At 62.7% G+C, this 57,671-nt stretch carries 41 protein-coding genes and 1 pseudogene (1 of these 42 only partly in view); 27 read left to right on the top strand and 15 right to left on the bottom strand.

What is annotated here, in order from left to right; translation table 11 throughout:
- Positions 1-2,748, bottom strand: partial view of a TonB-dependent receptor domain-containing protein gene (locus tag LNV28_RS10570; protein WP_263519711.1) — the 5' portion only. Its footprint begins 210 nt before the window's first position; 2,748 of the gene's 2,958 nt are visible here — the first part of the coding sequence; its start codon is at positions 2,746-2,748; its stop codon lies beyond the left edge, outside the window.
- Positions 2,749-2,851: 103 nt separating this feature from the next.
- A complete protein-coding gene (locus LNV28_RS10565) occupies positions 2,852-6,334 on the bottom strand; it encodes a TIM-barrel domain-containing protein (protein ID WP_263519710.1) in 3,483 nt (1,160 codons plus the stop codon).
- A gap of 87 nt (positions 6,335-6,421) precedes the next feature.
- Between LNV28_RS10565 and LNV28_RS10560 the strand changes: the two genes are divergently transcribed.
- The 11 genes from LNV28_RS10560 to LNV28_RS10510 all read left to right on the top strand — a co-directional run bounded on the left by LNV28_RS10560 (position 6,422) and on the right by LNV28_RS10510 (position 20,736).
- A complete protein-coding gene (locus tag LNV28_RS10560) occupies positions 6,422-6,658 on the top strand; it encodes a hypothetical protein (RefSeq protein WP_263519709.1) in 237 nt (78 codons plus the stop codon).
- Positions 6,659-6,953: 295 nt separating this feature from the next.
- Positions 6,954-7,976 carry an arabinose ABC transporter substrate-binding protein gene (locus tag LNV28_RS10555; protein WP_411969961.1) on the top strand — a complete coding sequence of 341 codons (1,023 nt, stop codon included), beginning with the start codon at positions 6,954-6,956 and terminating at the stop codon, positions 7,974-7,976.
- Between the two features lie 169 nt (positions 7,977-8,145).
- Entirely contained in the window at positions 8,146-9,687 is a 1,542-nt protein-coding gene (gene araG / locus LNV28_RS10550; RefSeq protein ID WP_263519707.1) for an L-arabinose ABC transporter ATP-binding protein AraG, read from the top strand.
- Positions 9,688-9,776: 89 nt separating this feature from the next.
- Positions 9,777-10,745, top strand: coding sequence for an L-arabinose ABC transporter permease AraH (araH, locus tag LNV28_RS10545; RefSeq protein ID WP_263519852.1), 969 nt, complete (start codon positions 9,777-9,779; stop codon positions 10,743-10,745).
- A 117-nt stretch (positions 10,746-10,862) separates the two neighbouring features.
- The gene (locus tag LNV28_RS10540) at positions 10,863-12,065 is read left to right on the top strand and encodes an SIS domain-containing protein (RefSeq protein WP_263519706.1); all 1,203 of its coding nucleotides are present in this window, start codon (positions 10,863-10,865) and stop codon (positions 12,063-12,065) included.
- On the top strand, positions 12,049-13,011 hold the full coding sequence (locus LNV28_RS10535; protein ID WP_263519705.1) for an ROK family protein: 963 nt from the start codon (positions 12,049-12,051) through the stop codon (positions 13,009-13,011). Before LNV28_RS10540 ends, LNV28_RS10535 begins: the two co-directional genes overlap by 17 nt.
- 48 nt (positions 13,012-13,059) lie before the next feature.
- Positions 13,060-14,349, top strand: coding sequence for a D-tagatose-bisphosphate aldolase, class II, non-catalytic subunit (locus LNV28_RS10530; RefSeq protein ID WP_263519704.1), 1,290 nt, complete (start codon positions 13,060-13,062; stop codon positions 14,347-14,349).
- 145 nt (positions 14,350-14,494) lie between these two features.
- Positions 14,495-15,271 carry a DeoR family transcriptional regulator gene (locus tag LNV28_RS10525; RefSeq protein ID WP_102769930.1) on the top strand — a complete coding sequence of 259 codons (777 nt, stop codon included), beginning with the start codon at positions 14,495-14,497 and terminating at the stop codon, positions 15,269-15,271.
- 35 nt (positions 15,272-15,306) lie between these two features.
- A complete protein-coding gene (gene nagA, locus LNV28_RS10520; protein ID WP_263519703.1) occupies positions 15,307-16,416 on the top strand; it encodes an N-acetylglucosamine-6-phosphate deacetylase in 1,110 nt (369 codons plus the stop codon).
- 181 nt (positions 16,417-16,597) lie between these two features.
- A complete protein-coding gene (locus LNV28_RS10515) occupies positions 16,598-18,643 on the top strand; it encodes a M13 family metallopeptidase (RefSeq protein ID WP_263519702.1) in 2,046 nt (681 codons plus the stop codon).
- Between the two features lie 50 nt (positions 18,644-18,693).
- Complete coding sequence (locus LNV28_RS10510; RefSeq protein ID WP_263568950.1) at positions 18,694-20,736, top strand: M13 family metallopeptidase; 2,043 nt, start codon at positions 18,694-18,696, stop codon at positions 20,734-20,736.
- An 84-nt stretch (positions 20,737-20,820) separates the two neighbouring features.
- Here the strand turns inward: LNV28_RS10510 and LNV28_RS10505 are convergent, their stop codons facing one another.
- Complete coding sequence (locus LNV28_RS10505; RefSeq protein WP_263519700.1) at positions 20,821-21,930, bottom strand: fatty acid desaturase family protein; 1,110 nt, start codon at positions 21,928-21,930, stop codon at positions 20,821-20,823.
- 7 nt (positions 21,931-21,937) lie between these two features.
- On the bottom strand, positions 21,938-23,041 hold the full coding sequence (locus tag LNV28_RS10500) for a ferredoxin reductase (protein WP_263519699.1): 1,104 nt from the start codon (positions 23,039-23,041) through the stop codon (positions 21,938-21,940).
- Between the two features lie 126 nt (positions 23,042-23,167).
- On the opposite strand from LNV28_RS10500, the gene fabR reads away from it, so the two are divergent.
- From fabR to LNV28_RS10485, 3 genes are all read left to right on the top strand, one after another.
- A complete protein-coding gene (gene fabR / locus LNV28_RS10495) occupies positions 23,168-23,893 on the top strand; it encodes an HTH-type transcriptional repressor FabR (protein ID WP_263519698.1) in 726 nt (241 codons plus the stop codon).
- A gap of 400 nt (positions 23,894-24,293) precedes the next feature.
- On the top strand, positions 24,294-25,634 hold the full coding sequence (locus LNV28_RS10490) for a site-specific integrase (RefSeq protein WP_263568949.1): 1,341 nt from the start codon (positions 24,294-24,296) through the stop codon (positions 25,632-25,634).
- A 178-nt stretch (positions 25,635-25,812) separates the two neighbouring features.
- Positions 25,813-26,481, top strand: a complete 669-nt coding sequence (locus LNV28_RS10485; protein WP_263568948.1) for a PEP-CTERM sorting domain-containing protein — start codon at positions 25,813-25,815, stop codon at positions 26,479-26,481.
- Between the two features lie 295 nt (positions 26,482-26,776).
- On the opposite strand, the gene LNV28_RS10480 is transcribed toward LNV28_RS10485, so the two are convergent.
- Positions 26,777-27,613 (bottom strand): substrate-binding periplasmic protein, encoded by an 837-nt coding sequence (locus LNV28_RS10480; protein ID WP_263568947.1) that lies wholly within the window; start codon positions 27,611-27,613, stop codon positions 26,777-26,779.
- A gap of 324 nt (positions 27,614-27,937) precedes the next feature.
- Here LNV28_RS10480 and LNV28_RS25205 point away from each other — a divergent pair.
- From LNV28_RS25205 to LNV28_RS10470, 3 genes and pseudogenes are all read left to right on the top strand, one after another.
- Positions 27,938-28,084 (top strand): annotated as a pseudogene (locus LNV28_RS25205) (DUF4124 domain-containing protein); the annotation flags it as partial.
- A gap of 204 nt (positions 28,085-28,288) precedes the next feature.
- Positions 28,289-28,963, top strand: a complete 675-nt coding sequence (locus LNV28_RS10475) for a hypothetical protein (protein WP_263568946.1) — start codon at positions 28,289-28,291, stop codon at positions 28,961-28,963.
- A complete protein-coding gene (locus tag LNV28_RS10470) occupies positions 28,960-30,804 on the top strand; it encodes a hypothetical protein (RefSeq protein WP_263568945.1) in 1,845 nt (614 codons plus the stop codon). Before LNV28_RS10475 ends, LNV28_RS10470 begins: the two co-directional genes overlap by 4 nt.
- A gap of 213 nt (positions 30,805-31,017) precedes the next feature.
- Here the strand turns inward: LNV28_RS10470 and LNV28_RS10465 are convergent, their stop codons facing one another.
- Both LNV28_RS10465 and LNV28_RS10460 read right to left on the bottom strand, forming a co-directional pair.
- Positions 31,018-31,587 (bottom strand): hypothetical protein, encoded by a 570-nt coding sequence (locus LNV28_RS10465; protein ID WP_263568944.1) that lies wholly within the window; start codon positions 31,585-31,587, stop codon positions 31,018-31,020.
- A complete protein-coding gene (locus tag LNV28_RS10460; RefSeq protein WP_263568943.1) occupies positions 31,584-33,194 on the bottom strand; it encodes a phospholipase effector Tle1 domain-containing protein in 1,611 nt (536 codons plus the stop codon). Before LNV28_RS10460 ends, LNV28_RS10465 begins: the two co-directional genes overlap by 4 nt.
- A 674-nt stretch (positions 33,195-33,868) precedes the next feature.
- Between LNV28_RS10460 and LNV28_RS10455 the strand changes: the two genes are divergently transcribed.
- Genes LNV28_RS10455 through LNV28_RS10445 form a run of 3 tightly spaced genes read left to right on the top strand, consistent with a single transcriptional unit; the run spans position 33,869 to position 35,476 of the window.
- Complete coding sequence (locus tag LNV28_RS10455) at positions 33,869-34,267, top strand: hypothetical protein (protein ID WP_263568942.1); 399 nt, start codon at positions 33,869-33,871, stop codon at positions 34,265-34,267.
- Entirely contained in the window at positions 34,264-34,986 is a 723-nt protein-coding gene (stbB, locus tag LNV28_RS10450; protein ID WP_263568941.1) for a StbB family protein, read from the top strand. Before LNV28_RS10455 ends, stbB begins: the two co-directional genes overlap by 4 nt.
- A 22-nt stretch (positions 34,987-35,008) precedes the next feature.
- Entirely contained in the window at positions 35,009-35,476 is a 468-nt protein-coding gene (locus LNV28_RS10445) for a hypothetical protein (protein WP_263568940.1), read from the top strand.
- Positions 35,477-35,517: 41 nt separating this feature from the next.
- Here the strand turns inward: LNV28_RS10445 and LNV28_RS10440 are convergent, their stop codons facing one another.
- Complete coding sequence (locus LNV28_RS10440) at positions 35,518-36,396, bottom strand: DUF932 domain-containing protein (RefSeq protein ID WP_263568939.1); 879 nt, start codon at positions 36,394-36,396, stop codon at positions 35,518-35,520.
- Positions 36,397-36,506: 110 nt separating this feature from the next.
- Positions 36,507-36,977 (bottom strand): single-stranded DNA-binding protein, encoded by a 471-nt coding sequence (locus LNV28_RS10435; protein ID WP_263568938.1) that lies wholly within the window; start codon positions 36,975-36,977, stop codon positions 36,507-36,509.
- A 758-nt stretch (positions 36,978-37,735) separates the two neighbouring features.
- Here LNV28_RS10435 and LNV28_RS10430 point away from each other — a divergent pair.
- From LNV28_RS10430 to LNV28_RS10410, 5 genes are all read left to right on the top strand, one after another.
- Positions 37,736-38,116, top strand: coding sequence for an AlpA family transcriptional regulator (locus LNV28_RS10430; protein ID WP_263568937.1), 381 nt, complete (start codon positions 37,736-37,738; stop codon positions 38,114-38,116).
- A gap of 1,379 nt (positions 38,117-39,495) precedes the next feature.
- Entirely contained in the window at positions 39,496-39,630 is a 135-nt protein-coding gene (locus LNV28_RS10425; RefSeq protein ID WP_263568936.1) for a rubrivinodin family lasso peptide, read from the top strand.
- Between the two features lie 295 nt (positions 39,631-39,925).
- Entirely contained in the window at positions 39,926-40,657 is a 732-nt protein-coding gene (locus tag LNV28_RS10420; RefSeq protein ID WP_263568935.1) for a lasso peptide biosynthesis B2 protein, read from the top strand.
- 18 nt (positions 40,658-40,675) lie between these two features.
- On the top strand, positions 40,676-42,478 hold the full coding sequence (locus tag LNV28_RS10415; protein ID WP_263568934.1) for an asparagine synthase-related protein: 1,803 nt from the start codon (positions 40,676-40,678) through the stop codon (positions 42,476-42,478).
- Between the two features lie 117 nt (positions 42,479-42,595).
- Positions 42,596-44,446, top strand: coding sequence for an ATP-binding cassette domain-containing protein (locus LNV28_RS10410; RefSeq protein WP_263568933.1), 1,851 nt, complete (start codon positions 42,596-42,598; stop codon positions 44,444-44,446).
- A 69-nt stretch (positions 44,447-44,515) separates the two neighbouring features.
- On the opposite strand, the gene LNV28_RS10405 is transcribed toward LNV28_RS10410, so the two are convergent.
- The 4 genes from LNV28_RS10405 to LNV28_RS10390 form a co-directional block, all read right to left on the bottom strand.
- On the bottom strand, positions 44,516-46,969 hold the full coding sequence (locus tag LNV28_RS10405) for an alpha/beta hydrolase family protein (RefSeq protein WP_263568932.1): 2,454 nt from the start codon (positions 46,967-46,969) through the stop codon (positions 44,516-44,518).
- Positions 46,970-47,269: 300 nt separating this feature from the next.
- On the bottom strand, positions 47,270-50,326 hold the full coding sequence (locus tag LNV28_RS10400; RefSeq protein WP_263568931.1) for a TonB-dependent receptor: 3,057 nt from the start codon (positions 50,324-50,326) through the stop codon (positions 47,270-47,272).
- 78 nt (positions 50,327-50,404) lie between these two features.
- A complete protein-coding gene (locus LNV28_RS10395) occupies positions 50,405-51,487 on the bottom strand; it encodes a FecR family protein (RefSeq protein WP_263568930.1) in 1,083 nt (360 codons plus the stop codon).
- Positions 51,488-51,489: 2 nt separating this feature from the next.
- Entirely contained in the window at positions 51,490-51,969 is a 480-nt protein-coding gene (locus tag LNV28_RS10390) for an RNA polymerase sigma factor (RefSeq protein ID WP_263568929.1), read from the bottom strand.
- An 855-nt stretch (positions 51,970-52,824) separates the two neighbouring features.
- Between LNV28_RS10390 and LNV28_RS10385 the strand changes: the two genes are divergently transcribed.
- Positions 52,825-53,709, top strand: coding sequence for a LuxR C-terminal-related transcriptional regulator (locus LNV28_RS10385; RefSeq protein ID WP_263568928.1), 885 nt, complete (start codon positions 52,825-52,827; stop codon positions 53,707-53,709).
- Positions 53,710-54,668: 959 nt separating this feature from the next.
- Positions 54,669-54,857: a hypothetical protein gene (locus LNV28_RS10380; RefSeq protein WP_263568927.1), complete on the top strand. Its 189-nt coding sequence runs from the start codon at positions 54,669-54,671 to the stop codon at positions 54,855-54,857.
- A gap of 81 nt (positions 54,858-54,938) precedes the next feature.
- On the opposite strand, the gene LNV28_RS10375 is transcribed toward LNV28_RS10380, so the two are convergent.
- Both LNV28_RS10375 and LNV28_RS10370 read right to left on the bottom strand, forming a co-directional pair.
- The gene (locus tag LNV28_RS10375; protein ID WP_263568926.1) at positions 54,939-55,799 is read right to left on the bottom strand and encodes a hypothetical protein; all 861 of its coding nucleotides are present in this window, start codon (positions 55,797-55,799) and stop codon (positions 54,939-54,941) included.
- Between the two features lie 537 nt (positions 55,800-56,336).
- A complete protein-coding gene (locus LNV28_RS10370) occupies positions 56,337-57,473 on the bottom strand; it encodes a 3-deoxy-7-phosphoheptulonate synthase (protein ID WP_263568925.1) in 1,137 nt (378 codons plus the stop codon).
- Between the last annotated feature and the right edge of the window lie 198 nt (positions 57,474-57,671).

The raw sequence follows: 57,671 nt of genomic DNA, 5'->3' as shown, positions 1-57,671 counted from the left end.
CGCCGTCAGGGCGCCACCCTTGGTCTCGCAAGCTTCCGGCGTGTAGGTCTCGTCCCCGGGGTAGTCGGCCCATTTACGGGTGCCGGTGTAGTTGACGAACAAGCTGGTCGTCAGGTCGCGGTACTTCCAATCGGCATTCAGAGTGGCCGTGACTTTGGGGTTGCTGTGCAGGCCGATGTAGTTGCCCGACCAGCCTTCACCGTCTTCATAGTTGTAGAGGGTGCGGTTCATGATCGTGGTCTTCAGCCCGAGGCCCAGGCGGCCGAAGTCGCCCAGGCTGAAGCGGCCCTGGGCATCCAGGTCGAAGCCGTCGACCAGGGTGCGGCCGCGGTTCAGGTACTTGTTGACCAGGCCGGCCAGATTGCCCACCGTGTACTTGGGCACGCCCGCCGCGCAAGCCGCCGCATTGGCCGGGTTGGCGCACATGGCGGCCACTTCCGCCATCACCGACTTGTCACCGTCCGACAGCGGCACGCGCTGCGCGTTGGGTGCGCCCTCTAGGCCGGGGCCGTACTTCTCGACCGCGTCCTTGAACAAACGGGTGAAGTCTTCACGCACGATTTCGTTGCGGCGATAGACGAAGAAGTAGTCGGCCGAGACATTGAAGTCCTTGTGCGGCTGCAGCACGAGCCCCAGGGTCGAGATCTTGGCCTTCTCGGGCTGCAGGTCCTTGTTCGGCGGGGTCATGCCGCCAACCACGGTGCTGCAGTTGCTGTTGAAGAGTTGAGTGCCGCGCTCGCGCTCGGAGGCCACGGTCGACTTCTTCAGCAGGTTGGCGATGGCATCGGTCTGCGTGCAACGCAACTCATCGCGCACCACGGTCTGGGCATAGACGCCGCCGTTGCCGGATTCGGCCAGATTGGGCGCGCGGAAGCCTTCCGAGTAGGTGCCGCGCAGCAGCAGCTCGGGCATGACGCGGTACTTCAGGCCGATCTTGGGCGCCAGATTGGCGGCGAAGTTGGGGTATTTGTCCAGACGCACGGCCGCGTCCATTTCCAGGTCCTTGCTCAGCGGCACGATGGCTTCGCTGAACAGGGCCGCCACATTGCGTTCGCCCTTGAACCAGGAACCGCCCTGCTGGGTGATGTCGCCGGCCGCGGCAGCCGGATTGCCCGGTGTGTAGAACTCTTCGCGCATCAGCTGGGCGCCGAAGGCCGCGCGCACGGCGCCGGCGTCGAGCCGGGCGACCTCGCCTTCGATCTTGCCGTCCCAGGTGGCCAGCTTGGTCCAGGACTGGATGTCGAAGGTCGGGAAGGCCTCGCGCAGAAGGGCTGCGTTGCTGTCGCTGTTCACGCCGAACTTGTAGGCCGGGTTGTCGGCGATGTAGGTGCGCTTGGTGACCGGATCGTAGGTGTAGGGACCGAAAGCCTTTTCGAAGCCCTTCTTGCTGGTGTTGATGGTCTGGTACAGGGTCGAGTGGCTGCCGGCCAGGCTGAGGGCCGACTCGTAGTCCCAGGCACCGAAGCTGCCGCGCACACCGCCCAGCACGCGGTAGCTCTTGTCCTCGTTCTTCTGGCCGATGTGATTCACATCGTCCAGCAAGTAATAGGTCAGGCCAGCGGCGCCGCCCATCTTGGCCTTGAGCTCGGGCGTCAGCTTGTTGTAGACGTTGTTCGGGCCCAGGAAGGGCTGGGTGAAGGTGTTCAGCGTGGTGCCGGTGTCGCGCGAGAACCAGTTGCTGGTCGAGCCGCTGTTGAAGAAGGCCGGGCGGTTGACCGAGCTCAGCTCGATCTGGGTGTAGTTGGCCTGGCCGAAGAACTCCATATCGGCACTGGCGGCATAGACCCCGTTCAGGAACAAGGTGGCACGGTCCGACTTGCCGACCACGGCCAGCTGATAAGGCAGGTTGTTGATCGCGCAGCTGCTGTTGGCACCGGTGACGACGATGCTGGTGCAGCCGGGCACGGCCATGCTGGAGCGCGCGTTCTTGCTGTCGAACACGAACTGGGTGCCGGGGTTGAGCACGCCCGGCGTGCTGCCGTCGCTGATGCGGAAGTTCTTGATGTAGTTCGGGTTGTCGATGTAGTAGCCGGCCGGGCGCTTGTCCAGGGTGTCTTGCGGGGACACGGTGTCGCGCTGGTAGAGGTTGACCGAGCCGTAGACGTTGAACTTGTCGCGCGCCAGATCACCGAAGCCAAACATGGCGCTGGCCGAATGCTGGCCATAGGCCTTGATGCGCTGCGAGCTTTCGGTGTTGGCGCTCAGCTGCAAGCCGCTGAACTCTTTCTTGGTGATCACATTGATCACGCCGGCCACGGCGTCCGAGCCATAGATGGCGGAGGCGCCATCGGTCAGGATTTCCATGCGCTCGATGGCGGCAGCCGGAATCGTGTCGATGTTGACGAACTGGGTCTGGAAGCCGTCAGGCGCACCGTAGAAAGACAGGCGGCGGCCATTCAGCAGCATCAGCGTGCCTTGCGCGCCAAGGCCGCGCAAATTGGCCTGCGAGGCGCCGTCGGTGCCGGTGAACATGGAGCGGAAGTCCTGCAGGGCCGGCATATTGGCGGGCAGGTTTTCCAGCACCTGCTGCAGGGTCTTGGCACCCATGTTCTCGATCTGCTTGGCATCCACCACCTGCACCGGCGAAGCGGTCTCGGCATTGATGCGCTTGATGCTGGAGCCGGTCACTTCGACGCGGTCGAGCTTCTCGCCCGCTTCTTTGTTGCTCGGGCTCGCGGTCTGGGCCTGGGCCCAAGAGGCCAGGCCGGCTGCGGCCAGGACGGCCACCAGTTTGCTCGTACGTTTCATCGTCTCATCTCCAGGGTTTTGGGCACGCCGCGACGCGGCTGGCCTGTTCTTGCCAACGAATGGGGGTCAGTGAAGGGGGAAAGGTCGGGGGCTGGCTGGGTCGTCAGCGCGGGGCAGCAGTTCCGCCTTGCCGCGGAGGCGGCGGCGGCGCGGTCTCGTGTTTCACCGTGGCGCCGTCCAGCCCCAGCAGCGAGGCATTGGCCCAGTTGGCGCAGACCTTGTGGGCCTGGCTGCCGGTGGCGCCCAGGGTGCGCAGACTCAGGCGCTGCAGACCACGCACATCGAGTTCGGGCTTGACCACGGCCGGGGCCTGGACCAGGCCGCTGTCATAGAGCAGACGGCCATCACCCCAGACCTGGAACTGCAGGCCGCCGAAGCTGCGGCAGCTGTCGTCGACGCCGAGGTCGGCGCGGAACAGGTTCCAGCTGCCGCTCAGGCTGAAGTCCAGGCGGCTGCTGGCGCCCACGCCCAGGCCTTTGTGGAACTGCAGGCCGTTCATGCGCATCTGCGTGGCGGCGCTGGCTGGGCGGTCACGGCGCGCGGCGCCGACAGCCGGCAGCTCGGAAAGGTAACGCTGCTGCTCGGCCGCGCCTTCGGCAGCGCGGTGTTCGAGCACATGGAACTCCGACAAGGCGATGGGCTCGACCTCGCTGGGCACCAGGGCATTGAAGGCCTTGGCCGGCACCGCAGCTGGCTTGTCCACCACCGCCGTGACCATGGGGTCCACCGCAGCGGGTGCATCGGCCGTGGCGTTGTGCGTGCTCAGCACCCGGAAGCGCAGCAGGCGGCCGGCGGCCGGCTTGGGGAAGTTGATGGTCTGCAGGCCTTCTTTCAGCGGCAGGCGGCCGGCCAGCACCGGGGCGCCCCAGTCGCCGTTGTTGTCGCCCATGTAAACCTCAAAGTCGCGAACCTGGCCGTACTTCCAGTTCTTGTCATTGCGCGGCGCGATCTCGATGCCGTCGATCAGGCGGCGCTCGCCCAGGCCCAGCACCCACTCGTGCGGCCCGGCCTTCATGGCCTGGTTGCGGGTGGTTCGGAACCAGGTCTCGGGCTTGCCGTCGAACGCACGCTCGATGTTGTGGCCAGGCTCTTCGGCCGGGCGGTTGACCACGGTCAGGCTGTCCACCGGCACCTGGCGGCCCAGCACCGGGGCGGCCGGGAAATCCTCGCTGCCGGCCAGCACGCTGCCCGCAGCGATCTTCAGCAGGAAGCTGGCCGGCTGGCGGATGGAGCGCGGGCCGGTCTTGATCTGCACCGTGCCGAAGCGGTCGGCCGCATCGAAGAACCAGCCCTGGCTGGCCGCTTGCAAAGCCTGGGCATCGGCCAGCTCGGGCAGAAGCTGAGCGCCCAATTCCACGGCTTGCGGCTTGACGCGGGTGTGCACGCTCAAGGCCAGGCGGCGCTGAGCCAGCTGTCCGGCGTACTCACCCTCGACCGCGCCGACCTGCACGCGCACATCGCCGGCGCCGTCCATCGGCGCGCTCATGCGGATCAACTGGCGGCTGCTCTTGCCTTGCTCGCGGTACTGGCGGGTCAGTCCATCGTCCTCGTACAGGGTGAAGCTCGATTCACCGAGGGGATAGAGGTCCAGGCCCAGCTCGTCCTTGGGCTTTTCGCCGTCGTACAGGCTTTCCGGGTAGAGAGGCAGGATGGCGCCGCCGCGCACAAAGACGGGCAGCTTGTCCAGGCCGACTTGCAGGTCTATCGTGCGGCCGGCCTCGGGCGCACGGACGCTGCGGCCGTCCCAGTAATCGAACCACAGGCCTTGCGGCAGGTGGATGTTCTTGCGCCAGCCGCCCGAGGCGGCCTGGCTGCGATAGACCGGCGCCACCAGCAGATCGCGGCCGAGCAGGAACTGGTATTTGTGCGCCTCGGTGTAGGCGGCCGGGTCCTGCGGGTGGTCCCACATCAGGCCGCGCACCAGGGGCGCGCCGCTGACCTCGGCCTCATGGGCCAGGGTGTACATGTACGGCGTCAGCCGCATCTTGAGCTTCAGGTATTTGCGGTTGATGCTACGGTAGGGTTCTTCATAGGCCCAAGGGTGCTTGCGCGCGGCCTCGGCCCAGCCGCTCATGCCCATCAGCACCGGCGTGAAGGTCTTCCACTGCAGATCGCGGGTGTAGGTCTCGGGGCTGCCGCCGAAGATGGCATCGACGTCGCCGGTGGCATAGACCTGGCCCGAGAGGCCGGAGCCGACCAGGGTCGGGATGTGCCAGCGGATGTAGTCCCAGCTGCTGCTCTGGTCGCCGGTCCAGGTCACGGCATAGCGCTGGATGCCGGCCCAGCCCATCACGGTCCACAAGAAGGGCCGCGCGTCGGAGTTGTCCAGAATGCCCTTGAAGGCCGCCTGGTTGGCATCCATGGCGAACTGGTAGCCCTGGCCGGTCCAGGCCACGTCCAGCTTCTGCGCGCGGGTGCCGGCCGTGCCGACTTCCCATTTGATCTTGTCCACGCCGTTCTCGGTCCACAAGCCGGTGCGGAAGCCCAGATCGGCCAGGCCCTTCACGACATCGGGCAGGTCGGTGTAGCCGCAGCCATAGCCGTCGTTGGGCAGGATCCAGCCGCCAGGCATGTCGTGCTCGCGGTATTTGCGGGCCACCGAGTTCAGCACATCGGGTGTCTTGCCGGTCGGGCCGTCGCTCCAGCCCTTGGGCACGGTGCCAGGCTTCTTGACGTTGTCACCGTCGTTGTAGCAATCGGCATCGCCGTATTCGTAGGCCCAGCGCGGCAACAGACGGGCGCGGCCGGTCAGCTCGGTGTAGCGGGCCAGGACCTCGCGGATGCTGGGGCCGACAAAGAAGAAGGCATCGAAGCGGCCCTCCTGATGCTGCAGCGAGATCTGTTCGGGCGAGCGCAGGTCGTAGCTGCCATCGCTCCAGGTATTGCGAAGCATGCCCCAGCCTCGCGAGCTCATCAAAAACGGCGCGGGGCTGGGCCGGTCGCCCTCTTCCCAGCCGCCCGAGTACGAAACCTCAAGCTGCTTGCCCTTGAATTCATAACGGCCATTCTGCTGGCCACCGCCGAAAAAGCGTTCGTCCTTCTGGCTGCTCAAGGTCTGGACGCTGAGCTTGTCGGCGATGTCCAGGCTTTGGGTTTCCTGCCAAAGCAGGCTGCGGTTGTCAGCCTTATAGAGGGCCAGACGCAGCGGCTTCTTGTAAACGCGCAGGGCCAGGGCCTCGGTCTTGAGCAGGTGGTGGTCGCCCTGATCACTCCAGCTGTGCGTTACCGGCTGGTTGACGGTCTCGATGACGATGGGCGCCGCCTTGTCCGTGGCCGGCGGCAGCTGGTCCTTGGCACCGGCCCAGAGGCGCAGCACATCGGGCTTGAGCAGGCTGATGCGCAGACGCATCTTGGTGTCGGTGCGCAGGTCCCATTGCTGCACACCCTCGCCTGGCGCTGGCGTGGCCGAAGCCGGCACGGCCTGGATCTCGCGCAGCGCGCCCAAGGGCGCCGCGGCCACCTCAGCCGCTGTCAGCAGCAAACCGCCACAAGCATGGAACAAAGCCAGGGCCAGGGCAGGCGAGCGCAGCGCTTTTTGTCGCGCCGGGCTTTGCTGCTGACGCTGCGGTGAGCGGTTCTTGACCATCTGCGAATCCCTCTGAAACAACGACGTCCTGCAATTCCTCAGGCCTCGCCCTGGAGCCGGCGTGGCCTGGTTTGCGGTGAATTTGTGATGCTGGCCTTGCTAGGCGGCGCCTTCAGCCTGCGCAGCGAGCCTCTCGCTCGTTTTGCGCAAATCGAAAGCAATGGAAAGACTCTATGCAGCACAAAGCAAGATGTCAACGAAGAAAACCAGCAACACCCCTGCAAAAAGACAAATTCAGTAGAAACCACTAGCAGAAATTCTTGCCATAACGGTGAAAAGAAAGATTTTTATTGCTACATTCACACTTCGAAAGTTGTGTTGTGAGTCACGCCGACCGGCGCTGCGCCTTGATTTCTCAGAAAGTTCGAAAGTTGTTGGTTTCGTTTCGAAAGAAACAAGCACTAAACAGAAGACCACCGCGAGCTGGGGCCGATGCCGCCGCAAAAGGGACGAAACTCCCTTCTGCGACTGGCCCCGGTGGGCCCGCAGCCCAGACTTGCGGGCTCCGCAACAAAAGCTCAATCAAGCCATCCAGACGCCATGGGCCCGCTGGCCCGCCCCGAGGAGACATGCGATGAAACAGACCGCCACGAATTGCCTTGACGCCACTGCCACCACGATGCCCGCGGCCCGCCGCAGCTTCTGCCGCAGCCTGATCCAGGTGGCCAGCAGCGCCGCCCTGCTCTCTGCAGGCGTGCTCAGCGGCCCTGCCCTGGCCGCCGATGCCGCTGCGCCGATCAAGATCGGTTTCATCATCAAGCAGGTCGACGAGCCCTGGTTCCAGGATGAATGGCGCCATGCCGAGCAGGCAGCCAAGGACAAGGGCTTCACCCTGATCAAGATCGCGGCGCCCGATGGCGACAAGCTGCTCTCCGCCATCGACAACCTGGCCGCCCAGCGCGCCCAGGGCATGATCGTCTGCGCACCCGATGTGAAGCTGGGCCCGGCCCTGCAGGCGCGGGCGCGCCAGGCCAATCTCAAGCTGATCAGCGTGGACGACCGCCTGGTCAACGGCGCCGGCAAGCCGATCGAGGCGATCGCCCATGTCGGCATCTCGGCCAGCGCGATCGGCGCCCAGGTCGGCGAGGCCTTGCTGGCCGAAGTGAAAAGGCGCGGCTGGAAGCTGGCCGAGGTCGGCGCCCTGCGCGTCACCTACGACCAGCTCAGCACCTCCAAAGAGCGCACCGATGGCAGCAGTGCCGTGCTGACCCAGGCCGGCCTGCCGGCCGCCAACATCGTCAGCGCCCCCATGCCCAAGGCCGACACCGAGAACGCCTTCAACGCCGCCACCGTCACCCTGACCCAGAACCCCAAGTTCAAGCAGTGGCTGGTTTTCGGCCCCAATGACGAGGCGGTGCTCGGCGGCGTGCGCGCCAGCGAGGGCAAGGGCTTCAAGGCCGCCAGCGTGATCGGCGTGGGCATCGGCGGCAGCCAGTCGGCTGTGAACGAGTTCGCCAAGGCCGAGCCCACCGGCTTCGTCGCCACCGTGATGCTGAGCCCACGCAAGCATGGCTACGACACGGCGGTCGCCATGTTCGACTGGATCAAGAACAGCAAGGAGCCGCCCAAGCTGACCCTGACCAGCGGCACCCTGGCCGACCGTGCCAACTTCAAGCAGGTGCGAACCAGCCTGGGGCTCTGAACGCGGCGCGCGAAAGAAAGAGAACGCAGAGCCCGCCGAGGGTCGCAAAGATCGCAGAGGCCAGGAAACATGGGGCCGATTGCCGCGTCGGTCACAACCCTGCGTCCTCCGCGCATGCTCTGCGCACTCTGCGTTCATGTTTCGAAACCCAGGAGCTCCCCCAAAAGCCATGCATTCATCCCTTTGCATCCGTGAATTGAGCAAATCCTTCCCCGGCGTGCGTGCCCTGGGAGGCGTGGACCTCGACATCCCGGCCGGCCAGGTTCATGCCCTGCTGGGCGAGAACGGCGCGGGCAAGAGCACGTTGCTGAAGATCCTCGGCGGCGAGCTGCGCCCCGACGGCGGCAGCCTGCAGCTCGCTGGCCAGGCCCTGCAGTTCAAGAGTGCCGCCGATGCGCTGAACCAGGGCATTGCCGTCATCCACCAGGAGCTGCAGTACATCCCCGAGATGACGGTGCTGGAGAACCTCTGGCTGGGCCGTCTGCCGCAGCGCTGGGGTTTTGTGCGCTTTGCCGAGGCGCGCGCGCAGATGCGTACCCAGCTGGCCCGCATCGGCATCGCGCTCGACCTGGACGCTCGCATGATCGAGCTCTCCATCGGCCAGCGCCAGATGGTGGAGATCTGCAAGGCAGTGCTGCGAGATGCGCGCGTGATCGCGCTCGACGAACCCACCAGCTCGCTCTCGCACAGCGAGACCGAGACCCTGTTCCGCCTGGTACGCGAGCTGCGCGAGCAGGGCAAGGTGCTGATTTATGTGTCGCACCGCCTGGATGAAATCTTCGCCCTTTGCGACGGCGCCAGCGTGCTGCGCGACGGCCGCTCGGTCGGCCGCTTCGCCAGCCTGCAAGGCGTCAGCCGCGATCAGCTGGTGCAGGCCATGGTGGGCCGCGAGATCCAGGATGTGTTCGGCAGCGGCAGGAAAAAGCAAGCCGCGGCAGCTAACGAAACGGCTGCACGCAGCCCACGACTGCAGGTGCAGCAGCTGAGCGGCCGCAGCCTGCCCGAGCCGGCCAGCTTCGAGGTTGCCGCCGGCGAGATCGTCGGCTTCTTCGGCCTGATGGGCGCGGGCCGCAGCGAGCTGATGCGCCTGGTCTTTGGCGCCGACCCGCGCCGCAGCGGCCAGGTGTGGCTGGACGGCGAGCTGATGCGCAGCGATTCGGTCGCCGGCTCGATCGCCGCCGGCCTGATGTTCTGCCCCGAGGACCGCAAGGAGCAAGGCATCATTGGCTGCCGCTCGGTGGCCGAGAACATCAACCTCAGCTGCCGACGCAACAACTCCGGCCTGCTGCTCAACGCCAAACGCGAGGCCGAGGTGGCGGCCGAGTTCATCGCCCGCCTGCGCATCAAGACGCCCAGCCCGGCGCAGGAGATCCGCCTGCTCTCGGGCGGCAACCAGCAAAAAGCCATCCTGGCCCGCTGGCTGGCCGAGCGCGAACTCAAGGTGCTGATCATTGACGAGCCCACCCGCGGCATCGACATCGGCGCCAAGAGCGAAATCTACGAGGTGCTGCATGAGCTGGCCGCGCGCGGCGTGGCCATCGTCGTGGTCTCCAGCGAACTGCCCGAGGTGCTGGGCCTGGCCGACCGCGTGCTGGTCATGCGCCAAGGCCGCATCGCCGGCAGCCTGGCCCGCGGCGAGGCCAACGAAGCCCGGGTGCTGGCCCTGGCCCTGCCCGATGGCGGCGCCCGCCAAGAAGCGCAAGCGGCCTGAAGCCTTGATCTCGACTGTCACCGAATCCTGAATCGACCCCGATGAACACGAGCACCGACTCTTTGCCTCCCATGCCCATGCCAGAGCCCATGCAAGCTGCCGCCGCCTCATCCCCCGCCACGCGAAAGACTCTGCTGCGTCTGATAGACGAGCACAGCCTGCTGCTGATTTTTGCCCTGCTCTTCGGCGTGCTTTCGCTGACGGTGGAGTACTTCTTCAGTGTGCCGAACATGATCGGCTTGGCCCTGTCGGTCTCGCAGATCGGCATGGTGGCCTGCGCCATGACCTTCTGCATCGCCTCGCGCGATTTCGACCTGTCCATCGGCTCCACCGTGGCCCTGGCCGGCGTGCTCTGCGCCACCGTGATCAACCAGACCGAGAGCATCGCCCTGGGCATTGCCGCGGCCCTGGCGGCCGGCGCCGTGATCGGCTGGGTCAATGGCGTGGTGATTGCGCGCTGGAAGATCAATGCCTTGATCACCACCCTGGCCACCATGGAGATCGTGCGCGGCCTGGCCTTCATCACCGCGGGCGGCCAGGCCGTGGGCATCTCGGCCGATGCCTTCTTCGAGCTGGGCAATGCCTTCTGGCTGGGCCTGCCGGTGCCGGTCTGGATCACCATCGCCTGCGTGGCCTTGTTTGCCCTGCTGCTCAACCGCACCGTCTACGGCCGCAACACCCTGGCCATCGGCGGCAACCCGGAAGCCGCCCGCCTGGCCGGCATCCATGTCGCCCGCGTGCGCATCACCATCTTCCTGATCCAGGGTGTGGTGGCGGCGGCGGCCGGCGTCATCCTGGCGGCGCGCATCACCAGCGGCCAGCCCAATGCGGCCCAAGGATTCGAGCTGAACGTGATCTCGGCTTGCGTGCTGGGCGGTGTGTCTCTGATGGGCGGCCGTGCCAGCATCTCCGGCATGGTGGTGGGCGTGCTCATCATGGGCACGGTGCAGAACGCGATGAACCTGCTCAATATCGACGCCTTCTACCAGTACATGGTGCGTGGCGGCATCTTGCTGCTGGCCGTGGCCTTGGACCAACTGCGCCGCAAAGACAGCTGAGCCTGTTTTTCGAAAGCAACTTCTTTTGTTTCATCGTAATTTCTTTTCTTTACGTCAATTTTCTTGACGAATCGAAAGTTAAAAGATAAATTTACCTGCAATCTTTCGATCCATCCGATGACTACTCTTCTCAACCGCTCCGCCAGCGACTGGCAGCAATTGCAAGGCCTGGCCACGGCGGAGGAAATCGCGCAGCAGCCCCGCGTCTGGCGTGAACTGGCCGCCTCGCTGGCCGACCATCAGGCCCAGCTGCGCGCCTTTCTGGACGCCTGCCTGAAGGAACCCAGCCACCGCGTCATCCTGACCGGCGCGGGCAGCTCGGCCTATGTGGGCCAAACCCTTGCCGACGAGATCAACCGCGACTGGCCGGCCGAGGTGCGCGCCGTGGCCACCACCAGCCTGCTGACCCACCCGGAGCTCTATCTACAGCGCGAGCAGCCCACCTTGCTGGTGTCCTTCGCGCGCAGCGGCAACAGCCCGGAAAGCCTGGCTGCCGTCGAGCTGCTGCGTCAGCAGATTGATGCGCCGCGCTTCCTGAACATCACCTGCAATGCCGAGGGCGAGCTCTACCGCAACAACGCCGCCCGCGCCGACACCCTGAACCTGCTGATGCCGGCCGCCTCCTGCGACCGCGGTTTTGCCATGACCAGCAGTTTCAGCAGCATGCAGCTGGCCGCCCTGGCCGCCTTCAGCCGCGCCCCCTGGGCCGAGCGCCTGGCCCGCCTGGAACTGGTGGCCCAGCGCGCCGAGGCCTTGCTGGCCCAGCAGGCGGCCACCATGGCCGAGCTGGCCGCCCAGCCCTTCGACCGCATCGTCTACCTGGGCAGCGGCCCGCTGGAGGCGCTGGCACAAGAGTCGGCGCTCAAGGTGCTGGAGCTGACCAGCGGCCGCGTGCTGGCTTTCTCGAACACCTTGCTGGGCTTCCGCCACGGCCCCAAGTCCATGCTCAATGGCAAGAGCCTGGTCGTGATCTTCCAGTCGCAGGATGCGCATGCGCGCCGTTATGAACAAGACCTGCTGAACGAGCTGCTGCGCGACGGCATCGCCGGCCGCGTGCTGCTGATCGGCGAAGCCGGTGCCGGCGCGCTGCAGGGCGACAACCCTCTGCTGAGCCGCGCCCTGAGCGCCGAGCCCAGCGGCCTGAGCGACAGCTGGCTGACCACGCTGTGGCTGATCCTGGCCCAGCAGTACGCCCTGCACCGCTCGGTGGCCCTGGGCCTGACGCCGGACAATCCCTTCCCCGATGGCACGGTCAACCGGGTCGTGCAGGGTGTGGAGATTTATCCCTATGTCGAATCCGCCCGTGTCCACTGCGACTGAGTCCACCCCGCCGGCCGGCGCACCTTGCTACGGCCTGGACATCGGCGGCACCAAGATCGAGCTGGTCGCCTTTGATTCGGGTGCCCCCGGCTTCGCCGAGCTCTACCGCCGCCGCGTGGCCACGCCGACGCAGGATTTCGAGGCCTTTGTCGAGGCGATTGCCGAGCTGGTGAGCGAGACCGACCAGGCCCTGGGCTGCAACGGCCGCGTGGGCCTGGGCCTGCCCGGCATCATCAGCCCACAGACCGGCCTGCAGCTCAGCTCCAATGTGCCCGCGCTCAGCGGCCGCGCCGTGCCGCAAGCCCTGCGCGAGCGCCTGGGCCGGCCAGTGGCCATCGGCAATGACTGCCAGTGCTTTGCCCTGTCCGAGGCCCAAGGCGGCGCGGCCGAGGGCTTTGCTTCGATGTTCGGCGCCATTCTCGGCACCGGGGCAGGCGGCGGCTTCTGCGTCCAGGGCCGGCTGATCGCCGGCTACAACGGACTGGCCGGTGAGTGGGGCCACTGGGCCCTGCCGGCGCTGCTGCAACAGCGCCACCGCCTGCCCCTGCTGGCCTGTGCCTGCGGGCTGCAGAGCTGCGTCGAGCGATACGTCTCGGGCAGCGGCCTGGCGGCTCTGTTCCAACATTTCGGCGGCCCGGCTGGACAAGCCGTACCGGCCATCGTGGCCGCGGCCGAGGCGGGCGACGGCCACGCGAGCCAGGCCCTGGCCGTGCATCTGGACCTGCTGGGCCATGCCCTGGCTGGCCTGGTCATGGCCTATGACCCCCATGTGCTGGTGCTGGGCGGGGGGCTGTCCAAGCTGCAAAGCCTCTACACCGAGCTGCCCGAGGCGATTCGCCCGCATCTCTTCCAGGGCGTCAGCGTGCCGCCCATCCTGCCACCACGCTTCGGCGATGCCGGGGGCGCGCGCGGTGCCGCGCTGCTGGCGCGGCAGCGCCTGAGCTGAAGCCGCTCCGCCTCCAGTTCCCCCCAGTTCCACTTTCTGCCTGCCCCCATGTCCCATTTGCTCGCCACCATCACCGCCCACCGCAGCGGCCAGCCCGTCGGCCTCTACAGCGTCTGCTCGGCCAATCCTTTCGTGCTGCGAGCGGCGATGGAGGTGGCGCGCAGCTACGACACACCGCTGCTGATCGAATCGACCTCCAACCAGGTGGACCAGTTCGGCGGCTACACCGGCATGACGCCGCCGCAGTTCCGCGACTATGTGCAGGCCTTGGCGGCCGAAGCTAACTTCCCGCTCGATCGCATCGCCCTGGGCGGTGACCACCTGGGCCCCAATGCCTGGCAGCATCTGCCGGCCACCGAGGCCATGGGCCATGCCCGCGTGCTGATCGAGGCCTATGTGGCGGCGGGCTTCGAGAAGATCCACCTCGACTGCAGCATGGCCTGCGCCGACGACGCCCGGCCGCTCAGCGACGCGACCGTGGCCGCGCGCTCGGCCGATCTGGCCCTGGTGGCCGAGGCCACGGCCGCGCGCCTGGGTTTGGCGCCACCGGTCTATGTGATCGGCACCGAGGTGCCGGTGCCGGGCGGCGAAGCCTCCCTGGGCGGCGGCGTGGCCGTCACCGCGCCGGCGGCAGCCGCCGCCACCTTGGCCGTGCATGAGCAGGCATTTGCAGCCCAGGGCCTGGATGCTGCCTGGCTGCGCGTGATCGCCATGGTGGTGCAGCCCGGCGTCGATTTCGACCACAGCCAGGTCCAGCATTACCAGCCGGCCGCCGCCGCGGCGCTCTCGGCCTTTGTGCAATCGCAGCCGCGCCTGGTCTTCGAGGCCCACTCGACCGACTACCAGACCGAGGCCTCGCTGCACGCCCTGGTGCGCGATCACTACGCCATCCTCAAGGTCGGCCCAGCGGTCACCTTTGCCCTGCGCGAGGCCTGGTTTGCGCTCTCGGCCATCGAGCGCGAACTGCTGCCGGCCGAGCACCAGGCCGATCTGCCCGGCCTGCTCGAGCGCTGCATGCTGGAGCAACCCAAGCATTGGGCCAAGCACTACGCCGGCAGTACGGACGAGCAGCGCTTGCTGCGCCGCTTTGCCTTCAGCGACCGCTGCCGCTACTACTGGGGCGAGCCCGAGGTGCAAGCCGCCCTGCAGCGCCTGATTGCCAATCTGACGGCCAGCGGCATTCCCCTGCCCTTGCTGAGCCAGCATCTGCCGCAGCAGTTTGAGGCCGTGCTGGCCGGCGAGTTGGCCGCCGAGCCCGCAGCCTTGGCCCGCCACAAGGTGGGGCTGGAGCTGGCGCGCTATGCCCGGGCCTGCGCCCGAAACTGCCCTATGGGCTGAGAGCCGCCGACACATCGAAAGTACCAATAGCTCGATTCTTTCGTTCAACTAAGATTCATTCCGAACAAAAGCTTTCAACCGGGTCGGCCACAAGTCAGCTTGAGTTTGAGCCCATAAAACTTCTTGAATCGAAAGCCACGAGTCCATGAGGAATACCCGAGAGCGGCGCGAACAAATCCTGCAGATGCTGATGGAGCAAGGCAGCGTGCAGGTGGCCGAGCTGGTGCCCATGATGGGCGTGTCGGCCGTGACCATACGCACCGACCTGAGCGTCTTCGAGGACCAGGGCCTGGTCACCCGCAACTACGGCGGCGCCAGCATGAACCGCATGCCGCCGCAAGAGCAGAACATCCGCCAGAAGGATGAGCTGAACTCGACGCTGAAGGAGCGCATCGGCGCACGCGCCGCCGCCCTGGTCGAGCCGGGCGACAACATCATCATCGACTCGGGCACCACCACCATGCCCCTGGCCCGACATCTGCGCCACCTGCCGGCCGACGCCCGCGTGACGGTGATGACCAACGGCCTGAACATCGCCTGGGAACTGGCCGATGCCGAGGGTGTGGAGCTGATGCTGACCGGCGGCCTGCTGCGCAAGAAATCGCTGTCCATCCAGGGCTCGCAGGCCGAGGCCAGCCTGAACGGCTACAACTTCGACAAGCTCTTCCTCGGCGTGGACGGCCTGGACCTGCAGTTCGGCATCACCACCCACCACGAGGCCGAGGCCAGCATCAACCGCAAAATGGTCGAGCGCGCCAAAAAGGTCTTCGTCGTCAGCGACGCCTCCAAGTTCGGCCGGGTCAGCCTGCACCGCATCATCCAGATGGACCGCGTGCACACCGTCATCACCGATGCGGGCATCAACCAGGAGTACCGCGAAGGCCTGCTGCGCCTCGGCATCGAACTGATCGTGGTCGACTGATGTCGAATCACGTACTTTCCTAACCTGTCACTTCCATGAACCCGCAGCAGTCCCTCTCGGGTCGCATCCTCGGCCCGCAGGGCTGGGTGCGCGGCCATCTCGAACTCCAAGCCCACGGGCGCATCGCCGCCCTGCATGAGGACGCCAGCGCGCCCGGAGACCGGCTGATCCTGCCCGGCTTTGTCGACCTGCATGTGCACGGCGGCCTGGGCGTGGACATCATGGAGGGCGGCGAGAGCGCCCGCACCGTTGCCCGCGCCCATGCCCGCCACGGCACGACCAGCCTGCTGGCCACCACCATGACCGCGCCGCAGGGCGATATCGAGCACGCCCTGCAAGGCATTGGCGCGGTGATGGCCGAGCCGCGAGCCGACGAGGCGCGCATCCTCGGCGTGCATCTGGAAGGCCCTTACCTGAGCTCACGCCGGCTCGGTGCCCAACCCGACATCGTCAGCCGCGCCACGCTGGACGCGGTGCAGGCCTTCTCTGCCCTGGCGGCCATCAAGGTGCTGACCCTGGCGCCCGAGATCCCCGGCCACCTGGCCCTGATCCCCGAGCTCAGCGCCCTGGGCATCCGCGTGCAGATCGGCCACAGCGCCGGCAGCTACGAGGACGGCGTGGCCGCACTCAAGGCCGGCGTGGCCGGCTTCACCCACCTCTTCAACGGCATGCCAGGCCTCAACCATTACGAGCCCGGCATGGTGGGCGCGGCCCTGGCCCATGCCGAGTACGCGGAGCTGATCCCCGATCTGCAGCATGTGCACCCGGGCGCCATGCGTGCGGCCCTGCGCGCCATCCCCAAGCTCTACTGCGTGACCGACGCCACCGCGGCGACCGGCATGCCGGACGGCGAATACAGCCTGGGCTCGCAACGCGTGCTCAAGTGCCTGGGCTGCGTGCGCCTGGCCACCGGCTCCCTGGCCGGCAGCGCCCTGACCATGGATCAGGCCTTGCGCAATCTGGTCGAGGTGGGCCTTAGCGTGGAAGACGCCTCGGCGCGCCTGTCGCGCAACCCGGCCGACTACCTGGGTCTGGCCGAGCGCGGCCGACTGCAGGCCGGCGCTTGGGCCGATGTGGTGGTGTTCAACCCCGAGCTGCAGCTGCAGCAGGTCTGGGTTCAAGGCCAGCCCGTCTCGCTGGATTGAGCACGGCCTTGAAGCTCGCCTCGGGAAACTCCCGAGCGCTGACTTTCGGCACACCCGGCCATGCCGGGTAGGCTCAGGCCAACCGATCTCCACATGAGCTTTTTCTCTTGAATGCAGATGCCCGGTTTCGAAGGAAGCCGGGCATTTTCTTTTTCCGATCTCTGATCTCTGAACTCGCGCCATGAACGCCTTCAAACATTGCACCCTGGTGGCCTTGCTGCACGTGGCCGGTCTCTCTGGCCTCAGCGCCAGTGCCCTGGCCGCATCAGCCGCCCCGGCCGTTTCAGGGCTGGACCTGCCCCATTTCGACCGCAAGGTCAGGCCCCAGGACGACCTCTTCCGCGCCAGCAATGGTGGCTGGATCAAAGCCACCACCATCCCGGCCGACAAGGGGTCCTGGGGCAGCTTTGAAAAACTGGCCGAACTCAGTGACCAACGCGTGCGCGGTTTGGCCGAGGGCCTGGCCGCCCAGCCTCAGGCCGAGGGCAGCAAAGAGGCCAAGATCGGCCTGTTCTACGCCGCCTTCCAGGACAGCGCGGCCATCGACCGCTTGGGTCTGGCAGCGCTGCAGCCGCAGTTGGACGAGATCGCGGCGCTCGCCAGCCGCGAGCAGCTGTGGGCCTGGTTGGCGCGTGCTCAAGGGCAGATCAGCCAGCCCCTGCGTCTGGCCATCGGCCCCGACCCCAAGCAGCCCATGATCAACCGCCTGCAGCTGGCCCAGTCCGGGCTGGGCCTGCCCGATCGCGACTACTACCTGAACCCGCGTGACCCCAGCCTGGCCAAGGCGCGCAGCGCCTACCTTGCCTACTTGAGCAAGCTGGCCCGCTTGAGCGGCGAAGCCCAGCCGGGTGAGGCCGCACGCCGCGTGCTGGCCCTGGAGACGCGCATGGCGCAAGCGCACTGGGATGTGGTCAGCAGCCGCGATGTGCAAAAGACCTACAACCCGATGACGCCGGCCGAGCTGAGCGCGGCCGCGCCGGGCCTGGACTGGACCGCCTTCTTCGCCGCCGCCCAGCTCAAAAACGTAGACAAGCTGACTGTGGCCCAACCCAGCGCCATCCGCGGCCTGGCCCAGCTGCTGGCCGAGGCGCCGTTGGCCGATTGGAAGCTCTACGCCAAGCTGCACACCCTGGACGCCCACGCCGCCGTGCTGCCCCAGCCCTTCCGCGCCGCGGCCTTTGCCTTCCACGGCCGCGCCATGAGCGGCACGCAGCAAGAGCTGCCGCGCTGGAAGCAAGGCGTGGATGCGATCAACGAGGCCTTGGGCGAAGCCGTGGGCGAGCTCTATGTGGCCCAGCATTTCCCGCCGGCGCAAAAGGCGCGCATGCAGGAGCTGGTGGCCAATCTATTGGCCGCCTACAAAAGCTCGGTTGATGGCCTGAGCTGGATGACGCCCGAAACCAAGCTGCAAGCCCAGGACAAGCTGTCCAAATATCTGGTCAAGATCGGCTACCCCGACACCTGGCGCGATTACAGCGCCCTGCAGGTCAAGGCCGGCGACGCACTTGGCAACCAGCAGCGCGCGGCGCAGTTCGCCTGGGCCCGCGAGGCCGCCAAGCTGGGCCAGAAGGTCGACCGCAGCGAATGGGGCATGGTGCCGCAGCAGGTCAATGCCTATTACAACGAGACCTTCAACGAGATCGTCTTCCCGGCCGCCATCCTGCAGCCACCCTTCTTCGACATGAAGGCCGATGACGCGGTCAACTATGGCGGCATTGGCGCCGTGATCGGCCACGAGATCAGCCACGGCTTCGACGACCAAGGCGCCCAGTACGACGGCGACGGCATGCTGCGCGACTGGTGGCAGCCGGCCGACCGCAAGGCCTTCGAGGCCCTGGGCCAGCGCCTGGCCCAGCAGTTCAGCGCCTACCAGGCCTTGCCCGGCAAGCGCGTCAACGGCCAGCTGACCCTGGGCGAGAACATCGCCGACCTGTCGGGCTTGCAGATCGCCTTCAAGGCCTATCAGGCCTCGCTGGGCGGCAAGCCGGCGCCGGTGCTGGACGGCTACACCGGTGAGCAGCGCTTCTTCCTCGGCTTCGCGCAGATCTGGCGCGAGAAGGTGCGCCCGCCCCTGCTGTTGCAGCAGCTGATGGCCGACCCGCATTCGCCGGGCCAGTTCCGGGCCAACGGCGGCGTGGTCAACCACGACGCCTTCCACCAAGCCTTCGGCACCCGCAAGGGCGACCGCCTGTTCAAGCCCGAGGGCGAGCGCATCCGCATCTGGTGAGCGCCCGCCTTCGACCCCGCCCCTTTTTCAGGAAAAACCTGCCCATGTTGATGATGAAAACCCCGTTCAAGCTCGCCACCCTGGCCTTGCTGACCCAGCTGGCCTTCGGTGCCGGCCCGGCCCTGGCCGCCGAAACTGCCGCGCCCACCATCCAGGGCCTGGACCGCAGCAGCTTCGACCCCAGCGTGCGGCCGCAGGACGATCTGTTCCGCGCCGTCAACGGCCTGTGGCTGAAGAACACCGAGATCCCCGCTGACAAATCGCGTTATGGCAGCTTTGACCTGCTGATCGACCAGTCCGACGCACGCGTGCGCGCCCTGATCGACGAGCTGGCCCGCGGCCAGCACGCCGCCGGCAGCAATGCCCAGAAGATCGCCGACTACTACCGCAGCCACCTCGACACCGAGGCGATCGAGCGCGCCGGCCTGGCGCCCATCCAGCCGCTGCTGAAAGAGATCTCGGCCATCAAGGACCGAACGGCGCTGGCGCAATGGCTGGGCCGCTCACAGCTGTTCGCCGCCTCGCCGGTGCGCGTGGGCGTGACGGCCGAGGCCAAGAACCCCAAGATGAATGGCGTGCGCATGGGCCAGAGCGGCCTGGGCCTGCCCGACCGCGACTACTACCTGCTCAAGGACGACGCTCGCATGGCCAAGGCCAGAGAGGCCTACCTCGCCTATTTGAGCCAGCTGGCAGGCTTCGCCGGTGAAGCCGAGCCCGCAGCGGCCGCCCAGCGCGTGCTGGCCCTGGAAGAGCGCATCGCCGCCGCGCATTGGGACAAGGTCGACAACCGCAACCCGGTCAAGACCAACAACCCGACCCGCGTGGCCGATCTGCGCGAGCAAGCGCCTGGCTTCGACTGGACGGCCTATCTGGAATCGGCCGGCCTGGGCCAGACCCAGACTGTCGATGTGGCCCAGCCCAGCGCCATCCGCGCCCTGGCCGACCTGCTGGCCGAGCAGCCGCTGGAGGACTGGAAGCTCTACCTGCGCCTGCACGCGCTGAGCCGCAGCGCCGATGTGCTGCCCAAGGCCGTGCGCGAAGCCAACTTCGCTTTCCGCCAGGCCTTGACCGGCGCCAAGACCGAGCTGCCTCGCTGGCAGCAGTCCATCAACGACAGCAACAGCGCGCTCGGCGAGGCGGTGGGCCAGCTCTGGGTGGCGCGCCATTTCCCGGCCGCCTACAAGGCCCGCATGCAGACGCTGGTGGCCAATTTGATGGCCGCCTACAAGGACTCGATCGATGGCCTGAGCTGGATGAGCCCGGCCACCAAGGCGCAAGCCCAAGACAAACTGTCCAAGTACACGACCAAGATCGGCTACCCCGAGCAGTGGCGCGATTACAGCCGCCTGGAGGTCAAGCCCGGTGACGCCTTCGGCAACAGCCAGCGCGCCGCCCGCTTCGCCTGGGCGCAGATGGTGGCCAAGGCCGGTCAGCCCGTGGACCGCAAGGAATGGGGCATGACGCCGCAGACCGTCAACGCCTACTACCGCGGCTCGGCCAACGAGATCGTGTTCCCGGCCGCCATCCTGCAGCCGCCTTTCTTCAGCATGGAAGCGGACGACGCCATCAACTACGGCGCCATCGGTGCCGTCATCGGCCACGAGATCAGCCACGGCTTTGACGACCGCGGCAGCCAGTTCGACGGCGACGGCGTGCTGCGCGACTGGTGGACCAAGGAAGACCGCGCCGCCTTCGAAGCCATCGCCGCCAAGCTGGTGGCGCAGTACGAGGGCTACCAGCCCCTGCCCGGCAAGCACATCAACGGCCGCCTGACCTTGGGCGAGAACATCGCCGACCTGTCCGGCCTGCAGATCGCCTACAAGGCCTACTTGCGCTCACTGGGTGGCAAGCCGGCGCCGGTGATCGGTGGCACGACTGGCGCGCAGCGCTTCTTCCTGGGCTTCTCGCAGGTCTGGCGCAACAAGTACCGAGACGAACGCATGCTGCAGCAGCTGACCACGGACAGCCACTCGCCCGGCGAGTTCCGCGCCAACGGCACGGTCAGCAACCATGACGGCTTCCACGAGGCCTTCGGCACCAAAGCCGGTGACGCCTTGTTCAAGCCGGCTGCGGAGCGCTTGCGCATCTGGTAAACCGGACCCAAGCAGCCTGAAACGACAAAGGGCGGAGCGCCGATGGCGCCCCGCCCTTTTCCTTGCCTGGCTGAAACTCGGGAATCAGCTTTGCAGGCTGGCCACACGGGCGCGGCTCGGCCGGCTCGGGAGGCTGTGGCGCAGGATGCGCCAGATCACCTGAGCAAACTGCTTGGACAGCGAACCGGTGTTGTAGTGCACACCGTAGCGGCGGCAGATGTCGCGCACCGCCGGTGCCATCTCGACATAGCGATTGGCAGGCACATCGGGGAAGAGATGGTGCTCGATCTGGTGGCTCAAATTGCCCGACAGCGTGTTCAGAACAAAACCGCCGGCCAGATTGCTGGAGCCGCGGATCTGGCGCCAGTACCAGTGGGCGCGGGTCTCGTTCTTCAGCACATTGCGATGGAAGGTCTCGACCTCGGTGGTGAAGTGACCGCAGAAGATGATGGTGTAGGTCCAGACATTGCGCAGCATATTGGCGACCAGATTGCCCGTCAGCACCACCAGGAAACCCGGGCCGGCCAGGGCCGGGAAGAACAGGTAGTCCTTGATCAGCTGGTGCGAGATCTTGCGGCCGGCCACCTTCAACTCGCGGCGCGCGGCAGGGCCATGCTTGCCGAAATAGCCGCCCTTGGGCAGGTTCTGGATGGCCACGCCCCACTGGAAGAAGAGCGCAAAGAACACCGCAACAATCGGCTGGATCAGCGCCAGCGGCTGCCACTTCTGCTCGGGGAAAAGGCGCAGCAGACCGTAACCGATGTCGTCATCGAGGCCGTGAATGTTGGTGTAGGTGTGGTGGCGGAAGTTGTGGGTCTTGCGCCAGTTGTCGCTGGTACCGACGATGTCCCACTCGAAACTCTTGCCCTGGAACTTGGGGTCGCCCATCCAGTCGAACTGCCCATGAATGACGTTATGGCCCAGCTCCATATTGTCGAGAATCTTGGACAGGCCCAGGCTCAAGGCGCCGACGATCCAAAAGCCGATCATCCAAGGCATGGGCAAAAAGGCGCCGATCATCAAAGCAGCGCGGCCGATCACCTCGGTCCAGCGCACAGCCTTGAAGATGTTGCGGATGTAGCGTGCATCGCGCACGCCCAGATCGGCCACGGTGCGGGCACGCAGGGCCTCGATTTCAGCGCCGAACTTTTCCAGCTCGTCGTGGGACAGATTGCGGGTCAGGGACTTGCTCATGGGCTGTTTACAGATCCAAACTGAGGTCGGTACAGGCGCGGCTGACGCAGATGCGAATCGCGCTATTGGGCTCGCTGCAGCGCTCGCCGGTGTTCATGTCTTCGGCCAAGCCTTCATGCTTGGTGCAGACGCAGCTGTGGCAGATGCCCATGCGGCAACCCGATTGCGGTCGCAGGCCTTGGGCTTCCAGGGCGGCCAGCAGGGACATGCCCGAGGCCACCTCCAGCGTGCGACCGGAGCGGCGCAGCTCCACTTGCACCTGGTGCTTGCTGTCGGTGTTCAGCGGCACAGCGGGCGTGAAAGCCTCGGCCTTGAAGCTGGCGACCTGGCCGCTCAGCAGCTCGCGCGCGAGCGCGGCAAAGCCACCCGGGCCGCAAGCCAGCGCCTGCAGTTGACCGGCGCCCTCGGCCAGGCGCGGAGCCAGCAGCTCGGCATCGATGCGGCGGCCACCTTGCTGGGTGGCGATCAGCTGAAACTGGAAGTTCGGGAAGCGCTGGGCCAGGGCCTGCAGCTCGGGCACAAAGCAGGCCTGAGCGGCCGTCTTGACCCAGTACATCAGGGTAACGGGCTGCGGCATCTGGCGTTCGGCCTGCTCACGCACCAAGCTCATCAGCGGCGTGATGCCGCTGCCAGCGGCCAGCAGCAGGTGGCGAGCCTGGGCCTGAGCTGGCAGCGTCAGTTCACCATAGGCGGGGCCGATGTCCAGGACATCGCCGACCCGGGTTCGCGTGCACAACTGCGTGGACATCAAACCGCCATCGATCTGCTGTACGGTGACGGCAATCCGACCATCGGCGCGCGGCACATCACACAAGCTGTAGGAACGCGTCACCCGGCGGCCATCGATTTCGACGCCGAGGTTCAGGTGCTGGCCAGGAAGGAAACCCTGCCAGTGCCGGTTGGGCTGCAGCACCAAGGTCACCGAGCCCAGCGCAGCCTCGTGGCGCTCGACCACGCGAGCCAGGGGGCGCTCCCAGGTCCACAGGCGATTGATGTGGCCGGCCCAATAGTCAAACACGGCCGGGTCCACGAAGGAACGGGCCCAGCGGCGCAGCAGGCCGGACTGAGAGGCTGGGAGAGAAGTCGAAGCAGTGGTCGTCAAAGCGGTCACGAAAGGCACTCCGTCCAGGGGGAAACACTGAACTGCCGCCATTATATGCATACGCATACAGATTTATATACGCTCGTATATTAATTAAGACTTCGTTATGATGCGAGCCTCGCCACGCCCGCCTTCATGACCCCAACGCTCGCGCCACCGCCACTCGCTGATCTCCCAGGCCCCGCCAACGGGCTGGAGCTTCCCGAGAGTTCGGGCGCCAGCGGCCCTGGGCGCAAGGCCTTGATCACGCACGACGACATCGTCCAGGCTGCCCTCAAGCTGGTCGGGCCGCACCGCAGCGTCTCCTCCTTGAGCTTGCGCGAAGTGGCTCGCGAGGCCGGCATTGCCCCCAACAGCTTCTACCGCCAGTTCCGCGACATGGACGAGTTGGCCGTGGCCCTGATCGAGCGGGCCGGCCTGTCGCTGCGCAGCATCATCGGCGAAGCCCGGCGCCGCTCCAGTGGCGGCGCCAGCGTGGTGCGCAGCGCCGTGCAAGCCTTCATGGACCAGCTGAGCTCGGGCGATGTGCTGCTGCACATCCTCTTGCGCGAGGGCACGGTCGGCTCGGACGCATTCAAGCATGCCGTCGACCGGCAGCTGAGTTTTTTCGAAGAAGAGTTGAGGCAGGATCTGATCCGCCTGGCAGAGGCCAATGGCACTGGCCTGTACGAGCCGGGCCTCACGGCCAAGGCCATCACCCGCCTGGTGTTCGCCATCGGCTCCACCGCCATGGACTTGCCGCAGGACAAGCTGCCCGAGTTGACCGAGCAACTGGTCGTCATGGTGCGCATGATCGTCACCGGCACCCAGACCATGGCCGTGGTGGGCTCCCCCGACTTGGCTCCAAGCGCCAAGGCCTGAGACTCAACACCGGGGGTCAGCAGCGTTGCTGGCCCTAGCCCACCCCTTCAGCCAAACCAGGCGTGAAACCACCCCAGCCGGACGCAGCAGCAATTGCCTGCCGGCCATGAAAAAAGCACCGACTGCTTTCGCATTCGGTGCTGGTTTCATTCTTAATTTTGGTGGGCCCTGAGTGACTCGAACACTCGACCTACGGATTAAGAGTCCGAAATACATGGATTTTCATGGCTGCCGCCGGACAACGAGTCAAACGCAAGTCATTGATTTATATAGAAACGCCTCCAACAACGTCCTAGAATTTCCAGCATCAATCACGCCAAAACTGGCACCAGACTGGCACCAGCTCCAAAATGCTGAGGCAAGACTGGCACCAGACTGGCACCAGATGACGGGGTCCAGGATGGCTACCAAAGCACAAAAAACCGCTGGCGAGACAATTGCTAGCCTGAAGCAAGGACAGTTCACCACGCTGGCAAAGGTCATCCCAAATGGCGCCTTGCAAGCCCGAAAACTATCCACCGGAGCGGTGAAGCTCTATTGGCGCTACACATTCAACGGCGAGACCGATCGTGTAGAGATTGGCCTGTATGACGGTAGGTTGCCCCCCAAGGCCCTAGCCCCCAGCGAAGGCCGTTGGACTATCGCGGCGGCAACAGCTGAGGCAACAAGACTGGCCATGTCGCACGAAGATGCCAAGCCCAAAGGTGGGCACGCCGGACTGGTACAAGCCAAGGCCGAAGCCGAAGTCCAAGCCATCAACGACCAGGCCGCAGCAAAGGCCCAAGCCCAAGCCGAGCTTGACCGGCGCAGCAAATACACGCTGGCCGAGTTGCTGAAGGCCTACTGGCTGTACCTGGAAGCGCTCGGCCGAACCTCATGCAAGGACGCCAAATCCATTCTGACCAATCACGCGATAGTGGCCTTTCCTGAGACTGCAAGTCAGCCTGCTGCGGACGTAACCGACGAACAAGTGGCTGACATGAGCCGGCGATTGATCGAAGCCGGTAAGGAACGCACGGCCAACAAGCTCCGGGCCTACATGGGGGCGGCATACGAGGTCGCTCGCAAATCCAAGACAAACCCCAAGATTCCGGTTGCATTCAAAGGCTACCAGGTCAAGCACAACCCCGCGGCTGAAACCGCCGCCAACAGCGACGCCAACAGGGCATCCAAGAACCCACTATCAGCCGAAGAAATGCGGACCTACTGGAACTGCATCAAGGATTTGCCCGGCATCAAGGGCGCGACTCTCAGACTGCACCTGCTCACCGGCGGGCAGCGAATCGAGCAATTGGTCAGGCTTAAGTCTGCTGACGTGACACCCGACACCATCACCATATTCGACTGCAAGGGCCGCCCAGGTCGACAGCCTCGAAGGCACACCCTACCCCTGACCGCCAAAGCGCTCGAAGCCATCAAGGTCCTAGACATGTCGGGTGAATATGCAATCTCTTCAGCCGCAGGCGAAAGCGTCGGCACGACCCATGTGGTCAGCTCGACTCTGAGCGCCTGGGCAAGCGATGCAGTGGGCGAGAAGGTCATCGGCTTTCAGACCAAACGAATCCGAAGCGGAGTCGAGACCATCCTGGCCAGCGTCAAGATCAGCAAGGACACCCGCGGCAGGCTCCAAAGCCACGGCATCAGCGGCGTGCAAGACCGCCACTACGACGGCTACGACTACTTGCCCGAGTTGCGTACAGCATTGGAGGCGCTAGAAAAGGAGCTCCAGGTTAAACACTGAATGCTTGCCTAGCTTTGAAAGGCATGCGCGCCGGCAACATTGCCTCGCCAGAATACACCCCCCTACTTTGAGGGCCTTGCTTAGCAACGTTTTGTAGGTCTGAGGGTACTCACCCCGAGTCAACGCACTTTTTGGCGTTGGCTCCATCGGATCTTCGATATTCAACCAGGAACTACAAATGAAGCAAAGCGCATTGAACAAAGCCTATGCAGCCAGTTCGGCCATCATTCTGAGTGCGGCTGCATTGGCGGCCTCTCCTGCTCAGGCGGTGACAGTCGCAGACCCCATGGGGGACTTTCTGAGCACCTACAAAGGTGCTCAAACCGGCGAGTTTGATGTCATAGCGAGCTGGGTCAACTACGACGCCGACCGTGATGTTTTTGAACTGTCTGCCACCATGGCCGGCAATATCTCGCCGACCTCCTTGGCCGCTTACGTCTGGGGTTTCAATCGAGGGCAAGGCACCGCTGGCTTCGGCAACAGCCTTGGGCTGACCCAAGTGTTGTTCGATCGAACGGTGGTGGTCAATGCCAATGGCTCCATCATTAGTGGAGGCGTCAATGTCGGTGCAGCCACAATCTTTGGCTCCACCATTTCGGCCACCATCGCAGGCTCTGTCTTGCCCGAAAACGGTTTCAGCAAGGCCAACTACACCTGGAACTTGTGGCCGCGTTTCACGGGCAACAGTTTCAATGGCGTGTCGGTCTCGGGCGTGTCGGCGATTCCAGACTTTGCACCCAATGCTGTAAATGCCGCTGTGACGGCCGTTCCCGAGCCCTCAACTACAGCTTTGATGTTCCTGGGGCTTGGCGCATTCGCCTTGCTGCGCCGGCGCGCGCAGCGCTAAAGCTCAGCCTTCAACGGCAGGCGGCTTGGCTCTGGACCGAGCTCCGGTCCCGACCGCTGTACAACTATCAGCATGCAGCCGGCTGACAGGAACCTCCGGGCATTGAATTGTCCGGAGAAAAGTCCTTTGCAATCTAGCTGACAACACTAGCAGTCATTTGCTTATGAGTTTTCAGGCTGAATCCGTCGTCTCCGCGTACGTCGCCCCCGGAAAATAGACTGTAATTCCCATGTTTGAACTGGCCCCTAGAAGCTGAACCAGGTTCAAAGGGCGAGGTCCCCCCGAGGCGTTTCAATCAATGCGGCGACGGTCTAGCTGAAAGGGCGTGTTGGTAGCGCATCTGCGTCTCGCGCCACTCGCTGCTTTGGGCAACGCGGTTCACGACTGCCAACAGTTGGGCAGCAGGAAATGCCGAACGTGCACTCACCACACAATGCCCCCACCGCAGGTCGACAGTCTGAAGGATCCGCGCCTGCCCCCTAGCAACCTTATCCTTATTGAATTGCACTGCAGCCAAACGACTGGACACGGCCAAATCAGTACGGCCGCGCATCAGCTTTTCGAACATAGTCTGCAGGCTGGGTGCCGCCTCGACCTCCAACTGCGCACGCTCCAGCAATCGCTCGACTCCAGGGTATCGGTGGCCAGCCACAACACCCAACTTGAGTTTCGGAACTGTTCCAACGTCCTGTAGCAGTTCAGTCAGCTCCCCTTGAAACGTCGGGCCAGCCAACAAAACGTCTTCCAACTTCAATAACGGGAGGCTCCACAGTTCGGCAGGGACGTCCGGGCGCCAGGCGGGACTTACAAGGCATTGGATGTCCACACGACCTTCAGCCATTTCTAGCGCTGCGCGCCGCGGCGGAAGCATCACATATCGCGCCTCGGCTCCGGCCGCACGTGCTACTTGCTCCATCAAGTCGTAAAGCAGCCCGCCACTCAATTCACCAGAGCGCAGGAGGATGAAGGGAGATACCCATCCTGTTGCAACAGCAAACCGGATCGGCTCCGTCGCCGCTGCCGGTGCCGCTGCCGTCCAAAAGAACAAAACCACGGCCAGCAAGTTCACTGACTTGGTAATTTTCCAGCTCAGCAACCTCGCTTGCCGCCTTTGCATTGAACGTACCAGCATGGTCCTCAATGTAGCTGATGATGCCGGTTTGGACTCTCAATGTAGAACTGGCGAATCGGCCTTGGTCAGGCTCCGCCGCGCGGCAGCCGCCTTGGCAACCGCAGGAGCCGTAAATGGTTAGGCGCTCAGCAAAGACATGCCAACGGTCGATGTAATTAAGCACCTCGAGTACGAGCTTAAGCACATCCTTCAACCGTGAAATGCAACCGCTGTATAGAACGCGATGCCCAGCAAAATGCACTCCCATTAGAGCGGCGCAATGACCGCAAGTGCAGACTCAGGGAGACCACATTGAATTGCAACCTGTATAGGCCACAGGCCTTGATGCTCGCTTTTGCACTATCTTGTTCGCCAGAAATAGCACTGGCGGGTGTATATCGCTGCACCGATACCACCAACAAAGTGTCCTACCAAGAGCAGCCCTGTCCTGGAAGCAGCGAAGCTCGTTCAATGAACGTGCCAACGCCAACAGCGCCCCGCTCAACCCAAGACACAGTGCGCCCTAGAAGATCCGAAGCTTTTCAGGCTCTCTCACTTGATGAGGGCCTAGACGCGCCTCGCGCCGTTGATCCCGACGGCCAAGCTGCGCCCCGATCGAACAACGAAACAAGAGCGCGAAGCCCTGAGCGCCCAGCGATACCCGAAGCACCTCGAGTTCATTTCACGTTCGATCTCTTGAGTGTCGATGGACAACGTCTGGCATGGACCAACACGGGGCCGAAAAGCGGAAAACGTCAAGCCGGCAATGTGCTCGGTGGCAGCCTCCTGGAGCGCGCAAACGGAGCAGCCGTTCTAATTAAGAATGGCACAGAGGCCTATGCATTCGGAGGTCCAGGAAGCACCTTGAGATGGTTGCCAAGAGGCTTTGGGAAGGAAAGTCAGGAGATTAAGCCGCCGGCAAATTTGCCTGAATTCTCCATGGGCTACGGCTTGGCTTGGGATAGGCAGTCCAGCATTCTTGGCATTGTGACTCTGGGCGACCAAGGCTATTTCTATCGCTACGACACCCAAAAACACTCCTGGCTCAGCGCTCGACCGCTTCAGAACCGAGGGATCCTGAGCATCGCCTTTGATTCGAAGACACGAACCTATGTCGGCATTTCTCAGTACGCGAAACTAGTAATCTTCAACGAGCTAGGTGAGGTTCAGAAAGAACAGTCTCTCGCCGATCGCTTGGTTGACTTACGTAGCACTTTTGACCGCGGCATTCCACATGCTGACGGATTGACCTTGGCATTGCACGAAGGTGCTGTGGCGATCATCAACGTTCGCAAGTCCAGCGTCACCCACATCTGGACTCACGAGTTAGGCAGCGACCGTGCACAACTGACCTACAAGGCTGGCCTTTGAAGACTCTGACGGTTTTTTTCACTTGCCTTGTTCTGCCTGTAAGCCTGCTTCTAACGGGATGCGATGCGCTGAATCGAATCGACAGCCCAGAGGACAGGATCAACACTGCTGTACCCCTTAGCGGCGAAATGCAGCAGGCACATGGCCGAATGGTCGAGTCGCTGAATGTCAGAACGACAGACTTGGCATCATTCGAAAGAGCCTGGAGTGCGCGATTGCGCGCGCGCGCGCTGACCTGCAGTCCAGATTTCTTGCCAAGTTGGCGCCACTCTGAGACTGAAGTTCGCTCGGGCGTCAAAAATAGAAGTTGCTTCGAAGAGTTCGACCTGAGGCTGGCCCGCTGGATGGGTGCTCAACGCGTACGAGCGCTGCTTTCTTTACCTCCTATCTCGGTCGGAAATGCCCCCCCATCGATCACGATGCAGAGTGAGCGCGTTTCCCTTGTGCAAGACACCGGACAGGCCCCAGTCGCAGCGCTAAGAAGCACCGATAGCCTGGAGTTGATAGCTCTGGACAGTGGGCGCAGCATGTTCAAGGAGCGCGGAGCCTATAGCGAAGTCAGCGTGTCTCCCAATGGGCGCCTATTCGCGCAAACAGCGTCTGGCGTAGCCCGAATCCGCAGTAGCGACGGAGGGGAAACGCTGTTGCAACTGCAGGATGCCAGTTCAATCCACTGGCTCAGCACTTGGTTCATTGGCGTTCGTCGTGCCAACAACAGACATATGCACCTGTTGAGTCTGCGTACCGCGGAAGAAGCAGCCATCCGGACCAGCAGCCCCTCATCCACTGAGGTACTTCTGCCCTCGCCTGACAACAGCAACCGGTTCAACGCCCTGAACCTCCTCGGTATGTACCAGTACGAAGTCACCGAACAGGATGGGAAGCTAGAAGCGATGCTGGTCACAGAAAAGCCTAGCGCAGACCGACGGTTCATGGCCGCAGGCATGTGGAATGGTCAGCTTTCAGCAGATGGCAGTGAATGGGTCACAAGTGATCAAAGCAAACTACTGCGTATCGATCTTCGAACGCTAGAGGTTCAAGAGAATAGCTTCGATCCAGTCAGCGTTCGGTCGGCAACCCCCACCTCGACGCCCGAAATATTCGTAGTTGACCTGAACATGCGCAGCGCAGCTGGCTGGCAGAGCTCTCGCAATGGCAACTATTTGTTTAACGCGAGCCAGGGGACTTTGGCCCGAGTGGACGGAGCCGCAACTCAGCGCCGCGTGCAGTACTTTGCAGCCATCAATCGCCTGGTCCACATCAACCACCCCACGCTTTGGTTTTCGGAACGCTTGGCGACCGGTGAGCCAGTTCCCGCCGCCGAAGTGGTGGCGGCAATGCTTGACGAAACCAACCAACAAACACTGCGTCAAATCGACACGGAGGAACAGCCCAACAGCCAAAGCACAGCCTTGTCGACAGACTCGCCGCTGGCGCACTTGGTTCGAAACGCCCAAGTGGAGGGCATAGGCGTCTACGAGGCTCGGGAGAAGATTGCGCAACCCGGCCAATTGCGAGGTACAGGACGCGTGTTGGTGAATGTGCGCCGTTCAGGACGGCCCGTCGTGCTGGTCCTGAGCTCCTACGAGTCAGTCCAATGGAACATTAAGTTAGAACCTGGAGCCAAACTGGCTGCCGTCCTGGTCGGCGGCTACTACGACTCCACGGTGCTGGGTGCGGGTGAAGCACGGGTTATGAAGATCGGCCGTATGTCTGCGCACTCTCAGGAGGGGCCCGATTTCCTCGCCTTACAGCGAGAGGTCGCGCGTTGGGTTGGCAAGCCAATCTCACTGTTTCAAAGCGGATATTACGGAAGCACGTATTCAGTCGGCGGCCCTTGACTCACTGCGCAGAAGTGGTGTTTCCTCGAGGTTGCCGTCGCCCCCCCTGGGCGATGGCTGACAGTTGAGCGTACAGATCCTGAAATGGATTGTCGGCAGCAGTGGCTAGCCCACTGGCTAAGACCAAAGCTGCAAACACTCACTCGCCAGCGCCAGCTCATATGCCCATCGAAACTTCGCCCCGGGGAACGCCGACCTGCTTGCGCCCTCGCATCACTGCCGTCCGCACCGGCTGATGCTCACCCAGACGAAGCCGGAGTTGTTCTTTCTGTAGTAGTAGGTGGGATCGCTTTCAGGCCCCAATGCATCGTTCGGATACAGCACCAGCTTGCCAGTGCTTTCAGCAACGTACTCGAAGTTCTCCGGAACCTTCACAGCTTTCGCAGTGTTGCTTGGCGCGAAGTCGTCCGACGACCTCACATCAACCATCAAGGCAAAGAACCCTTCATTCTCATGACGCCTCTTGGCCAAGTTCATCATCCAGCTCCCTTTCTCACCGTACGGGGGCGTGTTCCGGCGGTCCGCATCAAACCAAACCTGATGCGGAAGAACAGAGATGCAGAACTTCTCACCGACATCCTTCACCACAATGCCGGTCGAAGATGTCCACTGATCGGCGTAGGTCAGCGCTAGGCATGGTTTTTCGGCGGGGGAGTTCATCGAACAGCGAGCGGTTTGTGCCGCGGCTGCCGGCGGCGCTGAATCGACGGTCATCACCTCATATTGGATAGCGGCGCACCCGCCGAGGATGACTGCTGCGCTAACCACGAGGAGCACCTTCATTGGAGACCTCCGACCTTGACCGCCTGGCTCAGAAACTTGCAGCTCTCGTACGGGACAACTTCCACCCTCACAGGGGGCGCGCTTGGCACTGTTGCTTGCCGCTGACGAAGCTGCTTCCAACTACGCCCCTTGCCGTAGTTGGCGGGTTCCAAGTCGATGACGCCGGGCTTGGTAAACGACAACTGGTCGTACTCGTGGTACTTCGGGTCAATCAGCTTGCGCCGAGTGAAGACACTCTCATGGACGCAGATCTGCGGAATGGCGGAACCCCAGATCGATGTTGAACTGAATGCGTACCGCACGAGGTCGCGGTTGACCTTTGGATAGAAGAACCAGATCCCCGCAGTAGGGTCATGGCTCCCACCGTAGACATCCTCACGGACGTACCGCTTAGGCGCCCAAAGCTCCCCTTTCGACTTGCAATCGTCGCCCGGCAACAGGTCCATGCACCTAAGTCGGTTCAGCATCCAGTTCAAACTGACACCGCTTAGCGCGCCGTTCGCGTAGCCTCCGCCGACGTCTGAATGGGCGCCCGAGAACCAAACCTCCTGCAAGTGACCTGGCTGAATGCTTCCCTTGTCATCCAACATCCCGAAGCCGCTCTTGCATCCATCGAAGTGATGGGCACGAGAAAGCAACAGCGGCGTAAATATAGTCTCTCGGTTGTCGTCTATCGACATCGCATGAAAGGCGCGCTGCACGTTGCAAAGCCTCTCGCCATAACGATGGTTGGGTTCATCGACGTCCACCTCAGGAGGTGCCGACAGGAACGGAACCAGCAAACTGCGTCCAATGGCGGGCATACCCAGCGCCTGAACCGTGTCCCACAGACCCAGCACAGCAACTGGAACAGCAACACCATGGGGCCCGTTTGGCACAGACCTCAGATTCGCACTCTTGAGTGCTGCCTCAATCCGTGCCGGACGATCACGAGGCTTATCGACTGCACCGCACTCGAAGCACGGAAACGTCGCAGCGTGTACCGCGGCACTCAACTCCTTTGGAGTCAACCTTCGAAGGTCACCGGGCTTTTCCTTGATTTCCTCAACGATCCCTGCATAGTTCAGCATCGTTGCCAGAATCCTGCCAGCATATGCGCCGCGGCTGAAGCCGAAGATGTAAATCTCGTCTGCTGGCACGCCATCCTTTGCCGGCTGGAAGTGGTTGAGGATAAATTCGTAGGCGAGCTCGACCCGCGCATTGATGCCCGCACCAGTCACTGCACCGATTGGGTCGAGCTCTGTACCAACGCCTAGGACGTACAGGCTCGCAATGTCTGGACGGGCCTGCAGTGTCAATAGCGAATGCAGACGCTTGACGTTTGTGTCTGACCCTTCATCATTCTGAGTTCCGTCGAAGAAGATGACAATCTTCCTTGGCGTACTCTTGACGTGAGCGTCTGGAACCGATTGGTCTGCAGTGGACTGCGGCTCGATGACTGGTTGAACTTCAAAGCCGCGAGGCTTGTACCCGATGTTGCCGCACGCCGACATCGACATCACCAACACGATAGCGGTGACGATACGAACACGGCTAACCATCCATCCAAACGGCTGCAGCCGCGGCGTGCACCCGTCACCTTCAGCTTGAAGCGTGGTAGTTCTCATAGTCCTCCCTACTATTCTTGGAAGGACGGTATCAGCGTCAAGTTAGCCGAGCCATCGGGACTACCCTCTGAACGCCTGAAGAGGCAACGTCGTCGTCGGTGTCAGAAGGTAGCTGGCGCATTGCGGACTCAGGCTTCCGTACATAGGCAATGGGCTTCATTTCTAATGTCGGGCGGACGCCAAGCAGTCGCCGGAGATCGTCCGCAATCAGCCTAAACCTGATTTCTAACCCTTTCAGTTGGGCGGAGCGCAGCAGTCCGACAAAAAACCAGCCCACAACAGCGCGCTAGGAAGCAAAAGTGGGATCCAAATGCTGGCAGTCAGCCTATCCTGCACTCTCCGATCTACCACCCTTTCAGCTAGGCCCACAGGCCGCTTGTGCCAAGTGCAGTGCCCGGTTGCCGCCAGACCCAATGCAGGCTTGGCTTAGGTGTCCTAGTCCTGACAGCAACAGGCCCAAAGGTGGACCACTTCCGAACGATATCCGGCTCAAATCTCGCCCGCATCCGGACCTTGACAGCACCTCATCCGTTCCTAATCCGACGCACAAGCGGTCCGCAAGTACACGCTCCGCGACCCGGTGATACACAGCGATTAATTTCACGCTTGTTTCGCCGCCGCCAAGGTATCCCAAGCGGGCAAGACTTAGACCCTGACCAGCGGTCCTTCGCTCCATGATGCTCGCCCCCAAACTCCCACCCGGCAGGTCCAATCGCAAGGCGCTGGCTTTCAGCGCCGAGATCAAGTGTTTGCGAAAACAGGGGTACAGCTTCGAAGCCATCCGCGTGGCATTGAAGGACGCGGGCGTAGCGGTGAGCGTCAGCACGGTCAGACGTGAAGTCAACATTGGATGCACCTACGCTCCGAGCAATGCGGGCCGGACACCAAATCCGCCGAACAGTGTGCAGCTTGCACCGCACGAGGCGCCCGGCCCTGCTCAGTCTAGTCAAGCGCGCATGCAGTCGCTTCAACACCGCGACTCGGGTGATGCCCGAAGTGGCAAAGAGGTTGCCGAAGACTTCATGAGGAACCGGATCACCAATCCCCTGATGCAAGAGAGGATTGCGAAATGAAAATTGCTGTTCTCAGTTTCTCAGGCAATGTCGGTAAGTCCACGATCGCTCGGCACTTGCTTGCACCCCGATTGCCTGGTGCCAAACTCATTTCCATCGAAAGCATCAACGCAGGCGAAGAGCTGGACCACGTCATCCGTGGGCGGCAGTTCGCCGAGCTGCAGGAATTCCTTCAAATCGTGGACGATGTAGTCGTCGACATAGGTGCGAGCAACATCGAGGACCTGCTGACCCTGATGAGGCGCTACCAAGGGAGCCACGAAGACTTTGACATCTTCATCGTCCCCGCTGTCCCGGCCGGCAAGCAGCAGCGCGACACCATAGCGACCCTGGTTGAGCTCTCTCGCCTGGGGATTCCCCCGGGCAAGGTCCGTGTGATCTTCAATATGGTCGAGGACGACAGCGAGCTAGAACGGCAGTTCGAGCCCCTGCTAGCCTTCCTGCAGCAGTCGCCCATGGCGCGGGTTTCCTTGGCTTGTCAACTTGGCTTCAACGAGATTTATGGGCGTCTGAACGGCCCTGACGTTGACCTGGTCGCTGTTGCCTCCGATTCGACCGACTACAAAGCGCTCATCAAGAACAGCGCAGACAACGAATCGCGGCTTGCTCATGCGCAAGGCCTGGCCACGCAGCGCCTGGCCCGAGGCGTGCTGCCCAAGCTCGATGCTTGCTTCCATGCACTGAACCTGCGTGAGCTGGTCCCCTCCAAACAAGGTTGACTTGGCTGAGCACCCCGCCACGATGAAGTCGCCGCAAAGCTCTCGCGAAGCTTTGATTGCCGAAGCGATCGGCGAACTTGGCCAGTTGCTCGACAGGGTCGACACGCTACTACCGGCGATTTCAGAAGTGACCCGGCAGCAGGTCGAGGCGAGCGCGCAGCTGGCTGATCAACTCTCTGATTTCGAGACCCAGATCAACGCTTTGGGCGACAAGGTCAAGGTGCACGCCTTGAAGCAACTTCTAGCTCTGGTGGAAGCCCACGCCGTGCAAGCGATGGAATCACAAACGGGGGCGATGAACAAGGCAATCAGCGAAGCCTTCAAGGCTGAAGTTGACCGGGCGCTGCAGCACATCAGAAAAACCATAGAGAGACAGACAGGCGTGCACCAGCGCCACGCAGGCCGCTTGCCCGCACTGGCTGGCTGTCTGGTGGCAGGGGCTGCCGGAGCCATCACCGGCTTGCTGGCGACATGGCCATGGGCCCGGTAGCGTGAGAGCCGCCGGGCCTACGTTCAGGGTATGTCAGCGCATCAATGCTTCAGCTTGCGCATCTCCTCGGCCAACACCCAGAGAGCACGGTTCAGGCTGACGTTGCGGTCGATGCTACCCACTGCACGAGTTCGGACATGGCGGCCTTGCGCACTGCGCCCGGGAAGACCACCTTGCAGCAGATGTTCCTGCGTGCGTTGGAAGGTCATCCACAGGCTACCCTCCTCGTCTTCTCGCCGCCGCGCTTGCAGAAGTTGAGAAGCCGTGATCGGTGCGACGTGCACTGCAGGCAACGCACCCTCTGTCGGAAACTCAAGCTCATCTCCGCCATAACGCAGCGTCAAAGCAGCTTCCGCAAAAGCGTGCTGCTCCTCGTGGCACAGCGGCAGCGCCTTCATTTCTTCGGTGGAGGACTCGACCAGCTCGAAGTCCTGCAGAACTCGGAAGGCACCGTCAATCACCTGATCTTGGATTCGGCCTTTGTGCGGGATGCGGATGTCGTTGGCGATGTCGCCGACCACCAGCCCGTTGCAGCAGACGAAGCGGAACATTCCCGCCAACATTTGATAGGAGCTGGCACCGTCGTGGCTGTTGATCAAAATGATCTCGTGCGCTTCCGACTTGGCCTGCGCCTGTTCGGCATGACGCATGCGGATCATGTGCTTGGTGAACTCACTCTTGCCGGCCGTTCGGCTGGCGCTCTGTGCCACCATGAACGGCTCAAACCCCTCATGGCGCAAGGCGCGAAGTACTTCAATTGTCGGAATGTAGGTGTACCGTTCAGAGCGGCTGTCATGCTTGCCAACGGCAAAGATGGAAGGCGCCGTGGCTCGCATCTGATCTTCCGCCAATGGAAAATCACTGCGATAGACCGTGCTCTTGCGGCCAAATCGTGTGGCCAATGCAGACACTGTTTGCATGTTGGTCTCCTTGATGATGTGTGCTTGCCCAAATGGGTTGACTGAATCTATGAATCGAAGAGGGTGGGCGAGGCGTCCGCCTCGCCCTGGCTTGTGTAGGCCGACAACCATCAACCCTGCTTGGGCTTGCGTGAGGCACTGCCCTGGTTTGCATTGCGGCGGCGTTGTTGCGCCGGTGCATCCATACTAGACTCACCCCAGCCCTCGCCTTCCTGCGCACGGACCTGGCGCGCTTGGGCTGACGCACGGGTGTCGAGGTAATCGATTTCCTCACAAGTGAAGGCCATCGCGTACACATCGGCGCCGGCATCGTCGTGATAGTTGTTGTTACGCAGCCGGCCCACCACATTCACATGCGAACCCTTGCCCAGGTATTCGGCAGCATGTTCAGCCTGCTTGCCCCACAGGGTCCACTGCACAGCCGTGCATTCCTCTTTGCGCTCATCTCCGCTGCCATGGCGGGTGTTACTGATGGCAGTCAGCACAGCCCGGGCCAACTTGCCATCTCGACGATTGACGAAGTCCAGCCGGACGGGGGCGGCCAAATGAGCATTGCGTTGCTCCACTCGAACGGAAGCCATAACGTTCTCCTTGAAGAGTGATCAACCGGCAAGGCCGGAATGGCTGCCTCTTTGCTGATCCTCTTGCTCGGACTCCTCGCTCCCGCCCACGGGCGGGCGGGGGGTGGGCATGACCCTTTCCCTCACGGGAAGGGGTGGGGGATGGGTGGGGTTCACAGCAGCCGAAGCAGCGAGCCCCTGTCTGGGCCCGCCGCATCAAAGATCCCCCCACAAGTCCCCCTCACCCACGGATGGGGGCGCGTGGGGGGAGCGCGACGGGCAGCACAGCGCGCAGGCAGACATTTCCGCGGGCGGCGTAGTTTGGCGAAGTCGACCGGCGTTTCGAGATGCGGCGCCCCTGCGAAGGACGTGCCAACAAGCGCAGCGACTGGCGCGGACTTCGAGCCGCATCGAGCACCTTGGCATTTGGCGCGGCCGGCTTCGGGCGTGGCGAATGGATAGGGTGGCGATCTGCCCAAGGCCATGGACGAGAAGCGAAGCGTGGCGGACGGGGCCGCAGGCTGTTCGCTAAGCGGGCTCGTTAGCGCGCAGCGCGAAGGCAGCGGGCCTGCGATCCCTGGGCATGGGTAGGTCGCGCCTTTACTGGAACCGCCTCATGCATTGGGGCCGGATATCGCCTGGCCCTGACAAACACCACAAAGTGAGCTAAAGGGCACGAGACCGAAGCTGAAAGGGGCTCATTTTTTCCGGAAAGTCACCGCAGGTCAGGCCGGCGCAGGCCACTAGATTCCATGGAACACCACCCAAGGAGGTATGCCATGCAGCCCACATTGCTCAGCACCCAAGCCGAGATCATTTCGGCACAGCCGAAACTGGTTCGTTTGCCCACCGTCATGCAGATGACCGGCTTGTGCAGATCCACGATCTATAGCTTGATCGCCGAGCATCAGTTCCCGGGGCAAGTTCAACTCAGCAAGCGTGCCGTTGCATGGCGGCAAACCGAGGTTGAGCAATGGACGCTTACCAGGCCTGCTGTGTCGCAGGCCCGGCATGCAGACCACCTTGCATCCACGCGGAATCAAGCCCCACCCGGAGCTGTGACCGGCAGTCCAATGAAAGTCGCCGCAACGGATGCCAAAGACAAGCGCGCTACGGGCCATCGTTTGACGATCAAGCGCCGGAGCGCTCAGGCGTCATGAGCGGTCGGGTCAGGCTTCGCAGGGTGGTGCACACGCTTGCCGCAAAAGGGCAGGCACCCCACCCCGGATACTCGCAACAAGGCCGCCTCGTCCAGGATGCGACGCAGGGGGATCGCAAGCGTCAACCGATCGAGGGGATGTCGACGGCATGCCGCCATCTGCTCGCACAGCGTAGCTTTGGCGCGGTGGAAATATCTCGCCACGGAGGCTGCCGAACAGAGTCGATGAGCCCGAGCCAGGCAGGCCACCAAGGCGCGGCCCCTTGCGGCCAAATGACTGGAGCTCGCATACAGATCAGGCGGATTGTTGGCATTCAGACGCACGCTCACCCAAAGCGCAAGGACCTCGAGCGCGGCATCAATGCCGTACCCCCCGCCCGCAGCCACAAGGCTGGCCGCAGCACTATCCACCAGCCGGGCCATCGCGGGCCTAGGTCCGACAGTGCCTGTCGCCAGGACCAAGCCACGAGTGAGCTCCCAAGCGCATCGCTCCTGTTGTGTGGGTCTCCTCGAGATCCAGCGGCGCAGAGAATCGCGAGATACAGGAACCGAATCGCCGAAGTGCCGCAACATGGGACGGGCATCGAAACCTTTGGCTGGCGTCAGCCCCAAGGCGATCCGAAGTCCCCCGTAAGGGTGGTGGGTCGGTGTCTTGCAAGCCCCCACCGCGACCGAGCGCCATGCCAGCATGCGCAACTCGTCTCGCAACTTCGAGATCGAATCGATGCGCTGGGCCCGGTAGGGGCCAGCCAGAACCGGGCTGCGCACGGGTTGCGCCTCACGCACCCATCGCGACACCACGTTGCCAACCGCCCGGGCCACACTGCCCACCGAATCATCGGCAGAGATCTGAGACACGGCATGGATCTCGGAAGGCAGGATCAGGTAGTCGATCAGGACCCGCCCAGACCGCTGATGCGCATCAAGCAGCCTGGCTCGGATCCGTCGAGCGAGCGACGGGCTAGACAGGAAGTCACGGCCAACAGCCGCCTGCCAACACAAGCTCCACACTTGAGACGTTGGATCGGGAGTAGGACTGAGGGAATTGGCAGGCCCCATTGAACAATGACGATTTCAAGGCCATTTCCCTCAATGTAACCCCTCAAGTAACGTGAAAAACGTTCGGAATACCGCAAGCAATGGCCTGCGCCCAACTGATCACCCTGACTGCCGAACAAGTAGAGCATCGCTGCTCGACCGCCCAAGATGCAAATTCCAAGTAGCTGTAGCCATGGGCTCGCCTCGATCACGGCCGCCGAACACAGACCGGCATCGTCCCTTTGACATCGACACAGCCGACAGCCGGAGCTAACTTCAAGTTGCCTGAGGTCAAGAAGGCCTCAGGCACTGGGTCTCAACCTCAACTTGAAGGAGTCTGTCATGGACGAGAAATCGCAACTGGAGCAACAAACCCCGGTCATCGAACTGGGTGATGCCAAGGAACTGACCCTGGGCTTCCCAGCCCTGGAATATGCCGAGGAAAACCCGGTGATCCCGGGTCGCCGCGAGCCCTGAATGAGCTTGGCACGCGCCACAACGGAGCGCGCTGCCTAGCTTGAGAGAAAGTCCTGGGCTCCGTAAACAACGGCGCCCAGGACTGACCCCAAAAGCATCCACTCCCACAGCGTGAGATCCCAAACTCAGCTTGCCATGCAAAAACCCTGAGGCGGCGTGTCGTGACGTAACGCAGCCGCGCCAAGTCTAAGTAAACGGCGATCGTCCACTACGGAGGCGACCGCCAAGACCCACCAAAGAGCCGACCTCCGGATGCTTTTCACGCCAAACCAAGGACCTGGACTCGGAGAACGCCATGCAAGATGCGCACTCGAAGCCGCAACTGGAACTGGCCCACCATGTAAGGGCTTGCGCCTGCGAAAGCTGCGTGGTCTTGCTCGACTTGCGCCGAAACCGCTATTTGGCCATCAGCAAGCCGGAAGCTCTGCCGCTGAGCAAGTTGATCAAGGGCTGGCCAGCCTTTGACGCCCAGCCACACAACACGGACACCCCGCTACCCAATCACAAGACGGTGCAACAACTCGTTGCCTTGGAGCTCCTGATACGGCCTGCCTCTGAAGCGGCCCCGGAACAAGCCCCTGAAACAGCACTGCCAACTGCGTTGCAGGAACTGGATCATGACGGGACGACTGCGCGGATCAGCGCCCGGCGTTCCTTTGCTTTCTTAACAAGTTCAGCAAGTGCGAGCTGGTGTCTTCGCCATCGGTCCTTGTGGGCCATCGTCTGCGCGCGCATTTCGCGCAAGCACAGACTACGGGGCCCCGGCGCTGAGTCGATAGAGGCCATCCAGAGTGCATGTGCCGCATATGCCGCGCTTCGCCCCTTCTTCTTCAGCACGCAGCAGCAGTGCCTTCATGACTCCCTGTCCCTCCTGGGCTTCCTAGCCACTGAAGGCCTTTCAGCTCAATGGGTGATTGGTGTCAAGTCAAATCCCTTTGCCGCCCATTCCTGGGTTCAGCGTGGCGACATGGTCTTGAACGACCAGCATGAGCGCGTTCGCCAGTTTTGCCCCATCCTCGTCGTGTAGGCCGGAGCACCTGACGCCATGTTTCGCTATCTTGCTTTTGTCTGGGACTCCAACCTGGCCGACCCGAGTGCTGCCGCCAATGAGCTGGGATCCCAGACTCGACAAATCCAAGTCTGGCGGCAGGTGCTGAGCCGCCCCGGCATGCAGGTCTACACGCGAGGGGAAAAAACGGGAATCAACGATTCCCTCCTGCTGCACGACCACCGCGGCGTCATCCTGGGCAAACTGTTTCAGCGGCAGAGCCTAGAACAAGCATTCCATCCGCGAGCAAAGCAAGGCAACTTCGACCAGAAATCCAGCACTGAAATCCTGAACAGCGGGGGACGAGCGCTGCAGCAGCAGTTCTGGGGACGCTACATCGCTTTCTTCACCGACAAGGGTGGGGCCCACTGCGTGCTGCGCGACCCAAGCGGCACCTTGCCCTGCTTCCATCTGCAGCGGCACGGAGTGACGGTTGTTTTCTCATGGCTGGAGGATGCGCTTCAAGTGCTGGACGCCCAAGAGCTGCCCCGCGTGAACTGGGATGCCCTCAGAGCGCAGCTGCTGCATGGCCCCCAGATTGGAAAGGGGACCGCCCTGGATGGTGTGCAACAGGTCCTGCCAGGCGAGATGCTCGACCTGAGTCAGGGTCGGCCGACCCTGCTTTGGGACGCGGTCCATTTCGCTCGTTCACCCTTGTATCTGCCATTCGAGGACGCGGCGAGCTTGCTGAGACACACCGTGCGAAGCTGTGTCCAGGCCTGGGCAGGCAGCTATGACACCTTGTTGCTGCGATTGTCCGGCGGTGTCGACTCCTCCATCATGCTCAGCTGTCTGGCCGCGGGAAGCTCGCCCGCCGATGTGATCTGTCTCAACTACCACTCGCCTGGCTCCAACAGTGACGAACGCCACTACGCGCGCCTGGCAGCATCGCGTGCCGGCCGAGATCTGCTGGAACGAGAGCGTGAACCTGGATTCCAGCTGGAGCGCGTGCTGCAGACGGCACGCATGCCGGATCCAGTGCACTACCTCGGCTGGATGAACTCGCGCACCGATGCGCACCTGGCCGCGGCTCACGCAGCGCCGGCCCTCTTCACCGGCGCAGGTGGCGATGCGCTGTTCTTCGAAATTTCGTCGTGGTGGCCGGCGGCCGACTACCTGGCCACCCGAGGCCTGGACTCAGGCTTTGCAAGCGCAGCCTTGGACGCGGCACGCCTCGGGCGCACATCGGTCTGGCGGGCCGCACGGTTTGCGCTGAGGGAACGCTTGAAACCCGACCCCGCCCTGAGAGCCACATCGGGGCCGGCGACGGCGTTCAGCACAGAGTCCTCGGCCCAAGGCGTGGACATGGAGCTCTTCAGCCATCCGGCCCAAGATGAGGCCCAGCGTCTGCCGATTGGCAAGTTCACTCAAGCCACGGCCCTCATGCAGCCCATTGGCTACTATGACCCTTTCGAGCAAGAAGCAGCCCCGGAACTCGTCAACCCACTGCTCTCTCAGCCCTTGGTGGAACTATGCCTACGCCTGCCCAGCCATCTGCTGACACGAGGAGGACAGGGCCGTGCATTGGCAAGACGGGCGTTTGAGAACGACCTCCCCGCCTCCATCATCAGACGTCGTTCCAAGGGGGGAATGGAAGAACACGTCAAAGCCGTGCTGAACGCCAATATCAACACGGTGCGTGAGCTCTTGCTCGACGGAGAGCTCTGCCGCCGAGGCTTACTCGATCGGAGTCGTCTGCAGGCCCAACTGTTCGACCGTCCGAGCACCCAATCCGCGTCAAGCTCACAGATCCATGCCTTGGTTGCGGTGGAGGCCTGGCTCAGCCGCTGGCAGCCCTAGTCGGCCATAAAAGGCGTCCACGGCAGAACTAGGGACCACCTCATGAGGAACAGGAGGACCAGCGACGGAGTCGACGGTGGCAGTGGAGCAAGGACAGAGGCGCCGCGCCAGGACGGCATGCAGCCATTCAAGAATGCGCTGACTGAGCTTTGTCTAGCGCTCCAGCTCCTGTTCACGGGCTGCAGTCGGTCGCAAATTTTCCACTTGTTGGCGGCCAACCTTCTGGCCGTCGCTGGCGGTCTGCTAGCTGGCGTGGCACCGCTTGCGCTCAAAGGCATGATCGATGGGGCCACAGCCCAGAGTGTCCCGGCGGATCAGGCTCCTGCAGCCAACCAATTGCTCGGGTTCAGCCTGGCCTACTTGCTGTGTCTGTGTGGGGCGCGTCTGTGCACCGATCTGCGCCCCTGGATGCTCAGCTCCGCGGAGCAAGGCTTGTACGCGCACCTACGACAGCGCTTCTTCCGGCACGTCTTGGCATTGCCCCTATCCGCGCATTTGCATGCGCGAGGCGATGCCAAGGTCCAGATCCTGCAGCAGGCCATCTCCGCCTACCAAGTCATTCTGTTCAATCTGGCCGGCAGCGCAGTCCCGATCTTGGCGGAGGCTCTCACTGCCAGCGCCGTGCTCTTGACCCTGGGCCAGCCCGCATTGAATGGCATCTTCGCCACCACTGCATTCGCCTACCTGAGCCTGGTCCTGATCTGGTCCTCCCGGATCAAAGTTGCGGCAGGGTTCGTCTCTCGCGCCAACTTCCATGCGCACGGACTCATGAGCGACAGCCTGAGCAACTGTGAACCCCTCAAGTGCTTTGGTGCCGAGACGTGGGCGCAAGGAAAATTCAACCGAGCCACACAGGAGCTTGAGCGCGCCTGGTCGAGGCTGCAGGGGCGACGACTCAGCCAGGCCCTGCTGACCACAGCAGCCTTCGGCTTGGCGATTGCCGCATCGCTGCTACTCGCCTCCCGTGCACTGATTTCGGGTGAGCTGAGCATTGGCGGGTTTTTCTTGGCAAACCTCTACATGGTCCAACTCATTCGCCTGCTAGAAATGATGAGCTCAGCCCTACGTGACTCGCTGCAGAGCCTGGCTTTCATCCGGCCGATCATGGAAGTCTTTCAGCAAGAACGAGAGGCTGAATCAGCCGACCAGCGGAGGACGCAGTCCGAGATCAAAGCAAGCGATCCCAGACCCAGGGCCGGCAGCATGGGGACATCCCAGCCCATTGTCAAAGCGCCACACATCCGCTTCTCCGACATTCACATGGCTTTCGATGAGCAGCGCCTTGTGCTCGATGGATTGAATCTGGACATCCCCGCAGGAAGCTCGATCGGCATCGTCGGGGAAAGCGGAGGCGGCAAGTCCTCACTGGTGCGAGTCTTGCTGGGGCTCTACATACCCCAATCTGGCCAGGTCTTCTTCGACGATGTTCCCATCCACACCCTGCCGCTGAGCACGCTGCGAAGCATGATCGCCGTGGTGCCACAAGATGTCGTTCTGTTCGATGCCACCATCGCTGACAACATCGCCATCGGCAGGGAAGGTGCGACGATCCAGGACGTCAAGGAAGCCGCATGCCTCGCAGGAATGCATGGCCTCATCACGTCCATGCCACAGGCCTTCGAGACTCGGGTTGGCGAGCGTGGCCAAAGGCTCTCGGGCGGTGAGCGCCAGCGAGTCGCCATGGCCCGCGCCATCCTGAAGAGCCCGCAGATCTTTGTCTTCGATGAAGCAACCTCGATGCTCGATGCCAACACCGAGCGCCAGATCCTGATTGAACAACGCAGAGTCACCGCGGGTCGAACCTCCATCACCATCGCCCACCGACTCTCGGTGCTTCAAGACCTCGACCTGATCGCCGTCATGGCTGACGGCCGAATCGTTGAGCAAGGTAAGCATGCGGACCTGCTTGCAGGCGGAGGCATCTACGCCAAGATGTGGTGGGCCCAGCAGACCGGGGCCGGACAATGAACACTCGTCAATACTTGCGAGTTCCGGTCGCAGGTCGTAATTCATCTCGCCTACTTGAGGTAGTCCAACTCAGTTTTGATCCAGCGTACGCACACATGCGGGCTGCCTGTCCATGGCTTGCTTCAGTGTTCCCATCTGCTGCCAGCGCTGATACTGTTCCTTCAAGCTGGCAGTCGTTTCCCCAGGCACGATCAGCTCGTTGCGCTGCTCGCCCTTCAACCAGAAGCGATACCAGTCGACATTGCCTTGCAGCGAAATCATGCGTTCGCTGGGCCGCGCCAGTGCATGTGCACCACCTGGAATCATGAGCAGCTCAACGGGCCGATATTGCCTGCGCAAAAGTGCATAGATGTCCCAGTTGTTATGAACCTCAGGCCCATAGGTCTCGATGCGCAGCGCCGCTCGAATGCAGTCGGTGTACAGCGAGGGGTCGTTGCGAATCCAACGCGTGCGTGACTCTCCAAAAGGGCCGCCCCCGTTGGTTCGTTCCTTGCGAGCCTGGATGCCATCCATCACCGCATAGGTGATCGTCATGGAATACAGGGTGTTGGCATCACCATCCAACAAGGTGGCTGCTCGGATCGGTGTGTCTGTGAAGGTCAGCAAGTTCAGCACCCGCTCGCCCGTGGCACTCCATCCCAAGATGCCGATGCGCTCCCGATCCACCGAACCGTCCTTCACCAGCGCATCGATGGCCGCCCTCACCCCATCGTGGAAAGCTTGGCGCGCTCCAGGTTCGTCAGTCGGCGCACCGCTGCTGGCTCGCCAGGGGAAGGCCAACACCAGAATGCCTTCACGCAGAAAAGCTCGACCGGCAAAGCCGCTGGTGAATCCGTCGTAGTCGTTGGAGCCATCGCGATAGAAGCGGTTGGGCGAGAAGCCATAGGGCTGAATCACCAGGGGATAGCGCATACCCGCCTTGAAGTCCGCAGGCACCATCAAGCCCCCACGCCATTGGCGCCCCGCCACGTCCGTCCAATCGTATTCACGCATCGTGCCCCACTGGGAAGCACGATATTGCGGATTCAGCTGAGTCAGGCGCACCTCGGCGCCATCAGGGCCCTGGGCGACGATGTCAGGCGGTTGGTTCAGGGATTGAGCGACTTTCAGGCGCCAGGCCGGGCCTGAACCTGGCGCACTTGGGTCCGGGCCTACAGCGGCTTCTAACTCCTGCCAAACACCATCCGCGCCACGCTCAAAACGGCGGTGCTGCCCACCATCAATCGCCATGAATGCGCCAGCCTTGCCGGCGATCGGAAAGGCCGTCTTCAAACGCTGCCCGAGTGCGGCAATGATCTGCCAGCGCCCTGTATCCGGCCAGAACTCAATGATGTGAGACGCGGGGCTTGGCTTGGAGTGAGGCGTGCCAGACGACGGACTGGCCGAAGCTGACTTGGCAGGCATTGGCGCATTCACAGCGTCCTGCAGCGGCAGATAGGTACCAGCGATCACCAAGGAAACGCCACCATCCTGCCAGAGCCGATCCGTGCGCGTCTGGTTGCCCGGCAAGACATCATCTGGCGCGTCGAGGATGGGCTGCTCCTGGCCGTCGGAGAGGCGGTAGAGCACCAAACGTCGCGAGACATAGCTCATGGGGCGCGAGTAGTAGGCCAGCGGATCCAGTGTCACCGATGGTCCGTACTTCGCAGTCGCCTCAGCAATCTGAGGGTAGTCCGCGGCCCACGCGAGCTGCCGGCCCGGCTCGTACTTGGGCAAGACCAACCACCGTCCGTCCGGTGACATGCTGACCGATGGGAAGCCACCGGCGCTCTCCGGGAAGGGCACACCGACTGGCCGTGCGGCCATGCGGGAGCCCGATTCCGCCACAAAGAACTGATAGCGGCGCTGCTGGGTCCGAAAGCTGTCCTGCCCAAAATGGACACTCCAGAATGAGTGAGTTCCCACCACCACGCTGCGCGCTCCAGGGGGCATCGCAGGGTTGGGCACCGGGGCCACATAGACCACGCGCCTCGAATCACCGGACACGTCAAAGGACAGGACCCCCAGGGGCGCGTAGGTCAACTGCGTCAAGCGCTGGGTCAACACATCGAGTTGATAGACCTGGAACGGCTCGTCGTGCAGGCGGGCCCGAAACACAAGACTTCGATGGTCATGCCAGCGGACCTCGCGCAACGAAGGGTTCGCATCGTCGTCATCATTGCGCGACTCCACCGAGAACACGCGAACAGCAGCACCAGGTGCCGAGGCGGCCAGGCGCCCGGCGTTCAGGTCCAGCAGCAAGATCTCGAACCGATTCACGTCGTTGGCCACCTTAGCCGTACGGGTGACCACAAAGGCTTGTGAGCCATCCGGCGACACCTGGCTCTGCAGCGTTTCAGCGTCATGCTGAATCGGCTGAATGATGCGCGTGAACTCGATCAGCTCTCGCACCGTCGGCCCCATGGCCGCATGGGCCTCTGGAAGTGGCAACACAAGACACAAGATCAACAGGCAGAACCAAAGCCCGTCATCCAAGCCAGTCCAGCCCTCGCGCATCAAATGGGAGAAAAGTGTTTGCAACATGGAATCCCCCGGACTCATCGGTCGGGTTCAAAAACAGGAATAGAAATGAGCCAAGCAACGTCCGGCCTACGAGGCCAGGCCGAGCCCAGTCAACAAGGGAGCCACTGAGCACGGGCGCTGAGATGCGCCAGGCGACGCCACGAAGTGCGCTGCCCTAGGTCATCGCAGGAAGAAAGCTCAGGGGCTTGCGGAAAAGTGCGGAAACCGCTGAGGCAACGAAAGGACAGCGAGGACACGGCGCGGACCGGATCGCCGCAAGGGCCCATGTCCCCCCATACTCGGCAGACCCCTGGTCGGCGCTTACCAACTCATGGACAAACGCAGGCTCAGGTAGCGGCCGCGCCAATCACCCTGGGTGAAGTCGTAGTAGGGCGAGGATTCGACAAACTCCGGCATGCGATTGGCAATATTGGCCACCGACAAAGAGAGCGAGGCGTCCTTGGCGGAAGCCAAGCTCAGACCCAGCGGTGCCAGTTTGAAAGTCGCCGCCATGTCGTGAAGCCAATAGCCTCCGAGCCGGCGCTCGCTGGGCAAAGAATCTCGGTAGCGCCCCAAGTAGCGGCTGGTCAGTCCCATGTTCCATGCGCCACGATCCATGCCTGCAAACAGACGCCCCTTCCACGCCGGTGACCAGAAGTCGATGGCACGTCGTCCCAGACGGTTCTCGGCCGGAGCTCCTGGTGCCAGCGTCACCTCGTAGTCGCGAGTACGCGTGGCACTGGCGGACAAGGTCCACTTGCTCCCCTCGGTCTTCCAGGCATGGGCCGCTTCCAAGTCCAGCCCCGAGGTGTCAACACCGCCGTAATTGACCTCGGCATAGAGCACCTGTGTAACAGCACCTACCTGACCAGGAGCCGCTGGCGCACGCGTCACAAAACCAGGAAAGCGAGCCTCATTGGCCAAGACCACCTGCGGCCACAAAAGCGAGATCAGCCCATCGATCTTCACGCGCCAAGCCGTCACACCGAGACGGGTCCCTTGCGCGGACTCAGGCTCCCAAACAGCGCCAAATGCCAAGGCACGGCCGGTTTCGGGATTCAAGTCCCGGTTGGTGGTGCGCAACACCTCACCGCCCACAATGGGTGCGTTCGCTCGTGCCGGATCCACCAGTCCAAAGGCTTCCGTGCTGTAGCGCAGATCATCTACCTTGGTCTGGAGCAAAGTAGGCGGCTTGAAGGACGTGGCGGTTGAAGCCCTCAGGAGCGTTGTCTTACTCGGACGGAACTCCAAGCCAGCTTGGTATGTGCTTGCGCTGCCGAAGTCGCTGTAGTGGTCACGCCGCGCAGCGATGGTGAGCGCCGCCATCTCGCGGGCAGGACCCTCGCTGGGACTGGATCGCCAGAGAGGTACATGCATTTCGCCAAAGGCCGCACTGTTAGAGCGTCTCGCGGCGATGTCAAAGCTCCCCGGCGTGACCGTCCGGTACCGATCGCGAGCCGCCTCCGCGCCCGCGATCAGATCCACGCTCCCGGCGGGCAACTCCAACACCGAGCCACGCAGAAAAGCACTGACCTGGTCCTTGCGGCCATGGTTGTCGCGAATCGAGTCCGACCAAATCGCCTGGAGGACCTCATCGCTGGCCGCCTTGCCCGCCGTGAAGGGATTGAGTGCAGCAGCGGCGCTGGACGCGGCCAAGGCCGCGGTGCGGGCTGCCACATTGGGCGTGGTGTTGGACAGGCGTCGCTGACCATCGTCGCGCGTGCTTGAAAACGAAGCCTCCAGCTCCCATCCAGCCGGCAGCTCACCGCGCATCCCCACCAAAGCCCGTGTGAAATCGGTGTCACGAGCCAACCGCTCGAATCCGTTCTCAGGACCTAGGCGGGCGGTCACACGTACAGGAACACTGAAGGGATTGTGCGGATTGGTGGCAGGAACCAGAACATTGCTCAAAAGCAGACCGCCTTCTTCCGCCGACAGCTTGTCCTTTGCAAGGGTCAACTCACCGAACACCGACCAGTCATCGCTAAGCCGGTAGTCCCCGGCGGCATGAAAAGACAGGCTCTCCGTGCCGTGCACCAGCGCCCTGCCCTTGCCATTGGCCATGGAATTGCACAGATTGGCCTGCCCGGCGCTTGCGGTGAAGCTGGCCTGGGTCAAGGCTTGGCCTGGCGCCATCGTCGGGATGGCTGCGAACGATGAATTCAGCCCTGGAAGATTCGCACCTGTGCTGCTGCTCACCGTGCCCGGGGTGCACGAACGGGTGCGCGCATCGACACCGCCGAAGCGCCGGTAATCGGCATCCACAAAGAAACCCCGCTCGGCCATGGTCAGCGGAGAGGCCTTGTTGTAGGCGCCAAGCACGATGTAGGAGCCGGACTGCGTGCGAGTGCCAGCACCCATGGAAATGTTTCCATCCCCACTGCCCTGCCCTGAGGCAAGGCGTGCATCGAGCACCAAGCCGTCGAGGGATTTCTTGAGAATGACGTTGACCACACCCGCCAGCGCATCTCCGCCATAGACTGCAGATGAGCCTACGGGAACGACTTCGATGCGATCGACCGCAGCCATGGGGATCAGGTTGAGATTGAAGAAATTGGCCGACGAGGAACCCACGGCCTGCAAACGGCGACCATTGATGAGCACCAAGGTTGAACCTAAAGGCAAACCCCGAAGCTGGACGGATCCCTGACCGGTCGTGGCGACAAAGCTGCTTTCTCCGGGGCTCACCGAGGCCTCGTTCAAAGTGCTGAGAAAGCGCTCCAACGAGGGCTGACCGCTGCGGTCGATATCGCCGCGCGTGTAGACATTGACAGGCGTGGGGCCGTCCGCCTCAATGCGCTTGAGGCGAGATCCGGTGACCTCAATCCGACCGAGTGAAGCCACCGTTCCATGGCCCTCTTCAGTCGAGGCCGCATCGGAGTTCACGAGCGAGGCCGTCACGGCCATCATGGGTCGGCTGCTTGAAGCATCAGCCACAGCGACGGCCATGCCCGAAGGGCGAGGCGCAAGTTCCAGAGTAGGAACGGTCGCAGCGCCCGGCCCACTGGCCGGCCCTGAAGTACCCGGCGTCGGTGCGGGGCGAACCACGATCGAACCGTCACTCATCACAGTGGGAGTCAGGCCAGACCCCTCCAGCGCACGAGCAATAGCCTCTGCTGCCGTCAAATGGCCGAATACCGAGCGCGATGTTCGGCCATTGACCTTGCCAGGATCAAAAACAATGGAGACGCCGGTCTGTCGGGCGATCGCCCGCAGCGACTCACCCAAAGGTTGCGCCGGCTGATCAATCCGATGCTTTGCAGCACTAGCAGCTTCGCTGGCACATGCCGCTCCACAGCACAAAGCCAGCGCAAGCAAGGCGCTGTCCAACAAATGGCTGCCGCCCCATCGACTGCCTCTGAATACTTTGCCTAACATCTCGTGCCTCTCTCGAAGTTCCAGGTTGGTGACATCGAGATGACGAGCTGGTCGAGTGCGTTTCCGCCAGGGCTTGCCCTACTGAGACTGCGACAACTCCAGACGTCCGCCCTGCTCACGCAGCCGCAAGCCGTGCAAGGCAGCCACTGCATGGGCAAAGCCCGCACTATCTCCCGTCCGGTACAGACCACTGACTCGAAGCGTCCCGAGCGTGCCGTTCCCCAACAAGACAATCGGTGTGCGGCTGTACCGATTCATCTCTGATGTGGCCTCCATCAAGGACGCATCCTCGAAATCCACTTCATTGCGTCGCCAGGCCAGCACAGTCGCCAACTTCGGCCGATCCAGCTGCGGTCGCACGGGTCGACTGGCGCCCAGTTCCTGTGGAACCCAACGCAAGCGCTCCCCTGGCTGCATCAACACTGCCTTGTCGGCCTCAGATCCACGGACGTCTCTAGCCACAGGCGGTCGCACTGCCACCTGGCCCTCGATCAGCGTCACTGCCGACTCCTGAGAACCCTGACCACTGCCACCCGGCATGCGCACCGAGAACACCGTGCCGATAGCCTCCACTTCGTTGCCACCAGCCTTCACCACAAAGGGCCGCTCCGGGTCCTTGCTGACTTCAAACAAGGCTTCACCACGCTGCAACTCGACGGTTCGCTTTGACGTCCCCATGTCCACGCGAACCTGGGTATCGGTGTTCAGGGTCATGCGGGTGCCATCCACCAACATCAGTTGCTGTTGTTCGCCCACTTGGGTACCAAAGGATTCGCCGCCACGCACAAAGTGCCAATAGCCACTCCCCCCGGCAAGAAGGACGATGAAGGCCGGTGCCAGGATCCAGATGCGGCTGGCGGACCTCTGGGAGCCCGGACCTGCTTCACCGCCGCCGCCTGCGTCGGATGCACGACGCGAGGCGCTCGCAAAAGCATCCGCCAAGCGGACGCCCGGCACCGACTCCCACACGTCGGTACATCGCTCAAACGCCAATCGATGGGCGGCCGAACGGGCCTGCCACGCCAAACACTCGCGTTCCATCTCTGGCCCACGATCCGGCCCGTGCAGCCGGGCAATCCAGACCGAGGCCTCGGCCGCGATTTCAGGCGTCACGTGGGGACCCGAGGTATCCTTTGAATCGGGGTCTGCTGAAGCATCCATGGCTACCAGCCCTCCATTGACCGGGTGATCACCAAGGTGGCTTTGGCGACGTACTTCTCCACCGAGCTGATACTCAAACGCTGCTCCCTTGCAATTTCAAGATAGCTCATGCCATCGACACGGTGGGCCAAGAATATCCTGCGAGTACGGGTATCCAGTTGCGCCAAGCACTCACTCAGTCGCGTCAACCGTTCTCGAGCCAAAAGTGTGGACTCGGCAGAAGGTCTGGTATCGACCAGCACCAGGTCCTCGATCAAAACCTGCTCGCCATGGTTTCTGGCATTGCGAAATTCATCGATCGACAGATTCAGCGCAATCCGCATCAAAAAGGCTTCAGGACTGGTGATGACCTGCTGCTGCTCCTGGCAGGCCAGACGGATCCAGGCCTCCTGCACCAAATCGTCCGCATCATGGCGCGTGCGGCCACGGCGCATCAAGGCGGCCCTGACACGCGAGAGCACGGACTGCCAGTTCTTCACCATCGCAATGCGGCGTCATGCATCGAAGTTGGACGACAACTTTGAATCTTAGGATGCGAAGCCGCAGAAGGCGAGAAAGCCAGCGCGGCCGCTCTCCTCTTTCTGACGGACACCGAACGAAAGCACCATTAGGGCCAGGCTAACTGCCCGCGAGTGACCGCCCTGCTCTCCCGCTTCCGTATCGAACCATGAAACCTTCGCCCTTGCCCCTGGGCAGCGCACGGTGCGAAAGGACCTACGCAGCACCCAGAGCCGGATGCACGGCTAACGCCCATCGTGCACAGCATCAATCGCGGAACAGCATCGACTGCGACAACGCAGGCGAACGGGCAATCTCTACAAGGGCCCACCGAACGCTCACACCCACATGGGAACTCAGCCCTTGAACTCGCGGCATGTGCCCGCCATGATCCCGACCGTCGAACGCACGCCATCGTTTGGGCGCCGGTAGTCTTTCCTGGCCATCAGGTCCGGCACGTCAGGCGCCCGCCCCTCTCGACGAGCTTGCCCATGGCCCAGCTGCGGCTGGCTCGGCAATAGAGGGCCGCGACCAGTGACAGCCAAGGTCACAAGCGCACCGCCCCGCGTCTGGCCATTCACACCCGGAGCCCGCCGTGTTGAACAACAGAATGCTCGAAGTCAGAGACGCAGGGAATGCCAGACCGGCAATACCCTCCAGGCTGGAAAACCCCGCCCATCGCAGGAGGACCGCGAAATCCACCCGGCCCCCTGCGCCACTCAAAGCATCTGCCCCTAGCGCAGGCTGGAAGGTTCAGCTCTTGAGCGTACCTTCCGGCGTAGCAGCCGGCCGGACCTGCGCAGGCGGAGGCAACGCAAGGACCGAGTGGTGGACCTTGTTTGACAACCGCGAACAGTTCGACGCCTGCCTGGACAACGATCCCTTGCGCTTCACAGCCCCGCTGTTGCTCGCCCAAATCAAACGGGAGTTTGACCATGTCATCCAATACACAAGCACCGCACAGCTCCATCCTAGAGATCGCGAAGACAGAGCACTATGCGGAGAATGCACTGGAGGCCATCGTCCAGATCCCGCTCGCGAACAGCCCGCCTGAGCTGCTCGATCGCCTGGCTCGGGCCACCATGGCCATCGGCGCCAGCGGCAGCATCTACACCGCCAGCATCCCTGAGGGTGGCCTAGAGGCCTCCAGCTTCAGCCTCTTTGCTTGCCATCCTGGTTTCGCACAGGCTCAGTGCACGGTCGGCTCCATGTTGGAACACCCATGGTTTCGCTTCGCCCGAAGCCGCACTGTGGCCGGTACGGACCACCAAGTGCCACGGCAAGACGCCAACGATGCACAAGCCATCGAACTTGCCAATCAGTATGGTTTCAAATCTTGCCTCATCGTGCCCACGCCCGCAGGATCCAATCTAGATCGCCTCGAAATGCTGTGCCTGGGCAGCGCGACGCCGGACGACTTCGAAGGCAAGCAAGCGCAATTGGTGCGCACACTGGCTCGCGCACTCGCAGCCGAGCTGCACGAATGGTTGACTCGACATCTGCAAGACCGCCTGCGCGAATCGGCAAGACTGCAAACCCACGATGTCACCCTGCTTTCTATGGAGTGGCAAGGCCTGGGCACGAAGGAAATCGCAAAACGCACCGGCCTGACAACGACCTCCGTGAACTCACGCTTCCAGCGTATCAATGCGCGTCTGCACTGCCGCAATCGAAGAGCATCCGCCCAAAGAGCTGCGGCCCACGGCCTGCTGGAATCCAGCTAGGCGCCCTCAGCAGCGGAGGTGTCAGCGAAGGCGTGAAACTGCAGATGGGTCCATTCATGCTCATCGGTTTCGAACGATGCGGGAGGAGTCTCCCTGAAGCCCTTAGATAAACGGTTCAACCTGGTTGGCGCTTGCAATGCGTGCGACCGACCCGGCCACTGCGGCGCCCCCAGGTTCAAGAAAAACGCTCAAAAAACAAAAACGGAAATAACGCGCGAGGAACCGCGCGAACTCATAAACCAATTTTCGGCCCATCGGCATGCGCATCGCAGGTGTGATCCGTTGGAAAGCGCACAGGAACTCAGTACGAGGCGTTCGCACATCTTTGCCGTCAACCTGAGCACGCTACGCTTGTCGTTCAGTCGGCTTCAGCCCGGCCATGGCACACAGTGGAATCAAGTGGCCCACCGCCACCGCGGGAAGGTCACCACCTCGCTGCATTCCACCATGTGGGAGCCGTCGTGCACCCCGACCAGCGAGATCACAGCCAGGCTCGAAACGGCCTCATCCAAAGGAATCGGGATGAGCCGACTGCCCTAGGCGAGTTGCCCTCCAGGAGGCGCGCTGCCCAAGAGTGCCATCCACACAAAAACGCTTCGACCAACAACACCTCATTCGTGATCGTGCAAAGCACTGTCATCAACCCTGATCATTCATCACGACAGTGGCAAGGGACTCCAAATCCATAGATCAGACCGCACGACAACCACCGGACTGAACAGCGTGAGACCTGGCAAAGCATTCCCGCCAGAACACTGAGAAGTCGCGAGGGCGCTGGCTGTGGCTCCGGCAACTCAACACTCCGAAAACAGACCCCTCGACCGCGAGAACGAGAGCGCCCCCCAACATCCCACACACCCTAGTCGCGCACAGCCCCCCCCAAAGGTAGGCACCCAGGAGTCGGATAGACGATTTGAAGCTGACCGCCGAAAGTAGCTTCTATGCAACTGGAGCCTGTCATGCCACATCTTGAAACCTTGAGCACACCAATCAGTCAATGGGTAGGCCGACTCATTCAGGGTCTGCGCCAGCCTCACGCGCCGCACACCACGCAAGCCATTGAAGGTCTGGACGTGAGCGAATCAACCTGGCAGGAATGGCTGGACACCATCCAAGCCACACCTGAGCAAGGCCCTGCAACCCACTGAACCGCCTGGGTGTGGGTGAGAAGCTGGGCAGCTCGCCAAGAACTTCGAACACTCAAAAACGAAGCTCAGACTGCCTCGCCCTCAGGCTTCCGCCGGCAATCCCACTGCCTTTCGGAACGTCGCCCGCCAAATCGGCGCCAACTTCTCCCAGCCCTGCCGATTCGGATGAATCTCATTGATCCAGTCGCCACTTTCGCCCTGACTCGTCGGATCGGCTGGACTGAGCACGTTGCGAGTTGGAACCAGAGCCACGCAAGGGCGCCCTACTGCCCATGAACTCAGTTCGTCACCAATAGACGCGAAGATAGCAGCCGTCACAGCTGGCCATAGCGCCTCCGGGATGTTGTTCTTGACATAGGCTTCATAGAGCCAAGCCTTCCTGACTGCTGGAGCGTTGCGGGCGACAGGCACGTCATAGCTATTGACCAGAATGGGCTTGCCCTTGTTTCGTGGGCTCGCTTGAACCATGTCATAAACAGCTTTGAAGCAAGGGCCCAAATACGTCTGTCGCAGCTCATTGACTGCCAGCCAGTCGATGCAGTCGTTCGCAGCGGAGGGCGCACCTGCATGGTTGAACTGCTTCAGGATTCCTTGTCCAGGATCGGGGTCACGCGCCGCATCGATGTAGTCATTGCCTGCTGCACTGAAGAAAATAGCGTCGTACTCGAATTGCCTCAGCCAATACTTGAATTCCTTGCGTTGCACCGTGCCGATTCGACGGAGTTCGTCACCAAAAGTAGCCAAGTTGATGATCAGTGTGGGCTCGTCTTTGGAGTCTGACAAAAAGCTGTAGAAATCCGGAAGTGACCCTTGCAGAACGGCGCTGCGCTCCATCCACGAGTCCCCCTCGGCCAGGATGATGTATTTGAAGTCCGATACCGCCAAGCCCTGATCCACGAACACCCGATTGAAGTCAACGGGCTTGATGACGATTGAATGCATTTCCTGCCTCCTTGTTCGATAAGCGGACCATCCTAGGTTTCGCAGGTGTGACCAAGCATCGCAGGTATCGTCAGAGTTGATGACGAGACTCAAGAACACCCACCAGGAAAGCTCGAAGAAGGACAGTGTGAATGCAAGCGCACGCCAGCTGCTGTCCCACCGATTCAGCATCTTGTGAAGGGCTTGCGCACGTCCTGGGGTCCATCAACTCCACTTAGCTATCTGGAATAGAAAGACTCACACGTTCACGCAACATTGGTCACGAGAGCCATCGAACGGGTGAGCGCGCTCTGGCCTTGGCACCAATGACCTACAAGAAGGTCGAGCCGCGAGGACCACAGAATCGGACGGCCGCATGGCAGGGCTGCCGGCGCTACATTGGAAGCAAGCCACTGGATCGTATTCATCCCCTCAGCGCGTCGCCCAGCCGTCACGACCCGGCTGCACGCCCACTGTGCTTGGATTCCTGCAGACCTGCCCTCAACCAGAAAAAAGAGCGACCGTACGCGGTCTCCCCCGATCTGCTGCCGCTCAGGCTCAGCCGCGCCGTGCACGCACGGCTGCCGCCAGTTCGCGCAGCAGTGGCTCGGTCTGCGACCAGCCCAGGCAGGCGTCGGTGATGGACACACCGGGCAGCAGATCCTGCTTGGTCTGGCCCTCGGCCAGATCCTGCCGGCCCGGCTGCAGATGCGACTCGATCATCACACCGGTGATGCGTGCGTCGCCGCCGGCGATCTGTGCGGCCACGTCGCGGCCGACATCGATCTGGCGCTCGAACTTCTTGCTCGAGTTGGCATGCGAGAAGTCCACCATCACCTGCTCGCGCAGGCCGGCGCTGCGCATGGCCTCGCACGCGGCGGCAACAGACGCCGCGTCGTAATTGGGCGCCTTGCCACCGCGCAGAATGATGTGGCAGTCGTCGTTGCCGCGGGTTTCGAAAATCGCAGCCGCGCCCATCTTGGTCATGCCCATGAAGGCATGGCTGGCGCTGGCGGCCAGCACCGCATCGCTGGCGACCTTGATGCCACCGTCGGTGCCGTTCTTGAAGCCGACCGGGCAGGACAGGCCGGAAGCCAGCTGGCGGTGGCTCTGGCTCTCGGTCGTGCGCGCGCCGATGGCGCCCCAGGACACGAGATCGCTGATGTACTGCGGTGACAGCAGGTCCAGGAACTCGGTGCCGGCCGGCAAGCCCAGCGCCGTCACATCGAGCAGCAGCTTGCGCGCCAGGCGCAGGCCTTCGTTCATGTGGAAGCTGCCGTCCAGACGCGGGTCGTTGATGTAGCCCTTCCAGCCGACCGTGGTGCGCGGCTTCTCGAAGTACACGCGCATGACGATCAGCAGGTCCTTGTGCAACTCGGCGCGCAGGTCCTTGAGCAAGCGGGCGTAGTCCATGGCCTGGTCGTGGTCATGGATGGAGCATGGGCCCACCACCACCAGCAGGCGGTCATCACGGCCGTGCAGCACATCGCTGATGTCGCGGCGCGCCTGCTCGACCAGCTGCAGCGAGCTGTCCGGCGGCGGCAACTCATCCAGCAGCAGGGCCGGCGAAATCAAGGGGCGGACGGCGCCGATGCGGGTGTCGTCGGTGCGGGTGCTGTCCTGCGTGCTGGCATCGCCAGCATCGCTGCGGCGGCCGATTTCGCGGTCCTGCGCGGGGTTGTCGAGAGACTGCATGGTTAAAACTCCAAAAACACTGAAACCATTATCTGTAGGCGGACTTATCCCCGTTTGCAGCGGGCTTCTTTCGCATCCAGCCTCGACTCATCCGTCTAGCCCGTCGATCTCAAGCTACTAACTCCACATCTACATGCCACTCAAGGAACCAGCCATGGCCAACAAGCCTGCTAAACGCGGTACCAAGCGCAACACCAA

This window comes from Paucibacter sp. DJ2R-2, assembly GCF_025717675.1.
In the GTDB taxonomy this organism is placed as follows: Bacteria; Pseudomonadota; Gammaproteobacteria; order Burkholderiales; family Burkholderiaceae_C; genus Paucibacter_A.
This window is presented reverse-complemented; position numbering and strand designations above follow the sequence as displayed.

Coding starts and splice junctions, on each gene's coding strand:
- LNV28_RS10485 (WP_263568948.1), top strand. CDS start 25,813: ATGAAGCAAAGCGCATTGAACAAAGCCTATGCAGCCAGTTCGGCCATC.
- LNV28_RS10445 (WP_263568940.1), top strand. CDS start 35,009: ATGAAGTCGCCGCAAAGCTCTCGCGAAGCTTTGATTGCCGAAGCGATC.
- LNV28_RS10505 (WP_263519700.1), bottom strand. CDS start 21,930: ATGAGCAAGTCCCTGACCCGCAATCTGTCCCACGACGAGCTGGAAAAG.
- LNV28_RS10460 (WP_263568943.1), bottom strand. CDS start 33,194: ATGAGAACTACCACGCTTCAAGCTGAAGGTGACGGGTGCACGCCGCGG.
- LNV28_RS10415 (WP_263568934.1), top strand. CDS start 40,676: ATGTTTCGCTATCTTGCTTTTGTCTGGGACTCCAACCTGGCCGACCCG.
- LNV28_RS10510 (WP_263568950.1), top strand. CDS start 18,694: ATGATGAAAACCCCGTTCAAGCTCGCCACCCTGGCCTTGCTGACCCAG.
- LNV28_RS10565 (WP_263519710.1), bottom strand. CDS start 6,334: ATGGTCAAGAACCGCTCACCGCAGCGTCAGCAGCAAAGCCCGGCGCGA.
- LNV28_RS10515 (WP_263519702.1), top strand. CDS start 16,598: ATGAACGCCTTCAAACATTGCACCCTGGTGGCCTTGCTGCACGTGGCC.
- LNV28_RS10525 (WP_102769930.1), top strand. CDS start 14,495: ATGAGGAATACCCGAGAGCGGCGCGAACAAATCCTGCAGATGCTGATG.
- LNV28_RS10380 (WP_263568927.1), top strand. CDS start 54,669: ATGCCACATCTTGAAACCTTGAGCACACCAATCAGTCAATGGGTAGGC.
- araH (WP_263519852.1), top strand. CDS start 9,777: ATGCAAGCTGCCGCCGCCTCATCCCCCGCCACGCGAAAGACTCTGCTG.
- LNV28_RS10560 (WP_263519709.1), top strand. CDS start 6,422: ATGCTGGCCTTGCTAGGCGGCGCCTTCAGCCTGCGCAGCGAGCCTCTC.
- LNV28_RS10555 (WP_411969961.1), top strand. CDS start 6,954: ATGCCCGCGGCCCGCCGCAGCTTCTGCCGCAGCCTGATCCAGGTGGCC.
- stbB (WP_263568941.1), top strand. CDS start 34,264: ATGAAAATTGCTGTTCTCAGTTTCTCAGGCAATGTCGGTAAGTCCACG.
- LNV28_RS10465 (WP_263568944.1), bottom strand. CDS start 31,587: ATGAAGGTGCTCCTCGTGGTTAGCGCAGCAGTCATCCTCGGCGGGTGC.
- LNV28_RS10540 (WP_263519706.1), top strand. CDS start 10,863: ATGACTACTCTTCTCAACCGCTCCGCCAGCGACTGGCAGCAATTGCAA.
- LNV28_RS10490 (WP_263568949.1), top strand. CDS start 24,294: ATGGCTACCAAAGCACAAAAAACCGCTGGCGAGACAATTGCTAGCCTG.
- LNV28_RS10375 (WP_263568926.1), bottom strand. CDS start 55,799: ATGCATTCAATCGTCATCAAGCCCGTTGACTTCAATCGGGTGTTCGTG.
- LNV28_RS10430 (WP_263568937.1), top strand. CDS start 37,736: ATGCAGCCCACATTGCTCAGCACCCAAGCCGAGATCATTTCGGCACAG.
- LNV28_RS10425 (WP_263568936.1), top strand. CDS start 39,496: ATGGACGAGAAATCGCAACTGGAGCAACAAACCCCGGTCATCGAACTG.
- LNV28_RS10420 (WP_263568935.1), top strand. CDS start 39,926: ATGCAAGATGCGCACTCGAAGCCGCAACTGGAACTGGCCCACCATGTA.
- LNV28_RS10530 (WP_263519704.1), top strand. CDS start 13,060: ATGTCCCATTTGCTCGCCACCATCACCGCCCACCGCAGCGGCCAGCCC.
- LNV28_RS10440 (WP_263568939.1), bottom strand. CDS start 36,396: ATGCAAACAGTGTCTGCATTGGCCACACGATTTGGCCGCAAGAGCACG.
- fabR (WP_263519698.1), top strand. CDS start 23,168: ATGACCCCAACGCTCGCGCCACCGCCACTCGCTGATCTCCCAGGCCCC.
- LNV28_RS10370 (WP_263568925.1), bottom strand. CDS start 57,473: ATGCAGTCTCTCGACAACCCCGCGCAGGACCGCGAAATCGGCCGCCGC.
- LNV28_RS10400 (WP_263568931.1), bottom strand. CDS start 50,326: ATGTTAGGCAAAGTATTCAGAGGCAGTCGATGGGGCGGCAGCCATTTG.
- LNV28_RS10390 (WP_263568929.1), bottom strand. CDS start 51,969: ATGGTGAAGAACTGGCAGTCCGTGCTCTCGCGTGTCAGGGCCGCCTTG.
- araG (WP_263519707.1), top strand. CDS start 8,146: ATGCATTCATCCCTTTGCATCCGTGAATTGAGCAAATCCTTCCCCGGC.
- LNV28_RS10455 (WP_263568942.1), top strand. CDS start 33,869: ATGATGCTCGCCCCCAAACTCCCACCCGGCAGGTCCAATCGCAAGGCG.
- LNV28_RS10410 (WP_263568933.1), top strand. CDS start 42,596: ATGCAGCCATTCAAGAATGCGCTGACTGAGCTTTGTCTAGCGCTCCAG.
- LNV28_RS10480 (WP_263568947.1), bottom strand. CDS start 27,613: ATGCTGGTACGTTCAATGCAAAGGCGGCAAGCGAGGTTGCTGAGCTGG.
- LNV28_RS10395 (WP_263568930.1), bottom strand. CDS start 51,487: ATGGATGCTTCAGCAGACCCCGATTCAAAGGATACCTCGGGTCCCCAC.
- LNV28_RS10435 (WP_263568938.1), bottom strand. CDS start 36,977: ATGGCTTCCGTTCGAGTGGAGCAACGCAATGCTCATTTGGCCGCCCCC.
- nagA (WP_263519703.1), top strand. CDS start 15,307: ATGAACCCGCAGCAGTCCCTCTCGGGTCGCATCCTCGGCCCGCAGGGC.
- LNV28_RS10405 (WP_263568932.1), bottom strand. CDS start 46,969: ATGTTGCAAACACTTTTCTCCCATTTGATGCGCGAGGGCTGGACTGGC.